General features: G+C 71.8%; 40 protein-coding genes, 2 tRNA genes and 3 pseudogenes (1 of these 45 running past the window's edge). 33 read left to right on the top strand and 12 right to left on the bottom strand.

All coding sequences use genetic code 11. The features are described from left to right. On the bottom strand, positions 1–662 hold the start of the coding sequence (locus ACFYM2_RS22055) for a CDP-glycerol glycerophosphotransferase family protein (RefSeq protein ID WP_388838453.1). It extends 2,209 nt beyond the left edge of the window; 662 of the gene's 2,871 nt are visible here — the first part of the coding sequence; it begins with the start codon at positions 660–662; the stop codon falls past the left edge of the window. 313 nt (positions 663–975) lie between these two features. Between ACFYM2_RS22055 and ACFYM2_RS22050 the strand changes: the two genes are divergently transcribed. Genes ACFYM2_RS22050 through ACFYM2_RS22040 form a run of 3 tightly spaced genes read left to right on the top strand, consistent with a single transcriptional unit; the run spans position 976 to position 5,026 of the window. Continuing rightward, positions 976–3,558, top strand: a complete 2,583-nt coding sequence (locus ACFYM2_RS22050) for a YfhO family protein (protein WP_388838450.1) — start codon at positions 976–978, stop codon at positions 3,556–3,558. Positions 3,559–3,560: 2 nt separating this feature from the next. Continuing rightward, the gene (locus ACFYM2_RS22045) at positions 3,561–4,574 is read left to right on the top strand and encodes a glycosyltransferase family 2 protein (RefSeq protein WP_388838607.1); all 1,014 of its coding nucleotides are present in this window, start codon (positions 3,561–3,563) and stop codon (positions 4,572–4,574) included. Continuing rightward, positions 4,574–5,026 (top strand): GtrA family protein, encoded by a 453-nt coding sequence (locus tag ACFYM2_RS22040; protein WP_388454963.1) that lies wholly within the window; start codon positions 4,574–4,576, stop codon positions 5,024–5,026. Before ACFYM2_RS22045 ends, ACFYM2_RS22040 begins: the two co-directional genes overlap by 1 nt. 103 nt (positions 5,027–5,129) lie before the next feature. Here ACFYM2_RS22040 and ACFYM2_RS22035 read toward each other — a convergent pair whose 3' ends face one another. Further along, positions 5,130–7,283: a PIG-L family deacetylase gene (locus ACFYM2_RS22035; protein ID WP_388838448.1), complete on the bottom strand. Its 2,154-nt coding sequence runs from the start codon at positions 7,281–7,283 to the stop codon at positions 5,130–5,132. Positions 7,284–7,653: 370 nt separating this feature from the next. Between ACFYM2_RS22035 and proB the strand changes: the two genes are divergently transcribed. The 5 genes and pseudogenes from proB (at position 7,654) to ACFYM2_RS22010 (ending at position 13,410) form a co-directional block, all read left to right on the top strand. Then, on the top strand, positions 7,654–8,781 hold the full coding sequence (gene proB, locus ACFYM2_RS22030; RefSeq protein WP_359000146.1) for a glutamate 5-kinase: 1,128 nt from the start codon (positions 7,654–7,656) through the stop codon (positions 8,779–8,781). A gap of 153 nt (positions 8,782–8,934) precedes the next feature. Next, a complete protein-coding gene (locus tag ACFYM2_RS22025) occupies positions 8,935–9,396 on the top strand; it encodes a hypothetical protein (protein ID WP_359000143.1) in 462 nt (153 codons plus the stop codon). Between the two features lie 555 nt (positions 9,397–9,951). Further along, positions 9,952–11,253, top strand: coding sequence for a glutamate-5-semialdehyde dehydrogenase (locus ACFYM2_RS22020; RefSeq protein ID WP_388838445.1), 1,302 nt, complete (start codon positions 9,952–9,954; stop codon positions 11,251–11,253). 79 nt (positions 11,254–11,332) lie between these two features. After that, positions 11,333–11,911, top strand: a pseudogene (locus ACFYM2_RS22015) (hypothetical protein); the annotation flags it as partial. Positions 11,912–12,312: 401 nt separating this feature from the next. Continuing rightward, the gene (locus ACFYM2_RS22010; protein WP_388838442.1) at positions 12,313–13,410 is read left to right on the top strand and encodes a hypothetical protein; all 1,098 of its coding nucleotides are present in this window, start codon (positions 12,313–12,315) and stop codon (positions 13,408–13,410) included. A gap of 243 nt (positions 13,411–13,653) precedes the next feature. On the opposite strand, the gene ACFYM2_RS22005 is transcribed toward ACFYM2_RS22010, so the two are convergent. Then, positions 13,654–14,772, bottom strand: a complete 1,119-nt coding sequence (locus ACFYM2_RS22005; RefSeq protein WP_388838439.1) for a M48 family metallopeptidase — start codon at positions 14,770–14,772, stop codon at positions 13,654–13,656. A gap of 109 nt (positions 14,773–14,881) precedes the next feature. Here ACFYM2_RS22005 and ACFYM2_RS22000 point away from each other — a divergent pair, with 109 nt between their 5' ends. The 9 genes from ACFYM2_RS22000 to ACFYM2_RS21960 all read left to right on the top strand — a co-directional run bounded on the left by ACFYM2_RS22000 (position 14,882) and on the right by ACFYM2_RS21960 (position 19,783). Continuing rightward, the gene (locus tag ACFYM2_RS22000; protein WP_359000131.1) at positions 14,882–15,055 is read left to right on the top strand and encodes a hypothetical protein; all 174 of its coding nucleotides are present in this window, start codon (positions 14,882–14,884) and stop codon (positions 15,053–15,055) included. A gap of 81 nt (positions 15,056–15,136) precedes the next feature. Beyond that, entirely contained in the window at positions 15,137–15,298 is a 162-nt protein-coding gene (locus ACFYM2_RS21995; RefSeq protein ID WP_350230230.1) for a hypothetical protein, read from the top strand. A gap of 37 nt (positions 15,299–15,335) precedes the next feature. Further along, a complete protein-coding gene (nadD, locus tag ACFYM2_RS21990; RefSeq protein ID WP_350230229.1) occupies positions 15,336–15,953 on the top strand; it encodes a nicotinate-nucleotide adenylyltransferase in 618 nt (205 codons plus the stop codon). 46 nt (positions 15,954–15,999) lie between these two features. Beyond that, the gene (locus tag ACFYM2_RS21985; protein WP_388838436.1) at positions 16,000–17,757 is read left to right on the top strand and encodes an LCP family protein; all 1,758 of its coding nucleotides are present in this window, start codon (positions 16,000–16,002) and stop codon (positions 17,755–17,757) included. Positions 17,758–17,849: 92 nt separating this feature from the next. Beyond that, positions 17,850–18,287 (top strand): ribosome silencing factor, encoded by a 438-nt coding sequence (rsfS, locus tag ACFYM2_RS21980; RefSeq protein WP_100578254.1) that lies wholly within the window; start codon positions 17,850–17,852, stop codon positions 18,285–18,287. After that, positions 18,284–18,940 (top strand): histidine phosphatase family protein, encoded by a 657-nt coding sequence (locus ACFYM2_RS21975; RefSeq protein WP_359000311.1) that lies wholly within the window; start codon positions 18,284–18,286, stop codon positions 18,938–18,940. The genes rsfS and ACFYM2_RS21975 overlap by 4 nt, the downstream gene beginning before the upstream one ends. Before the next feature lie 112 nt (positions 18,941–19,052). Beyond that, a tRNA-Ala gene (locus tag ACFYM2_RS21970) sits at positions 19,053–19,125 on the top strand. 251 nt (positions 19,126–19,376) lie between these two features. Continuing rightward, positions 19,377–19,547 (top strand): hypothetical protein, encoded by a 171-nt coding sequence (locus ACFYM2_RS21965; protein WP_388838433.1) that lies wholly within the window; start codon positions 19,377–19,379, stop codon positions 19,545–19,547. Between the two features lie 2 nt (positions 19,548–19,549). Further along, the gene (locus tag ACFYM2_RS21960) at positions 19,550–19,783 is read left to right on the top strand and encodes a hypothetical protein (protein ID WP_053726163.1); all 234 of its coding nucleotides are present in this window, start codon (positions 19,550–19,552) and stop codon (positions 19,781–19,783) included. Here the strand turns inward: ACFYM2_RS21960 and ACFYM2_RS21955 are convergent. Then, positions 19,758–20,954 (bottom strand): annotated as a pseudogene (locus ACFYM2_RS21955) (glycosyltransferase 87 family protein); the annotation flags it as partial. The gene ACFYM2_RS21960 and the pseudogene ACFYM2_RS21955 overlap by 26 nt on opposite strands. A 115-nt stretch (positions 20,955–21,069) precedes the next feature. Here ACFYM2_RS21955 and ACFYM2_RS21950 point away from each other — a divergent pair. Next, a tRNA-Ala gene (locus ACFYM2_RS21950) sits at positions 21,070–21,142 on the top strand. Between the two features lie 60 nt (positions 21,143–21,202). Here the strand turns inward: ACFYM2_RS21950 and ACFYM2_RS21945 are convergent. After that, the gene (locus ACFYM2_RS21945) at positions 21,203–22,762 is read right to left on the bottom strand and encodes an NADH-ubiquinone oxidoreductase-F iron-sulfur binding region domain-containing protein (RefSeq protein ID WP_359000122.1); all 1,560 of its coding nucleotides are present in this window, start codon (positions 22,760–22,762) and stop codon (positions 21,203–21,205) included. A gap of 28 nt (positions 22,763–22,790) precedes the next feature. Beyond that, complete coding sequence (locus tag ACFYM2_RS21940) at positions 22,791–24,068, bottom strand: hypothetical protein (protein WP_388838430.1); 1,278 nt, start codon at positions 24,066–24,068, stop codon at positions 22,791–22,793. A 427-nt stretch (positions 24,069–24,495) separates the two neighbouring features. Between ACFYM2_RS21940 and leuS the strand changes: the two genes are divergently transcribed. The 5 genes from leuS to ACFYM2_RS21915 all read left to right on the top strand — a co-directional run bounded on the left by leuS (position 24,496) and on the right by ACFYM2_RS21915 (position 33,271). Continuing rightward, positions 24,496–27,369: a leucine--tRNA ligase gene (gene leuS, locus ACFYM2_RS21935; RefSeq protein ID WP_388838427.1), complete on the top strand. Its 2,874-nt coding sequence runs from the start codon at positions 24,496–24,498 to the stop codon at positions 27,367–27,369. A gap of 155 nt (positions 27,370–27,524) precedes the next feature. Next, positions 27,525–28,274: a hypothetical protein gene (locus ACFYM2_RS21930; protein ID WP_388838424.1), complete on the top strand. Its 750-nt coding sequence runs from the start codon at positions 27,525–27,527 to the stop codon at positions 28,272–28,274. A gap of 113 nt (positions 28,275–28,387) precedes the next feature. Continuing rightward, the gene (locus ACFYM2_RS21925) at positions 28,388–29,233 is read left to right on the top strand and encodes a DegV family protein (RefSeq protein ID WP_388838421.1); all 846 of its coding nucleotides are present in this window, start codon (positions 28,388–28,390) and stop codon (positions 29,231–29,233) included. 550 nt (positions 29,234–29,783) lie between these two features. After that, a complete protein-coding gene (locus tag ACFYM2_RS21920; RefSeq protein ID WP_388838418.1) occupies positions 29,784–30,566 on the top strand; it encodes a helix-hairpin-helix domain-containing protein in 783 nt (260 codons plus the stop codon). Then, positions 30,563–33,271 (top strand): ComEC/Rec2 family competence protein, encoded by a 2,709-nt coding sequence (locus ACFYM2_RS21915; RefSeq protein ID WP_388838415.1) that lies wholly within the window; start codon positions 30,563–30,565, stop codon positions 33,269–33,271. Before ACFYM2_RS21920 ends, ACFYM2_RS21915 begins: the two co-directional genes overlap by 4 nt. A 159-nt stretch (positions 33,272–33,430) precedes the next feature. Here the strand turns inward: ACFYM2_RS21915 and ACFYM2_RS21910 are convergent. After that, positions 33,431–33,562: pseudogene (locus tag ACFYM2_RS21910) on the bottom strand (pyridoxamine 5'-phosphate oxidase); the annotation flags it as partial. Positions 33,563–33,871: 309 nt separating this feature from the next. Between ACFYM2_RS21910 and ACFYM2_RS21905 the strand changes: the two are divergent. After that, positions 33,872–34,759 (top strand): YceI family protein, encoded by an 888-nt coding sequence (locus ACFYM2_RS21905; RefSeq protein WP_388454935.1) that lies wholly within the window; start codon positions 33,872–33,874, stop codon positions 34,757–34,759. 52 nt (positions 34,760–34,811) lie between these two features. Here ACFYM2_RS21905 and ACFYM2_RS21900 read toward each other — a convergent pair whose 3' ends face one another. Further along, on the bottom strand, positions 34,812–35,060 hold the full coding sequence (locus tag ACFYM2_RS21900; RefSeq protein ID WP_359000101.1) for a hypothetical protein: 249 nt from the start codon (positions 35,058–35,060) through the stop codon (positions 34,812–34,814). A gap of 89 nt (positions 35,061–35,149) precedes the next feature. Between ACFYM2_RS21900 and holA the strand changes: the two genes are divergently transcribed. Then, positions 35,150–36,151, top strand: a complete 1,002-nt coding sequence (holA, locus tag ACFYM2_RS21895; protein ID WP_350230216.1) for a DNA polymerase III subunit delta — start codon at positions 35,150–35,152, stop codon at positions 36,149–36,151. Positions 36,152–36,957: 806 nt separating this feature from the next. Here the strand turns inward: holA and ACFYM2_RS21890 are convergent. Both ACFYM2_RS21890 and ACFYM2_RS21885 read right to left on the bottom strand, forming a co-directional pair. After that, a complete protein-coding gene (locus ACFYM2_RS21890) occupies positions 36,958–37,671 on the bottom strand; it encodes an ABC transporter permease (protein WP_350230215.1) in 714 nt (237 codons plus the stop codon). Then, on the bottom strand, positions 37,671–38,597 hold the full coding sequence (locus tag ACFYM2_RS21885) for an ABC transporter ATP-binding protein (RefSeq protein WP_388458139.1): 927 nt from the start codon (positions 38,595–38,597) through the stop codon (positions 37,671–37,673). The genes ACFYM2_RS21890 and ACFYM2_RS21885 overlap by 1 nt, the downstream gene beginning before the upstream one ends. A 585-nt stretch (positions 38,598–39,182) precedes the next feature. On the opposite strand from ACFYM2_RS21885, the gene ACFYM2_RS21880 reads away from it, so the two are divergent. The 5 genes from ACFYM2_RS21880 to ACFYM2_RS21860 all read left to right on the top strand — a co-directional run bounded on the left by ACFYM2_RS21880 (position 39,183) and on the right by ACFYM2_RS21860 (position 50,350). Beyond that, positions 39,183–39,827, top strand: coding sequence for a hypothetical protein (locus ACFYM2_RS21880; RefSeq protein WP_388458137.1), 645 nt, complete (start codon positions 39,183–39,185; stop codon positions 39,825–39,827). Between the two features lie 104 nt (positions 39,828–39,931). Then, entirely contained in the window at positions 39,932–42,337 is a 2,406-nt protein-coding gene (locus ACFYM2_RS21875) for a sensor histidine kinase (RefSeq protein ID WP_388838412.1), read from the top strand. 7 nt (positions 42,338–42,344) lie between these two features. Further along, positions 42,345–44,948: a sensor histidine kinase gene (locus ACFYM2_RS21870; RefSeq protein WP_388838409.1), complete on the top strand. Its 2,604-nt coding sequence runs from the start codon at positions 42,345–42,347 to the stop codon at positions 44,946–44,948. Between the two features lie 174 nt (positions 44,949–45,122). After that, positions 45,123–47,600 (top strand): sensor histidine kinase, encoded by a 2,478-nt coding sequence (locus ACFYM2_RS21865; protein WP_388838406.1) that lies wholly within the window; start codon positions 45,123–45,125, stop codon positions 47,598–47,600. A gap of 5 nt (positions 47,601–47,605) precedes the next feature. Further along, the gene (locus ACFYM2_RS21860) at positions 47,606–50,350 is read left to right on the top strand and encodes a sensor histidine kinase (protein WP_388838403.1); all 2,745 of its coding nucleotides are present in this window, start codon (positions 47,606–47,608) and stop codon (positions 50,348–50,350) included. A gap of 28 nt (positions 50,351–50,378) precedes the next feature. Here the strand turns inward: ACFYM2_RS21860 and ACFYM2_RS21855 are convergent, their stop codons facing one another. Both ACFYM2_RS21855 and rpsT read right to left on the bottom strand, forming a co-directional pair. Then, on the bottom strand, positions 50,379–50,993 hold the full coding sequence (locus tag ACFYM2_RS21855) for a response regulator transcription factor (protein WP_359008977.1): 615 nt from the start codon (positions 50,991–50,993) through the stop codon (positions 50,379–50,381). Between the two features lie 488 nt (positions 50,994–51,481). Continuing rightward, on the bottom strand, positions 51,482–51,748 hold the full coding sequence (gene rpsT / locus ACFYM2_RS21850; RefSeq protein ID WP_359008979.1) for a 30S ribosomal protein S20: 267 nt from the start codon (positions 51,746–51,748) through the stop codon (positions 51,482–51,484). 227 nt (positions 51,749–51,975) lie between these two features. On the opposite strand from rpsT, the gene lepA reads away from it, so the two are divergent. From lepA to hemW, 3 genes are all read left to right on the top strand, one after another. After that, the gene (gene lepA, locus ACFYM2_RS21845; protein ID WP_350230207.1) at positions 51,976–53,841 is read left to right on the top strand and encodes a translation elongation factor 4; all 1,866 of its coding nucleotides are present in this window, start codon (positions 51,976–51,978) and stop codon (positions 53,839–53,841) included. Positions 53,842–54,114: 273 nt separating this feature from the next. After that, on the top strand, positions 54,115–55,998 hold the full coding sequence (locus ACFYM2_RS21840; RefSeq protein WP_359008981.1) for a long-chain fatty acid--CoA ligase: 1,884 nt from the start codon (positions 54,115–54,117) through the stop codon (positions 55,996–55,998). A 78-nt stretch (positions 55,999–56,076) separates the two neighbouring features. Continuing rightward, entirely contained in the window at positions 56,077–57,309 is a 1,233-nt protein-coding gene (gene hemW / locus ACFYM2_RS21835) for a radical SAM family heme chaperone HemW (RefSeq protein WP_388838400.1), read from the top strand. The last annotated feature ends 362 nt before the right edge of the window (positions 57,310–57,671 follow it).

Below are 57,671 nucleotides of genomic sequence, written 5' to 3'. Positions count from 1 at the left end.
GCGGCGCTCTCCGTGACGTTCCAGTAGTAGACGTGGTTGGGGATCAGGGTGATCCGGGCGGCGGCGACATAGGCCTGCGCGGAGAACAGCAGGTCCTCGTAGTGGATGCCGACGGGGAAGGTCAGCTCCTGTTCGAGCAGGTAGGCGCGCCGGTAGCACTTGTTCGTCGACAGGGTGTCGAAGACCAGCAGGTCCGGCATCTCGGTGATCGACTCGAGCGTGCGGGTCGCGGAGTAGATCCACGGATACCACTCGGTGGTCTTGCCGTGCCGGCTGTCGAGGTGGACGCGGACGCACATGCCCGAGACGAGGTCGGCGCCGGTGCGCCCGGCGGCGGCCACCATGTTGCGGCAGGCGTTGCGCTCCAGCACGTCGTCGCTGTCGAGGAACATCACGTACGTGCCGAGGGCCTCGGAAATACCGTGGTTGCGCGGCGCTCCGCAGCCGCCGCTGTTGCGCGGCAGCTGGAATGCCCGGACCCGTCCCGGGTTGGCGGCCTGGAGCTCCTGCGCGACCTCGAAGGAGCGGTCCTTGCTGCAATCGTCGACGATCAGGACCTCGACGCTCCTGTGCGTCTGATCCAACACGGACTGGACGGCCGTCGGCAGTCGATCTTCATCGTTGTAGACGATGACGATCACGGAGACGTCAGGCACTGGCACCTCAATCCATTTGCGCTCATGGCATGCGGGCCAACGCTACCTGGTGTCCGGGGGCCCTCAGGCAGGCGCCCACACGGGTGGCCGGTCCTTGCCGGTGTGGGTCGGTGTGATCGCATTCGCACATCCGCACGGGTCCGTTACGCAACCGTGAGGAAGCCCCGGGCAACCGGAAGCCCGCCGTCCCCCTCTAGCGAAGGGGCGATGCCAGGGCACGCGCCCCCCGGAAACGTCATACTGCTCCGCGAGCCCACCGCTGTCACGGACCGGCACCGCGTGGGCGAAGAGACATACGGCGAGTGAACGAGAAGGCACGGTGCTGAAAACCTCCCCCGCGGGACCGGCGACCACCGAGAAGGCCGACCGTCCCCGCAGGAAGCCGCCCGGGGCCCAGACGGCCGCCGCGACGCTGTCGGCCGCGATCTCCATGGGGGCCTACTGCCTGGCGATGGCCGTCCACGGCACCTACCCCTTCGGTTCCCGTTCACGAGCCGTCAACGACCTGGGCAACCAGTTCGTGCCCTTCCACGCGCACCTGTGGGACCTTTTGCGCGGGAACACGTCCGGAGACCTGCTTTTCAACTGGAGCAGCGGATTCGGTGTCCCCTTTCTGGGGGACTTCTTCACCTATCTGATGAACCCCTTCTCCTGGCTCGTCGCGCTCTTCCCGCGCGACCAGGTGGAGCTGCCGGTCTTCCTGGTCACCCTGTTCAGCGTCGGCCTCGGCGCGTTCCTCATGACCGTCCTGCTCGGGCGGCTGCGCCCGGGCTCGCCCTGGCTGCGCGCACTGCTCGCGACCGGCTACGCGGTCAGCGCCTGGATGATCTCCGACGGCTTCTCCGACCCCATGTGGATGTGGGGCCTGGCCGCCTTCCCGCTGCTCGGCATCGCGTCCGACTGGTGCCTGCGCGGGCGCCACTGGATCCTCGGCGCCCTGCTCGTCTTCGCCTCCTGGGCCGGCAACTTCTACATCGCGGCGATGGCCACCATCGGCATGGGCCTGGTCTTCGCCGTACGCCTCCTGCTGGCCGACACCCCCCGCAGGCAGCGCCTGAACGCCCTGGTGCGGGCCGCCACGATGACCGCGACCGGCATCCTGCTCGCCGCCCCCGTCCTGACCGTCGGCCTCAAGGCCAGCAAGCTCTCGCAGCCCGCCCCCGACGCCACCTACCAGGGCCCGCCCGACGTCACCGACTACCTCGCGCACCTGCTGCCCGGCGGCCTGCTCGCCCCCGCCCCGCAGATCTCCGTCGGCATCCTGCCGCTGCTCCTGGTGTTCACCCTCCCCTTCGTGCGGCGAGTGCCCGGCAAGGAACGGATCGCCTGGTGCGTCCTGCTCGTGCTGGTGGCGCTCTCCTTCATCTGGACGCCGACGATCCTGCTCTGGCACGGCCTCGCCATGCCCAACGGCAGCCCCTACCGCGCCTCCATCGCCCTCACCGCGATGCTCGTGATCGTCGCCTGGATGGCGCTCGCCCGCCGCCCGCAACCCCGGGAACTGCTGTACGGCGCGGGGGTGACCGCCGTGGTGGTGGCGCTCGGGGCGCGCAGCGTCTACCTGGTGCGCGCCTCCTGGATCCTCACCGTCGGCGGCGGAGCGCTCGTCCTCGTGCTGCTCCTGCTGCTGTACCGCCACCGGGGCGAGCGGCGACTTCGCGTCGCCCTGACCGCCGCGCTGACCTGCACCGTGTTCCTGTCCACCGCGTACACCGTCTTCTCGGTCACCGTGATCCGCGACAAGAGCGCCTGGTGGAGCCCGAAGCGGACCCTGGACGCCCACTCCCGCGCCGCCTACGACGCCGTACGGGCCCACGACGACTGGCCGGCCCACCGCAGCGACCCGGGCCCGCACGAGTTCGCCAACAACGACCCGCTGCTGCTCGGCGGCGAGGGCGGCTCGTACTACAGCAGCTATGTGCCGGCCACGACCGCCGAGGCGCTGCACGGCCTCGGCGCAGGCTGGTACATCCAGGGCCGCCACACCCTGAGCGTCACCGACCCCGTCGGCCGCGCGATCATGGGCGTCGGCAGCTATCTGGACTGGGCCAAGAACGCCGACGGGTTCACCCGCAAGACGGTGGCGGCGCCGCCCGTGGTCACCTGGCGACCGGGCGGCGCCACCGACGCCGGCGCCCACGACACCTCGGTCTTCGCCCGCCAGGAACGCGTGCTCGGCGCCGACGTCTACGACGTACCCGCCCTCACGCCCACCGCCGGCCCGGCGCCCAGCACCGGCCCCGGCGGCGCCTTGCGCCTGCCCGGCAACGCCACGGGCTCCCCGTGGACGACGTTCAGCGCCACGTGCGCCCCGGGCACCGAGGCCTTCTGGTACGCGCCCTGGTACGCGGGCGGCGTCCAGGCGCTCGGCAGGACCCAGGAGCAGCACGGCCGCGCCACCATGACGAGCAACACCCTGCTGTCGCTGGGGACCGTACCGGCGGACGGCAAGTTCACCGTCGCGTTGGGTACCCACAAGATCCAGGACATCCCGAAGTTCCCGGTCGGGTGCCTGGACCATGACAAGCTCAAGGCCGCCGTCCAGAAGCTCACGACGACGGCCCCCCTCGAGGTCACGGCCGGCGGCCACTCGATCGCCGCCACCTTCCGCGAGGGCACCACCGGAACCGCCGTCATCTCCACGCCCGCCGTCACCGGCTGGCAGTGCTCGGTGGACGGCGGCGCCGCGCGGGCCCCCGGTACCCTGGGCGGGCTGATGGCCGTGAGTCTCGGCGACGGCGGATCCCGCCTCTCGTGCTCGTACCGGACCCCCGGGCTGACGTCCGGGCTCCTGGCGAGCGGCCTGGCGCTGGCGGCCCTGCTCGCGGTGGGGGCCGCAGGCATGATCCGTACCCGGTCGTCCCGTTGCTCGCCCACCTCTTCCCTCCACGGAAAGCACTGATGATGAAGCTGTCGGTCGTCGTCCCCTGTTACAACGAAGACGCGGTCATCGACCAGTTCGACGCCAAGACCCGCAGCGTCCTTGACACCCTGCGCGTCGAGTACGAGATCTGCTACGTGGACGACGGCAGCCGCGACAAGACGCTCATCCACCTGCGCGACCTGGCCGAAAAGCACCCCGACGCCACCCGCTACGTCTCCTTCAGCCGCAACTTCGGCAAGGAGGCCGGCATGCTCGCCGGGCTGCGCGAGGCCACCGGCGACGCCGTGGTCATCATGGACGCCGACCTCCAGCACCCGCCGGAGCTCATCGAGCGGATGATCGACCTCTACCAGCTCGGCCACGACCAGATCATCGCCCGCCGCACCCGCGAGGGCGACAAGAAGGTCCGCTCCGCCCTGAGCAGCATCTACTACCGCGCGGTCAACAAGTGGGTCGACGTCGAACTCACCGACGGCGTGGGCGACTTCCGCATGCTGTCGCGGCCCGCCGTGGACGCGCTGCTCTCGCTCGGTGAGTACAACCGCTTCTCCAAGGGCCTGTTCTCCTGGATCGGCTTCGACACCGTCACCTTCGACTACCAGAACGCCCAGCGCGAGGCGGGCGAGACCAAGTGGAAGTTCGGCTCCCTGCTCAACTACGGCATGGACGGCCTGATCTCCTTCAACAACCGCCCGCTGCGCATCGCGATCTGGCTCGGCCTCCTGCTCGCCGGCGTCGGCGCCGCCTACGCCCTGTGGATCATCGTCGCCGCCATCGCCTACGGCGTCAGCACGCCGGGCTATGTCACCCTCGTCGCGATCATCGTGGGCCTCGGCGGGGTGCAGATGGTGATGCTCGGCCTGATCGGCGAGTACATCGGGCGCATCTACTACGAGACCAAGCGCCGCCCGCACTTCCTGGTGAAGGAGGCGCACGGCTTCCCGGGCAAGCCGCACGGCGTGCAGCCGAGGGTGCCGCTGCGTGAGCCGCTGAAGCAGCCGCTGGACGACGCCCGGACCCGCGGGGCCATCTGATGAGAACCCGGCTCGACCGTCTGATGGACACGCAACTCGGGCAGGTGATCCGGTTCGGCTTCGTCGGCGGGGTCAACACCTGCACCTTCTACGCCTTCTACTGGCCGCTGCTCCACCTGGCGCACCTGCCGTACTTCATCGCGTACACCATCGCCTTCCTGCTCAGCATGGTCGGCTCGTTCTTCCTGAACACCTACTTCACCTACCGCACCCGGCCGACCTGGAAGAAGTTCCTGCTCTTCCCGCTCACCAATGTCACCAACTTCGTGGTGCAGAGCGCCGGGCTCTTCGCCCTGGTGCACTGGGTCGGGATGAACAAGACGATCGCTCCGCTCGTCGCCGCCGTGGTCGCGATCCCGTTCACTTATGTGCTCTCCCGTCGGATTCTGGTGCCCCGCCATCCGGGCCCCGGCGAACCCGAGGCGGCGGCGCGCAAGATCCCGGTGAAATAGCCGGCACCCTGCCCACGCGAAAGGGGGCGGACACCCTGACGGGCGTCCGCCCCCTTTCCGTATGTCCGCGTTCGGCTGCCCGCTGCCCGCTGCCCGCGTCCCGCTAGACGCGGCTGCCCTGGCTCTGGTGGGCCGCCACCGCCCAGTTCCCGAACCGGGCGCCCGGCTTGGTCTGGCGGGAGGCGTACAGCAGGCCGTCCGTGCCGAGGACCACGATCACGCCCCGGCCCCCCGCGTCCTGGGCGATGCCCGGTATCCCCACGAACTGAAGCCCCGGCGTCTCCCAGCCGTCCGGCCCCGCCGACGCGCGCGAGGAGGCGACCACCCGGCCCTGGTCGTCGCGGGCCGCGAGGATCAGGGGCGAGCCTTTGCCACTGAGCCGGGCCACCGCGACCCGGCCGTAACCGCCCACCGGAGCGCGCCGCTCCGTCTTCCACTGCTCGCCTGAACCGTCGGGCGAGGCGAGAGCCACCTGCGCGGTGCCCGCCTGGCGGTAGACCGCGCACACGCCGCCCTTGCCGTCCGCCACCAGACTCACCGCGCTGCCCGACGGCGTCATCCCCGTCGGCGGCGTCAGCTCCGGCAGCTCGCCCGGCGCGGGCGACACCCAGTGCAGCACCGTCTTGGCGATCGGAGCGGCCACATGGAGCCGGCCCGAGGGATCGACCAGGGCGTCGATCCCCTCCACCACCAAGGGGTGCGGCGGCTGCTTGCCCGCCGGGTGGTCGAGCAGCCGCCAGGGCCCCCAGCCCCGGCCGCCGCGCCCGCTGCGCAGGGCGATGTCGCCCGCCCAGTCGCGCACCAGGACATGCACCGTGCCGTCCGGGGCGAGGGCGGTCGCCGGATAGCCCGTCTCCAGGGTCTTGTCCAAGGCGGTGTCCGGCGCCCCCAGGGAGGTCCAGGCGCCGAACGTGGGCACCCCGTCGGCGCCGATGCCGCTCTGCTGGACGCACACCAGTTCCTTGTGGTGCTTGTTCCCGTTGAACGGCAGCACCGTACGCGCCGCGAACAGCTGAAGCGTTCCGTCAGCGTGGCGCACGACCTCCACCTGCGGGTCGAGCGGACCGCCCGCGCTGCCCACCGCGTCGAACGGCCCCTGCCACGTGCCCTTTCCCGCCGCCTGCTCCACCCAGCAGCGCACCGCGCCGTTGAGCACCGCGAACGCCGCGAGCCGGCCGTCCTTGAGCGGCGCCACCCAGCGCGAGGTGCCCGGCGTGCGGGTGCGGGTGCCGCGCGCCCAGCCGGCCCCGCCGCCCTTGAGACCGTTGGGGCCCACCTTGAGGTCGCCGCAGCCCGAGGGGTCGCCGCAGTCCCGGTGGTCCGCCCAGCCGTAGGCGTTGAGGAGCTGGGAGTTGCGCCGGGTGGCCGCAGCGTCCAGGGACGGCGGCGTGTAATTCGTCGGGTAGCCGATGTAGTTGGACACCGAGGCCGCGCGGCGCTTGCCCGCGCCCCAGTACCGCTCCATCGCGGCCTGCATGAACCGGGCCGAGGACGTGTGGTCCTGATGGTCCAGATAGCTCAGCCCGCGCAGTATCGTCGGCGCGCTCATCATCGCCACCGTCTCGCGCGGCGCGTGCATCGGCGTGGGGTCCAGGGTCCGTATCACCGTCGGGTTGACCCGCGCGATCACCGCCACCAGGGCGTCGATGATCTGGTCGCGGGTATAGGCGCGCGGCATCCCCACCGTGCTGCCCGTGCCCGGCAGCGTCGGCAGCTCCTTGATGGCGCCCAGCCACAGCCCGCGCATGCTCACCGGGCGCGGCACGCTCACATAGCGCGCCTCGCACAGGCCCATGTAGATCAGCTGCACATGCGGGGCCGCCTGCAAGTAGTGCAGTTCCGCGCGGTATCCCGGCAGCAGCTCCACCGGCTCCACCGTCCAGGGACTGTTGTCGTCGCCGGTCGCCATCAGGGCGTTGGCGGCGCGCAGCCCGTTGATGCGGGCGCGCGCGAAGGCGGGCCGGTCCGTGGGCGTCGCCTTGAACTGGGCCGCCCTGCCGGGCGCGTTGCGGCCGTCCGACTCACCGCTGGTCATGCACACCGTCATGGACAGGGCGCCGCTGCGTATCGACTGCTCCAGGTCCGGGTTCATGAAGTAGATGCTGTCGTCGGCGTGCGCGATGACATGCAGATACGCCTGATCGGCGGAGTCCGACGCGGGCTTTCCCGTGGTGGTGCCCGTGGACGGGTCCTCGTCGCCCGACCCTCGGTGCGGCGCCAGCCACTGCCATCCGCCATACGCGAGAGGCGCCGCCACGAGGCCGCCCCCGGCGACCTGCAGCAGACGTCGGCGAGGTGGTGACGAGGGCATTTCGGCACGCTCCTTGTTGCATCCATGTGCCCCGAATCCCCCGGGAGCGCGTCATGGAGTTGTTCGACAAGTCATCAGAAGGGAGGGGGCAGCGGCCCGGGAGGTTTCACTTCCGACCCTAAAATCGCCTCGCCGGTACAAAGGCGCACGGTATGGCGGTGTGGGCTTCAACACGCCACCAAGCCACGCCATCCCCGGTTTTCCCGCCTTTTCGAGCTCATTCGAGCTTAAAGGATCTCTGTCCCGTCCCGGTGAGGCTGTCCGCCGGTTGGAACTTCCAAGCGCCGCCCGGCCGTCCTGACATAGATTTCCTGGTGTGACAGTGGCAAGGCAGCAGGTGGCACAGGCCCGCCGCATCGTGGTCAAGATCGGTTCCTCTTCGCTCACCACCGCCTCCGGCGGCCTCGACGCGGACCGGGTCGACGCCCTCGTCGACGTCCTCGCCAAGGCACGCGGCGGCGGCGAGAAGGACATCGTGCTCGTCTCCTCCGGCGCCATCGCAGCCGGCCTCGCCCCCCTCGGACTGCGCCGCCGCCCCAAGGACCTCGCCCGCCAGCAGGCCGCGGCCAGCGTCGGCCAGGGCCTCCTCGTCGCCCGCTACACCGCCTCCTTCGCCCGCTACGGCGTACGCGTGGGACAGGTCCTGCTCACCACCGACGACACCAGCCGCCGCGCCCACTACCGCAACGCCTACCGCACGTTGGACCAGCTCCTGGCCATGGGCGCGCTTCCCGTCGTCAACGAGAACGACACGGTGGCCACCGACGAGATCCGCTTCGGCGACAACGACCGGCTCGCCGCCCTCGTCGCCCACCTGGTCCGCGCCGATCTGCTGGTCCTGCTCTCCGACGTCGACGGCCTCTACGACGGCGACCCCGCCAAGCCCGGCACCTCGCGCATCGAGGAGGTGCGTGGGCCCGACGACATCGCGCACGTCCAGATCGGCAGCGCGGGCAAGGCCGGGGTCGGCACCGGCGGCATGGTCACCAAGGTCGAGGCGGCCCGGATCGCGGCGGCCGCCGGCATCCCCGTCGTCCTCACCTCCGCGAGCCGGGCCGCCGACGCGCTCGCCGGCCGCGCGACCGGCACCTACTTCCACCGCACCGGACGCCGCTCGGCCGACCGCCTCCTGTGGCTGGCCCACGCCTCCACCCCGCAGGGCGCCCTCGTCCTGGACGACGGAGCCGTACGCGCCGTCGTCGAAGGCCACAAGTCCCTGCTCCCGGCCGGAATCGCCGCCGTCGAGGGCGAGTTCGCCGCGGGCGACCCCGTCGAACTGCGCGATCTGGCGGGCCGGGCCGTCGCCCGTGGCCTGGTCACCTTCGACGCCAAGGAGATCCCCCAGCTCCTTGGGCGCTCCACCCGCGACCTCGCGCGCGAACTCGGCCCCGCCTACGAGCGCGAAGTCGTACACAGGGACGATCTGGCCGTCCTGCACCCCTGAAACGGCTGAAAGTCCAGCCATAAGACAGACACCTTCAGGAAAACCGCCCCGCGCCCGGCCTCGGGCTGGTCAACTTTGAAGCGGGGGTACGCGGGGAGTGGCAATCCGCGCAGTACCGCACCGCATCGCACACAGCAGCACAGGAGGCCGCCGGTGAGACGAGCGCGCCCGGGGGCGGCGCCCCGAGGGACGACGGCTGAGCGGACCCTGACCAGTGTGGGGACGGGGGCCGACGTCGAAGCCGGAGAAGTACCCGAGAAGCAGCACGGGGACACCCCGAGGCTGTGGCACATCACGCTCAGCGTGTCAGGGGCCGAGACGCCGCTGAAGGAGGTCCGCCGGGGCCTCGAACAGCTCGCCCACGACCACCCCTTCCTGCTGACCAGCCGCTACGCCGAGGACCACGCCGAGATCCGCTACTGGGAAGAGGCCCGCGACCTGCACGACGCGGCGGCCGTCGCCCTGCGCCTGTGGGGCGAACACCGCTCCACCGCGAAGCTCCCGCCCTGGGAGATCGTCGGCCTCGAGGTCATCGACCGAGGCACCTACCACCAGCGGCTGGCCGAAGGCTACGGACCACCCCCGGCCGCCCCGGTGGGCGTCCACCCGTTCTGACCCATGCGGCCCGGCGCCGCCCTTCCGCGCGGGATCCGGACACGTCGGGAGCGAATTACGGACGCCCTGGGAGCGATTCCGGACACCTCGGGAGCCCTGCGGGGTCCTGGGGGGCGTGTGCCGGTGGGGGCCCGTGTTGGTGGGCCTGCGCCGCTGGGGGCCCGCGCCGCTTGGGAGAGACCGGGGGCGCGGGGGAGGGCCCCGGGAAGCTCCCCTGACCGCCCGGGGAGCACGGGCGGGGCCCCCGGGAGACCGCCCAGGCGGTCGCTGGGGAAGCCACGTGGAGCACCGGGGGGCTCCCTTGACCGCCCGGGGAGCGCGGCGGGGTCCACGTGGAGGATCCAGGGGAGCACCGGGGGGCTCCCCTGACCGGCCGGGGAGCGCGGCGGGGTCCCCGGGGGGCCGCCCGGGCGAGCGCTGAGGAAGCCGCGTGGAGCATCCGGGGAGCACCGCAGGGGCGCCGGGAAGCTCCCCTGACCGCCCGGGAGCCGCAGGCCGGTCTCGGGGAGTGGAACCGGGGCGAAACGCCCGCCCCGCGCGCATTACCCTGCGGACATGGCTTCGCACTCCTCGCCCTCCCCGGCCTCCTCGCCCGACGACGTCTCCCCGGTCACGCGGACCGCCCAGCAGGCCCGCGCCGCGGCCGCCGAGATCGCGCCACTTCCGCGCGCGGTCAAGGACGACGTGCTGCACGCGATCGCGGACGCCCTGGAGGCCCGCACCGCCGAGATCGTCGAGGCCAACGCCGTGGACGTCGCCAAGGCCCGCGAGGCCGGCACCAGCGAGACCGTCATCGACCGGCTGACCCTGACCCCCGAGCGGATCGCCGCCATCGCCTCCGACGTGCGCGACGTGGCAGCCCTGCCCGACCCCGTCGGCGAGGTCGTGCGCGGCTCGACCCTGCCCAACGGCATCGACCTGCGCCAGATCCGCGTCCCGCTCGGCGTCGTCGGCATCATCTACGAGGCCCGGCCCAACGTGACCGTGGACGCCGCCGCCCTCTGCCTCAAGTCCGGCAACGCCGTCCTGCTGCGCGGCTCGTCCTCGGCGTACGCCTCCAACACCGCCCTGGTCGGCGTGGTGCGCGACGCCGTCGCAGGCGCGGGTCTGCCCGCCGACGCGGTGCAACTCGTCCCCGGCGAATCCCGCGACTCCGTACGGGAGCTGATGCGCGCCCGAGGCCTCGTGGACGTCCTCATCCCGCGCGGCGGCGCCTCCCTGATCCGCACCGTCGTCGAGCAGTCCACCGTCCCCGTCATCGAGACCGGCACCGGCAACTGCCACGTGTACGTCGATGCCGAGGCCGACCTCGCCATGGCCGTCGGCATCCTGATCAACTCCAAGGCGCAGCGCCCCTCGGTCTGCAACTCCGCCGAGACCCTTCTCGTCCACCGCGACATCGCCGACGCCTTCCTGCCGCTCGCCCTGGACGCGCTCGCCGAAGCCGGCGTCACCGTCCACGCCGACGCCCGTGTGCGCTCCTACGCGGACGCCTCCAAGGCGACCGTCGTCGCCGCCACGGCCGAGGACTGGGAGACCGAATACCTCTCGTACGACATCGCCGCCGCCGTCGTCGACTCCCTCGACGACGCCGTCGCCCACATCCGGCAGTGGACCTCGGGGCACACCGAGGCCATCGTCACCACCTCGCAGGCCGCCGCCCGCCGCTTCACCCAGCTCGTCGACTCCACCACCGTCGCCGTCAACGCCTCGACCCGCTTCACCGACGGCGGCCAGTTCGGATTCGGCGCCGAGATCGGCATCTCCACCCAGAAGCTGCACGCCCGCGGCCCCATGGGACTGCCCGAGCTGACCTCGACGAAGTACATCGTGACCGGCGATGGTCACATCCGGTAGTTGACGACAACTCCCTTTCCGGGCGCCCGACTTCGGCCAGTCCCTGCCCAAACCCGCCGCCCGGGGCTACCCTGAACAGGTGCCGGACGACGTAGGGGGCGGGCCGTTCCCGGACGGCTGGGAGCCCGACGACGACCGCGGGGGCGCGGACGATGACTTCGCCTCCGTGGTGTTCGACGAGGACTTCGTACGAGCCGCCGCCATCCACGAACCCAGCGCGGTCGAGCGCCTGCTCGCCGCCGCGCAGGCCCGCGCCGACGCCGAGGCGGCCCGCGCCCGCGCGGGCGCCGGAGCCCCCGACGACGACCTCTACGACGACGGTTACGACCCCCGCCACCCCGGCCGCGACCCGCACGACCTCTTCTTCGACGGCCCCGGTCTGTCCGGCGGCGCCGAAGCGGGCCCCTACGGCCGTTTCGGCGGGGTCCTGCGCCCCTATCGCGGCCGCACCCGCTGGCACCGGCCCATCGCCTGGGTGATGGCCGTGATCATGGGTATCGGCATGGTCGCCCTCGCCTTCTCCGCCGTCTACCGCGGCGCCTCCTCGAGCCGCGACGACAAGGCCCCGCCCCCGGCCACCAGCAACGTGGACAACCCGACGAACGCCACCGCCACCGCCACCGCCCCCGACAGCGCCCCCGCCCCCGACAGCGCCCCGGCCCCGGGCGCCCCGATACTCCCGGGCAAGGGAGACACGTCGGGTACGGGGGTCGCCCCGGGTGCGGGGGTCACGCCGGGTACGGGTAGCACGCCGGGTAGGGCAGACACACGGGGCACGGGAGGCACGTCGAGTACGGGGGTCACGCGGGGCACGGGGGCCACGTTGGGCACGGGGGTTGCACCGGGCACGCCGGTGGCATCCGGCACGGCGGCACCCGCCGTACCAGCCACGTCCGCCGCACAAGCGGCCTCCGCGGCCTCCGCGGCGGCCGGTTCGGCAGGGGTCTCCCTCGCCCCGCGCACCCCCTGAGCAGCGAGTGAACCACCCCGCCGGAACTCCGCGGAACTTGTCGCGCACCAGCGCGTTTACCTTCCCCCCGCCAGACCTACCCTGAAGGTATGGCAGGGCGTGAAGTGCCACCCGAGGGACCCGAGGGGACACCCGAGGGCCTTCCCGGCGGAGGTGACGACGAGTACCGGTCCGTCGTCTTCGACGAATCGTTCGTCCGCGCTGCCCGGCTCCAGGAGTACTCCGCGCAGGAGCGGATGTACGAACACGCGCGTGCCGTACGCCCCCGTCCGGCCTGGTCCCTCAGGGCCTCCTCCAAACCCGCCATCGCCCTGGTCCTGCTGCTCCTCCTCGCCTTCAGCACCGCCATCTACATGGGCGTCCGCCACCCCTATCAGCCGCCGTCCGCCAGCAGCCCCGACGCCCTGCGGATGACCGTGGTCCCCCTGGCCCCCCAGGGCCCCGTGCCGGGCGGCGACGCCGACCAGCTCTTCGCGCACAGCCCGGCCGCCTCGTTCCGCACCGGCGCCGCCGGGATCGATCTGCCCCCGGTCACCAAGACCTCCCACTTCTCCGAAGCCCAGGTGATGGACGCCCTCACCATCACCAAGGACTACCTGGTCAAGTCGTCCCTGGACCCGAGCGTCCTCACCGGCGGCCCGGCCCGGGCGGTCCGTGTGCTGCTCGACCCCGATCTGATGGCCCAGTTCGACCAGAGCCTTGCCACCCCGGCCGACGACGGCCGGCACTCCGCCACCGGCTGGCTGGTCCGCTTCGACCCGGCCAAGGTGGCACTGGCCGACCCCCACGTACGGGTCCAGGGCGCGATGGGCTACGCCGAGGCCGGTTCCGACGCGCTCGACGTCAGCGCCGACTACGTCTTCGTGTACGCGCTGCGCCCGGCCGGCGCGGGCCCGCACGCCGGGGACGCCTCGCTGTTCGTGGTCCGCCGCGAACTCCACTTCCGGCTCGACCGCGACGATCTGCGTCTGAACAGGACCGAGCTCCAGACCAGCACCGTGGAGGCCGGCCCGCAGTCCTGCTCCGCCGATGTGGCCGGTCTGCTGCGGCCGCTCCTCGCGGGGGAGCGGGCGAGCGCGGGCGGCCCGGCCGCCACCGATCCGTTCGCGACCGGCCCCGCCCCCCAGGGTTTCTGCGCCACCCTGTCCCCAGCCGCGCAGCCCACCCCAGCAACAGCAACCGGCTGACGCCCGCCCGCCCGGTCCCGCCCAAGCAGCCCGGTCACCGGCGCCCGGCGCGCCCGCTCACTCCCCGTGGCCGGGAGACTCAGCCTTCCCGGGCTCAGCACGGGTTCAGCCTCCCGGGCTCAGCCTTCCCGGGCTCGGCCGCTCAGCCTTCCCCGGCTCAGCCTCCCGGGCTCAGTCTCCCGGGCTCAGCCTTCCGCGCTCAGCTTTCCGGCCAGTCCTCTGGTCCCCCTTCTAGTCCCCCTTCTAGTCCCCCTTCTGGTCCCGCGTCTGGTCCCCCCTGTCGTCCTTCCCGTCGGATGCCGGCGCGTCGGAGCCAGCCGCCTTGTCCGTGGGACGGGCCCCCGCCCCCGTGAACTTGTCGCGCAGCTTGCCGCCCAGGTCCGCCGTGCCGCCCGCGATGTCGCCGACCAGCTTCATCAGCGGGTCCTTGCTCGTCTTGACCGCGTCGGCGTAGGAGGCCGCCGACTCCCGGAAGGAGTCGGACACCGAGGTGTCCTTGTCCTCGTTGCGGCGCGGGTAGTGACCGTCCATGATCCGCTGGTAGTCGCGGGTCTCGGTCCACTTCTTCAACTCGGCGGCGCGCACCGTGGTGAAGGGGTGGGAGCGGGGCAGCACATTGAGGATCTTCAGCACGGAATCGCGCAGGTCGCCCCCGGCCTCGTACTCCTCGGCCTGCTCAAGGAATGCGTCCACGTTCATCTCGTGCAGGTGGTTGCCGCCGGCTATCTTCATCAACCCCCGCATCGAGGCGTACGGATCCTGGCCCACCAGCAGCCCGGCCCGGTCCGCCGAAAGCTCCGACTTGCGGAACCATTCACGGAGCGCCGTCACGATCGCCATGATCGCCACGTTGCCCAGCGGGATCCACGCGACCTTGAGGGCGAGGTTGGTCAGGAAGAGCAGGATCGTGCGGTAGACCGCGTGGCCGGAGAGGGCGTGGCCCACCTCGTGGCCGACGACCGCGCGCATCTCCTCCTCGTCAAGCAGCTCCACCAGGCCCGTCGTCACCACGATGATCGGCTCGTCGAGACCGATGCACATCGCGTTGGGCTGCGGGTTCTGCGTGACGTACATCGGCGGGACCTTCTCCAGGTCCAGGATGTAACAGGCGTCCCGCAGCATGGAGTTGAGGTGGGCGAACTGCGTGTCGCCCACGCGCACGGAGTCCGACAGGAACAGGAGTCTCAGGCTGCGCTCGGGCAGCAGTCCGCTCAGTGCCTTGAATACGGTGTCGAAACCGGACAGCTTGCGCAGCGCGACCAGCGCCGAGCGGTCGGCGGGGTGTTCGTAGGCCCGGGAGGAGATCCCGGGGAACCTGCGCCGCTGCCTGCTCGGCACGTTGTCGTTGAAGCCCTCGGTCATGGGTGCCCCCTGTCGTTCGAGTGTCGGCTCGTCCCCCTGACGACATCCACACTAGGCGGTGGCGGTACCGTGGCCCGGGGGCCTGTGGATAACTTCGAGGAGACCTGCCATGCCGGACGTCACGCCGGACGTCGTCACTGCTCTCGCCGCCGCCTCCGGGCAGGGACCGGGTGCGCTGCTGCGGATCCTGCTCCTTGCCTCCATGGTCGGAGCGGCCCTGCTGGCCTGGTTCCTGCTGCGCGGATACCGCTCGAACGGCGGCGACGACAACGACAACGACTGAGTCGGCGTGAGCGTGCCCGGACCGCCCGCATACGATGTGGGCGAAGTCTCCGCCCCGACTCCCGGATAGGTCCTGCCGAAGATGAGCCTCCACAGCACCGCCGCCAACCTGGTCTCGCTCGCCGAAGGCGCCGAGCACGGTGGCAACCACGACAGCTTGCAGCCCTGGATGACGGGCGGCGGCGCGCTGCTCGCCCTGCTCCTGCTGCTCTGGATCACCACCCGCTTCAACCGCGACCGCTGATCCGGGGCCGTAAGCCGGGCCAGTAGGCTCTGCACGCATGGGAGAGCAGGAAGTGCCTACCGGTCCGGTGAAGCGACGCATCGGTGTGATGGGCGGAACGTTTGATCCGATCCATCACGGACACCTCGTGGCCGCGAGCGAGGTGGCCTCGCAGTTCCATCTGGACGAGGTCGTCTTCGTGCCGACCGGGCAGCCCTGGCAGAAGAGCCACAAGCTGGTGTCCCCGGCCGAGGACCGTTATCTGATGACGGTCATCGCCACCGCGTCCAACCCGCAGTTCTCGGTCAGTCGCATCGACATCGACCGGGGCGGGGCGACGTACACCATCGACACCCTGCGGGATCTGCGCGACCGCAACAGCGACGCGGACCTCTTCTTCATCACCGGCGCCGACGCGCTGGCCCAGATCCTCACCTGGCGGGACGCCGAAGAGCTGTTCTCGCTCGCCCATTTCATCGGTGTGACCCGCCCCGGCCATGTGCTGACGGACGACGGTCTGCCCGAGGGCGGGGTCTCGTTGGTGGAGGTGCCGGCGCTGGCGATTTCCTCGACCGGCTGCCGGGCCAGGGTCGCGCAGGGCGACCCCGTCTGGTATCTGGTTCCGGACGGTGTGGTCCGCTACATCGACAAGCGCCAGCTGTACCGCGGCGAGTGAGACCAGCTGTAGCGCCTGTACGTCGGCGAGTGAGAGAAGGCCACCGGTGAACGACCGCCAGTACGATCCGCATGCACCCCAGGTGCAGTTGGTCGGATACGACGAGTACGGCCGGCCGGTGTACCAACAGGTCCCGCAGCAGCAGGTCCCTTCGCAGCAGCAGGCGTACGACCCCTACGCGCAGCCGCAGGAGCCTCAGCAGCAACCGCAGCAACAGGGGTACGGGTACGACCAGACGTACGTGCCGCAGCAGTCGCCGTACGACCCCTACGGGCAGCAACTGCCCCAGCAGCCGCAGGAGTTCGACGGGACCCAGCGGTTCCCGCAGCAGGCCTACGGGACCGGCCAGGGAAGCGACTACGGGCAGAGCTACGGGCAGGGTCCTGCCTCCGCCCAGCAGCCGCCCGCCCAGGCGCCCCCGACGCCCGCCGCACCACAGGCGTCCGCCGCGCCGGCGCAGTCCGGGACGGAGCCGCAGACCACGCCCGCGGTGCCCAAGCAGCGCAAGGACGAGGGCGGCGAGAAGGCCGACCGCGACTCCGGCACCGAGCAGTTCTCCTTCATCGAGGAGCCCAATGAGGACTCCGAAGACGTCATCGACTGGCTGAAGTTCACTGAGAGCCGCAGCGAGCGCCGCGAGGAGGCCAAGCGTCGTGGCCGCAACCGCGTCGTCGCCCTCGTCGTGGCGCTCGTCCTGCTGGTGGTGGGCGGCGTCGGCTACCTCTGGTTCGCGGGCAAGCTGCCCGGCTCTTCGTCCTCGTCGGACGCCAAGAAGGGCGGCGCCACGGCCGGGGCGCAGAAGCGAGACGTGATCGTGGTGCATCTGCACAACACCAAGGCGGGCGGCACCTCCACGGTGCTGCTCGTCAACAACGCGGGCGCCGGGCAGGGCACCACCGTGCTGCTGCCCAACTCCCTGGCCCTCACCGACGACGACGGCAGCCGCACCACCCTGGGCAAGTCCGTGGACGGGGACGGCTCGCAGGGCACCCGGGACGCGCTGTCCAACCTCCTCGGAGCCAAGATCACCGGCACCTGGCGGCTCGACACCCCGTACCTGGAAAACCTCGTCGACCTCGTCGGAAACATCGACATCAGTACGGATGCGGACGTTCCCGGTGCCAAGCAGGGCAGCGACCCGGTGGTGAAGAAGGGCGAGGACCAGACGCTCAGCGGCCCGATGGCCGTCGCCTATGCCACCTATCGGGGCCCCGGCGAGCCCGAGACCAAGCAGCTCCAGCGGTTCGGCGCGGTGATGTACGGGGTGCTGCGCAAGATCTCCGACGACCCGAAGGCGGCCACCGTCACCGTCCAGACGCTCGCGCAGATCCTCGATCCGTCGCTGCCCGAGAGCGACCTGGGGGCGGCGCTGGCCAAGCTCGCCGAGCACGCCAAGGCCGGCGCGTACAAGACGGCGCTGCTTCCGGTGCAGCCCGACGGCACGCTGAGCCAGCAGACCAGCGACAGCGTGATCAAGGACATTCTGGGGGGCCGTCTGGGCGCCGGCGGGTCCGACCAGGGCGCCGCTGTCCGGGTCGGCGTCAAGAACGCCAGCGGCAACGCCAAGGCCTCCGAGTCGGCCCGGATCACCCTGCTCAACGGCGGCTACGCGTTCGTGGACGCCGGAAGCGGCGGCACGCAGGCCGCCTCGCAGGTGCTGTACGCGGACGCGGCGAAGAAGGCGAAGGCCACGGAGGTGGCCAAGACCCTCGGCCTGCCCGACAGCGCCGTCAAGCAGGGCGACGCGGCCGCCAACGCCGACGTTTCGGTGGTCATCGGCAAGGACTACAAACCCACCGGCTGAGGGCGCGAAAGCGATCCTTTCGGGACTGTCGGCGGTCCGTGAGATCCTGGAATTCGATCTGATCCGATCTGACCGCCGACGAAAGCCTGCTTGTGACCGCCACGGACCGTTCCATCGAGCTCATCACCGCCGCCGCTCAGGCGGCCGCCGACCGGCTCGCGCACGACATCATCGCGTACGACGTCAGCGACGTGCTGTCGATCACCGACGCCTTCCTGCTCGCCTCCGCGCCCAACGACCGCCAGGTCAAGTCGATCGTCGACGAGATCGAAGAGCGGCTGAACAAGGAGCTCGGCGCCAAGCCGGTGCGCCGTGAGGGCGACCGCGACGCCCGCTGGATCCTGCTCGACTACGTCGACATCGTCGTGCACGTCCAGCACAGCGAGGAGCGCGTCTTCTACGCGCTCGAGCGTCTGTGGAAGGACTGCCCCGAGCTGCCCCTGCCGGACGACGCCATGAAGACCCGGGGCAAGGCGGCCGAGCACGCCGCGCTCACCGGCGCCGACGAGACGGACGGTGAGCTGAGCTGAACGGCACCACCAAGGGCGGCCGTGGCCGCCGGATAGTCCTGTGGCGGCACGGTCAGACGGCCTGGAACCTGGAGCGCCGCTTCCAGGGCTCCACGGACATCGAGCTGACGGAGACCGGCGTCGCCCAGGCACACCGGTCCGCGCGCCTGCTGGCCGCCCTGAAGCCGGACGCGATCATCGCCTCCGACCTTCAGCGGGCCGCCGCCACGGCCGCCGAGCTCGCGGCCGTCACCGGCCTGCCGGTCGAGCACGACGCGGGGCTGCGGGAGACGTACGCGGGCGCCTGGCAGGGGCTCACGCACGAGGAGATCGTCGCCCGGTACGGCGAGCAGTACGCCGCGTGGAAGCGCGGCGAGGCTGTGCGCAGGGGTGGCGGCGAGCTGGAGACCGAGGTGGCCGACCGGGCCGCCCCGGTCGTGCTGCGGCATGCCGACAAGCTGCCCGACGATGGCACCCTCGTCGTCGTCAGCCACGGCGGCACCATCCGCACGACGATCGGCCGTCTGCTCGGACTTGAAGCGCACCACTGGGAGGGCCTTGGCGGCCTCACCAACTGCTGCTGGTCCGTCCTCGGCGAGGGCGCGCGCGGCTGGCGTCTGCTCGAGCACAACGCCGGCACGCTCCCCGAGCCGGTCCTCGGCGACGACGACTAACCGCTGCTCAGGGGTGGTGGAGGCCGGATTTCACTTTCCGGCAGGTCACAGGCTAGAGTTCTTCTTGTTCGCAGCGCGGGACCGCCGAAGAAGCGGAAACAAGGCGAACAGCGGGGCTATAGCTCAGTTGGTAGAGCGCCTGCATGGCATGCAGGAGGTCAGGAGTTCAATTCTCCTTAGCTCCACAATCGGATCCCGTCCCCTCGTGGGGGCGGGATCTTCTTGTTGGGGTCCTGACTGCCTGAGCGCGGCGCGGCCGCGGCCGGCGCGCACTTGCGCCCGCGCGCCGCGGCCACGCTCCCGCGCACCTGGTGGTGGGGCCGTCCTGGGCGGCCTGGCCGGTCTCGTACCCCGACAGCACTGACCCTCTTGCGAGGACATGGCAGAATCGGGACGGCCGGAGGGGGACGACGGACCGAACGGGAGGGAGCGCGCGATGCCCGCGAGTCGCGAAGAATTCCCACAACCGCCCGGCGGCCCGCACGCGCCGGTGCTCGGCACCCGCCTGAGCTGCCCGTCCTGCGGTTCCTCCCATGTCGCCCAGATGCTCGGCGACAACGGTGGCGTGTCCTGCGTGTGCACGGCCTGCGGCCACAGCTGGAGCTGAACATGGGTGCACACAGGCGGAAATGCGACTGGTGCGGCAGTGGTACGCCCATCGTCAGGGACATGGATCCGGTCAACACCGACTATCAGTACTGGTGCGAGGAGTGCGCCCGGGCGCTGATCATAAAAGGCGACCCCATCGAGACGTACCGGGAACTCGAAGGGGAGCCGATTTACGGCCGTCTCCTTGAGGCGCACTGCACACTGAAGCGCTTCTACTCCTTCGCCACGGCCTGAGCGCCGCCAGCACGAGGAAGCACGCGCCCGCCAGCGGATACAGCGCTGAGAGCACCATGTCGCCGCAGTCCTGGGCCAGTTCGGGCCGGCTCGTGCCGTGCGGGACCCACCACAGCGCGTACGTGGCGAAGACGGCGGCGCCCCCCAGCGCCCAGCGCGGCCTCTCGAAGCCGAGCAGCACCACCGCCGGCACACACCACACCCAGTGGTGGGACCAGGAGACGGGGCTGACGAGCAGCCCGGTCACGGCGCAGGACAGCGTGGCCCAGGCCCGCTCCCCGCGCAGTTCGGCGCGGACCGCGACCGCCAGCCCGAGCGCGGCCGTGACGACCGCGCCCGCCGTCCACCACGCGCCCGGCTCCCCGGTGTGCAGCAGGCGGGCCAGCACCCCGCGCAGCGACTGGTTGGCGGTGTCCTCGGCATGACCGACCCGGCCCGCCTCGAAGACCATGGACGTCCAGAAGCGCACCGAGTCGCGCGGGAGCAGTACGGCGCCCGCCGCCGTGGCAGCGCAGAACACCGAAGCGGCCCTAATGGTCATGGCGCGCGAAAAGTTCCCGGCGGCTGTTTCCTTGCCGACGACGGCGGAGACCAGCAGGAACAGCGCGAACAGGGCGGGGGTGAGCTTCAGCGCGGCGGCCAGGCCGATGCCGGCGCCCGCCCAGCGGTGGCCCTCGGCGCGGGTCAGGTCCCAGAGCACCGCGACGGCCAGCAGCAGATTGATCTGGCCATAGCGCAGCGTCGTCCACACCGGCTCGCACCACACGGCGAGCGCGGCGATCCACAGCGCGGCTCCGGGGCGGTGGCGCCCCGCGAGCCGCAGTGACAGATGGGCCAGAGCGACCAGCAGCCCCAGATTGGCCAGGGGCGCAAGCACCCGCAGCTGCGGGACGCCGAGCAGGGTGAGCGGGGTGAACACCAGGGCCGCGAACGGCGGGTAGGTGGTGGGCAGCCGCGCGGGTGTCGCGCGCATCGCGTACAGGTCGGCGCCCGCCCGTACGGCCCGGCCCTCGGCCCGGTAGACCAGCAGGTCGATCATCGAGACCCCGGCGGCCCGCTGAGCGGCCCAGAAGACCGCGAAGGAGAGCAGGCAGACGGCGGCGGCCAGGGCCACGGGACGGCGTGCGGAGGGGAAGCGGACAGCGGCGTGCGCCAGTACCTTCACGGTCACGAAGGTGGACGTTACCGTCCTTCTTCGTACAGAACGGAAACCGATTTGGTGAAGCACCGGGGTGACCGTGTAATGTTCTCGATGTCGCCGGGGGAAACCGGGCGGCACACAGCAAGGGGCTATAGCTCAGTTGGTAGAGCGCCTGCATGGCATGCAGGAGGTCAGGAGTTCAATTCTCCTTAGCTCCACAGTTGAGAAGGCGGGTCATCCGAATCGGATGACCCGCCTTCTCGTTGTGTCCCAACCGGTCAACTCCGGCCAGTGCCCAGGGCTTTGCGCGTCACCTGGGGCAGTGCCGTGGGCGCCTGCTCGATCCGGAGCGCGAGCGCGGGACAGCGGCGTACGGCTCGTTGCGCGCGCCCCCGCAGATGCATCGGCACGGTGGCGTCCGCGACCAGAGGGTAGCCGTCGGGGCCCAGCCGGATCAGCTCCGGCACGATGTCGGCGCAGAGCCCGTGGCCCTCGCACAACGTCCAGTCCACCAGCATCTTCTCGCCGCTCGGTACGCCCTCGTCCTGGTAGCCGGGCGCGGGCAGCGGCAGCACCCCCACGGTCGGTCTGCCGCAGCCGCCGCCGAGCACATGGGCCGCCAGGTCGTCCGTGAACGCCGCCAGGGTGGATGCCAAGAACCGCGCCGAGCCGTCCGGATGCTTGCAGGCCCCCCGGCCCTTGACGGCCCGCGTCACCTCGCGCAGCGCCTCGAGCGCGGCCGGTCCGCCGCCGCCCAGCACGTCGGCGAGCCCCGCGGCGGCGGCCGGGAGGCCCAGCCTGCACGGGCCGCACTGGCCGGCCGTCTCGGCGGCCAGCCACTTGGCGACCCGAAGCGCCTCACCGAGCGCGCAGGTCCCCGGCCCGATCGGCAGGATCGCGCCCGCTCCGAGCGCGCCGCCGAGCGCCGAGAGGGAGGCGCGCGACAGGGCCGCGTCGTGGGCGGCCACCGAGTTGAGCCAGGCGCCGTGATAGCCGCCCGTCAGGACGCCCTGGGGCAGCGACGGCGCCCCGGCCAGCTGGAGTACGTACCGCAGCGGCACCCCCGTGGGCGCCTCGACCACCATCGGGCGGGCGACGGCGCCGGACACCGTCAGCAGGACGGTGCCGGGCTCGGTGGGCTCGCCCGTGTTGCCGAACCGCTGGGGGCCGAGCCGGGCGGCCACCGCGAGCTGGGCGAACGTCTCGGCGTTGGAGAGCAGCGTCGGGGCGCCCCCGACGCCGGACTCCGCCGCCCGCTCACGCCGGCCCGGCGGCAGGGCGGGGCCGCCGTCCACCGCCCGGATCACCGCCGACGCCTCGCCGGACACCATGCGCTCGGGGGTGCGGACCACGCGGGCGCGCAGCGGGGCGCTCCGCTTGTCGGTGAGACCGCGCTCGAAGAAGGCGGCACGCACGGACGCCTCCGTCGCATCGCGGGTGACGGCGACGACCAGGGTGCGCGCGCCCAGCGCCTCGGCGGCCAGCAGCGCGCCGTCCAGGACGAGATGGGGGGCCCGGCACACCAGGACGGTGTCCTTGCGGCAGGCGGGCTCGCCCTCGCTCGCGTTGATGACGACGACCGGGCGTATCCCGCGCCGGATCGCGGCGGACGCGACCGCCCGCAGCTTGCGGCCGAAGGGGAAACCCGCGCCGCCCCGGCCGGTGAGGGCGACGTCGTCGGCGAGTTGGGCAAGCCGCTCGCCGTTGATCGGTTCCAGCGCGCCGTGCACCTTGAGGTGCATCGGCAAGGTGAGGCGTTCGACGAGATCGAAGCCGGCGGTCAAATGGGGCAGGCCCACGACGCGGACCTCGGGAACATCGGGGAGGGGGCTGTTCATGGTCGTACTCCTGCTGTCGCTGGCACCGTCACGGGCGTTCTCCGGCGGCGGGGCCCGGCGGGGAGTGCCAGGGCTCGCCCGCGGTGGGCTGCTGGTAGGGCGTGGAGGGCGCGGGATCGCCGTTGGGCAGCGGCTCGGGAGGGCGGGGCGAGGGCGCGGGCCAGCGGGCGTCGGGCGGCGTGGCCGGGGGGACGGCCGGGGGCGGCGGGGCGAGCGAGACCGCCCGGTAGGCCGCCGAGAAGCCCGTACCGGCGTCGCCGACGGGCCGCGCGTTGCCGGGACGGTAGCGCGGTGGTGCCTCGTGCGGGGGCTCGTACAGGGCGGGTGTCTCCTCGGACTGCCGTGCCTCGCCGAGGACTTCGCGCCGGGGGCGGCCCGCGCGCAGGCGCCGCGTGGGCCGCGCCTCGTAAGCCTCATAAGAGGGCGGCATCAAGGAAGCCGCCTCCATGGAGGCGGTTTGGGACGAGGACGACGCAAGAGGTGACGCGAACGAGGACGTGCCGTAGGACGACGCCTCATAGGAGGGCCCCTCATAAGAGGGCGGCGTGACCGGTGGTGGCGGCGGCGTCGCTTCGGGGCGTTCGGGCTCCGGGCGCGCGAGCAGCGGGGCGAGCCGGGCGACGATGCGGCGCTGCGCGGGCCGGGGCAGCGCGCGTACGGCCAGCGCACCCGCCACAGCCGCCAGGCTCAGCGCGTACATCGCCACCACCCAGCCCGCCGGGGGCCGCCCCGCGAACAGACCGTGCACCAGCGCCGAGCACCAGGTGGGGTAGGCCAGCATGTGGACCGCGCGCCAGCGTCCCGCGATGCGGCCCGGCGTGGTGAAGGCGCTGCGCATGGCGCCCGTGACGGCCGTGAGCACCATCAGGATGCCGGCGAGCGACCCGAAGCCGATCAGACCGGACGTGCCGGTGATGCCGAGCCCGAACGGCACGACCGCGCCCAGGAGTCCGACATGGCCGAGGGCGATCTTGAGGGTGACGTGCAGCAGGAGGAAGCCGATCGAGGCGATGGCGGTCGCGCGGTGAACGGCCTGCGCCATGAGGCGGTCGCGTGGGGTGAGCAGCAGCCGGTCGGTGGCGAGCAGGCCCCAGGCGACGGACGCGGTCAGTGAGACCAGGGAGAGGACGCCGGAGGTGAAGTCGAGGGCGGCACGCAGGCCGTCGGACGTCAGCAGGGCCAGCGGCGGTATGAGCAGGGCGACGACGCCGAGGGCGGCCGCGGAGAGTCCGCCCTTGCGGGGCGGGCGTCCCCGGGCGGGGTTGTGACGCGGATGGTGCGGGTTGAGCGGATGGCGAGGGTTCATGGTGGGGCGACTCCGAATGGTTCGGCAAAGCGGTCCCGTGGCGGCATGCTAGGTCGCCCCATACCGGCCGGTACGGGGTTTGAGCGGTTGCCCCAGAAGAGGGCGGTACGCGGAGTAACCTCGCCCCCGCCCCCTCGCGGACGCCCCTTCGGGGAGCGGCGGGCCCGCCGGCCGGGTCCGGAGTCCACACCCCCTCGGGCACTCCGTGCGAGGCCTGTGAGGCCTGCGGTACCCTGACGCCATGCGTGCCGTACGCCTTCTGCTTAGCGAGCCGCGCTGAACACTCCCGACCGATGAAGAGATCCGGTCGGACTCGGCGCGGCGCCCCCTCCTGTGCGAGGGGTTTTTTCGTTTGGCGATTCGATGGCGGATCGATGGACGAACGCTCGTAACCGCTGGCAGAGACGATCGATGGAGCTTTGAGGACATGAGCGAGACGAACACCGCTGCCGCCGCAGAGACGGCCGCGCCGCACCGCTACACGGCGGCCATGGCCGCCGACATCGAGGCACGCTGGCAGGACTTCTGGGACGCCGACGGCACCTATGAGACGCCGAACCCGACGGGCGACCTGGCCGGGGACGCGGCGGTCGCCGCACGGCCCAAGAAGTTCGTCATGGACATGTTCCCCTACCCCTCGGGCACGGGCCTGCACGTCGGTCACCCGCTGGGTTACATCGCCACCGACGTCTACGCCCGCCACCAGCGCATGACCGGCCACAACGTGCTGCACACGCTGGGCTTCGACGCGTTCGGCCTGCCCGCCGAGCAGCACGCGGTCGCCACCGGCACGCACCCGCGGGTCTCCACCGAGGCCGCCATGGACAACATGAAGCGGCAGCTGCGCCGGCTGGGCCTGGGCCACGACAAGCGCCGGTCGGTCGCGACGATCGACCCGGAGTACTACAAGTGGACCCAGTGGATCTTCCTGCAGATCTTCAACTCCTGGTACGACGCCGACGCGCGCAAGGCCCGCCCGATCGCCGAACTGGTCGCCGCGTTCGAGGACGGCAGCCGCGAGGTCCCCGGCGGCCGTGACTGGGCGGCGCTGAACTCCGCCGAGCGCGCCGACGTGCTGGGCGGATTCCGCCTGGCGTACGCCTCCGACGCGCCCGTCAACTGGTGCCCCGGCCTGGGCACCGTCCTGGCCAACGAGGAGGTCACCGCCGACGGCCGTTCCGAGCGCGGCAACTTCCCCGTCTTCAAGTCCAAGCTGCGCCAGTGGAACATGCGCATCACCGCCTACGCGGACCGTCTCCTGGACGACCTGGACGGCCTGGACTGGCCGGACGCGATCAAGCTGCAGCAGCGCAACTGGATCGGCCGCTCCGAAGGTGCCCGCGTCGACTTCAAGGTCACCGACACCGACGCGATCACCGTCTTCTCCACCCGGCAGGACACCCTGTTCGGCGCGACCTACATGGTGCTCGCGCCCGAGCACGAGCTGGTCGACACCATTGTCCCGGCCGCCTGGCCCGAGGGCACCCACGACGTGTGGACCGGCGGCCACGCCACCCCGGCCGACGCCGTCGCCACCTACCGCGCGTTCGCCGCGGCCAAGTCGGACGTCGAGCGCCAGGCCGACGCCAAGCAGAAGACCGGCGTCTTCACCGGCGCGTTCGCGACCAACCCCGTCAGCGGCGAAAAAGTTCCCGTCTTCATCGCCGACTATGTGCTGATGGGCTACGGCACCGGCGCGATCATGGCCGTACCGGCGCACGACGCCCGTGACTTCGCCTTCGCGCGCGCCTTCGAGCTGCCCATGCGCTGCGTCGTCCAGCCCGACGACGACCGTGGCACCGACGCCTCCACGTGGGACGAGGCGTTCGTCTCCCACGAGGCGAAGCTGGTCAACTCCGCCAACGACGAGATCTCGCTGGACGGCCTGGGCGTCGTCGAGGCCAAGGCGAAGATCACCGACTGGCTGACCGAGCGCGGCATCGGCGAGGGCACCGTCAACTTCCGGCTGCGCGACTGGCTGTTCAGCCGCCAGCGGTACTGGGGCGAGCCCTTCCCGATCGTCTACGACGAGGACGGCATCGCCCACCCGCTGCCCGAGTCGATGCTGCCCCTGGAACTGCCGGAGGTCGACGACTACTCGCCGCGCACCTTCGAGCCCGACGACGCCGACACCTCGCCGGAGACCCCGCTGTCCCGCAACGAGGACTGGGTCAACGTCGAGCTCGACCTGGGCGACGGCGTCAAGAAGTACCGCCGCGAGACCAACACCATGCCCAACTGGGCCGGTTCCTGCTGGTACCAGCTGCGCTACCTGGACCCGCACAACAGCGAGAAGCTGGTCAACCCGGCCGTCGAGCAGTACTGGATGGGCCCGCGCGAGGGTCAGCCGACCGGTGGCGTCGACCTGTACGTCGGCGGCGCCGAACACGCCGTGCTGCACCTGCTGTACGCGCGTTTCTGGTCCAAGGTCCTGTTCGACCTCGGCCACATCTCCTCCGCCGAGCCGTACCACAAGCTGTACAACCAGGGCATGATCCAGGCGTACGTCTACCGGGACAGCCGAGGCTTCCCGGTGCCGGCCGCCGAGATCGAGGAGCGCGACGGCAAGTTCTTCTTCGAGGGCGAGCCCGTCAAGCGCGAGCTGGGCAAAATGGGCAAGTCCCTGAAGAACGCGGTCACTCCGGACGAGATCTGCGCCGAATACGGCGCCGACACCCTGCGCCTGTACGAGATGGCGATGGGCCCCCTGGACGTCTCGCGCCCCTGGGACACGCGCGCCGTGGTCGGCCAGTACCGGCTGTTGCAGCGGCTGTGGCGCAACATCGTCGACGAGGCGACCGGGGAGGTCACCGTCACCGACGCCGAGCCCGACGAGGCCACCCTGCGCGCCCTGCACAAGGCGATCGACGGCGCGGGCGGCGACCTGGCGGGGCTGCGGTTCAACACCGCCATCGCCAAGATCACCGAGCTGAACAACCACCTGACCAAGGCGGGCGGCCCGCTGGCCCGGCCGGTCGCCGAGCAGCTGGTCCTGCTGATCGCCCCGCTGGCCCCGCACATCGCCGAGGAGCTGTGGCGCAAGCTGGGCCACACCGACTCCGTGGTGCACCGCGACTTCCCCGTCGCCGACCCCGCGTACGTCGTGGACGAGGCCGTGACCTGCGTCGTCCAGATCAAGGGCAAGGTCAAGGCCCGCCTGGAGGTGCCGCCGACGATCGCGGAGGACGAGCTGGAGAAGCTGGCGCTGGCCGACGAGGCCGTCGTCGCGGCCCTGGCCGGCGCGGACATCCGCAAGGTCATCGTGCGGGCGCCGAAGCTGGTGAACATCGTTCCCGCGTAAGCCCCGTTCGGACCCGCGCACGCGCCCCGCGCTCGCGTGAGGACCGAAGCGGCACAGGGGGCTTCCCCCTACGGGCAGGTTGGGGGTTCCACGGGAACCCACGGCCTGCCCGTTGCGTTTACCGTGGAGGGACGACACCGACCGAGGGGACGTTCATGGAAGCCGCGATCTTGATCCTGGCGCTGCTGTTCGTCGCCTTCGTGGTGCTCGGCGTGTACGTGACGGTCAAGGTGGTCGGAGCGGCGAAGCGCGGAGTGGAGCGTACGGTCACCCAGGCCCGCAGGACCGTCGAGGACACCACGCTGCGCGCCAAGAGCGTGGCCCAGCCCGGCGTCGCCGGCCAGCTCGCCCAGCTGCGCCTCTCGCTGCGCACCTCGATGCGGTCCACCCAGGAGGCACTGCACGCGCGTGTCGGCGAAGACGCGTCCCTGAAGGAATCCCTCGCCCTGTTCGAGCGGCTGAGCGGGCACGGCCATGAACTGGACGACGAGCTCAGGCGGCTGGAGCGCGAGCCGGACAGGCGCACGATCGCCGACCGGCTGCCGGAGCTGCGCGAGCGCACCGAACGGATCACGCGCTCGGCGGATTCGCTGCGCTGGGCCGTCCGCGACCGGGCCCGGCAGTTCGCGGACGACGATCTGGCCTCGCTCAGCGAGCAGATCGACCTGGAGTCGGGAGCCCTGCGGGACTGGTCCGTCAAGGGACCCACCAACGGACGAGCCCCCTCCTGGGACGAGGACGCCGACCACGCCGCCGCCGCCGCGCCGGGCGGCCCGTCCCCGGAGCTACGGGACCAACGCTCCCGGCACCGGCCCCCAACCGAAGCACCGCACGCGCTCGGCGCCACCCAGCCTCCCGTGACGTACCCCTGGCAGAAGGCGGCCCGCCCCGAAGCGACGAGCTGAGCAGACGAACACCGGCGCGCGGCACGGGATCCGGGCGACTTGCGCCGACCCGAACCGATCATTGGACAGGGCCGGGCTGCCACGGGGCGCCATCGCCGGGTAACCTCCCGGTCATGTCCCGCCATGTCGCGATCGTCACTGATTCAACGGCCTATCTGCCGCCACAGACGATGGAGCGGCACCGCATCACCGCCGTGCCGTTGACCGTGGTCCTGGGCGACCGGGCGCTGGAGGAAGGCACGGAGATCTCGGCCCGCTCGCTGGCCGTCGCGCTGCAGAAGAGGCGCCCTGTCACCACGTCCCGGCCCAGTCCCGAGGTGTTCGCGGCCGCCTACCGGAAGATCGCCGAATCGGGAGCGACCGGCATCGTCTCGTTGCACCTCTCCGCCGAGTTCTCCGGCACCTACGACGCCGCCGTGCTCGCCGCGAAGGACGCCCCGGTGCCCGTGCGAGTCGTCGACACCGGGATGGTCGCGATGGCCCTCGGGTTCTGCGCGCTGGCGGCGGCCCAGGCCGCCGACGCGGACGGCACGCTGGACGAAGCGGTGGCGGCGGCGGAGAAGCGGGCTGCGGAGACTTCAGCGTTCTTCTACGTCGACACCCTCGACTATCTCCGGCGGAGCGGCCGCATCGGGGCTGCGCAGGCGCTGCTCGGCTCGGCCCTGGCCGTCAAGCCCCTGCTCCAGCTCGTGGACGGCCGGATCGACATGCTGGAGAAGGTACGCACGGCCTCCCGGGCCATCGCCCGGCTCGAGGAGATCGTGGTCGACCGGGCCGGCACCAGGCCCGTCGACATCGCGGTGCACCATCTCGCGGCCCCCGAGCGCGCCGCCACCCTCGCCGAACGGCTGCGGACGAGGGTGCCCGGCCTCGTCGATCTGCACACGAGCGAGGTCGGGGCGGTGATCGGCGCGCATACGGGACCGGGGCTGCTCGGCGCCATCGTCTCGCCGCGCTGAGATGGTTCGGCTCCGGTTGATTCACTGGCACGGGTGACCGAGTTATCCACAACTGGTGGGTTGTCCACCGGATTTGGGGGTGCTCAGCGGATTCGGGGCGAAGTGCCTAACGTCTCGTGACATGGAAATCCGATCACGACGCACCGCCACGAGCGGACCGGGCCGGCCCGCCGGCTCGGACGGCAGGACCCGACGAGGACACACCCACCGCAGCGGGGGCACACGGGCGACGGCCACCGGCCCCGCGCCCTCATCTGCACCCGTCCCTGTACCTGTCCCAGCACCTTCACCTGCACCTGTCCTTGGCTCCGTGCCGTCCGGCCGGGCCAGCGACGTACAGGCCTCCGTCTCCGTTCTGACCGCGCGCAGACGCGCGGACGCGCTGTTCCTTACGCCGCCTCCGGGCACGGCGGCCCCTCCCCGCGACCCCGATGCGCCGACCGCCCGCAGCCTGGGGGAGTCCGCGCTCGCGATCCCGCCCGAAGCCCCACCTCCCTCCCGCGCTGCCGATGCCGCTGCTCCGGCCCGTCTCGCCCCTGCGGGTGCGGGCATGGGTGTGGGTACGGGCGTGGGCGCGGGGGAGCGGATGTGGGCGGCGGTGCGCGACCGGTTGCCCCTGTGGGCGCAGACGAGGTGCGGGCTCGCGCCGCGCAGTCTGGCCGCGCTGTGCGTGGTCCTCCTGGTCGCGACGGGATTCACCGTCCGGCACTTCTGGGCCGGGCGCCCCCGGTCCGTGCCCGCGCCCGCCCTGGCCGAGGGGCCGGCGTCCGCCACGCCTGGGACGAAGAGTGCGGGCGGCGGCTCGAACCGTGGGGCGCGTGGGGAGGCGAGCGCCATGGGCTCGCCGCCCACGCCGGTCGCGAACACGGAGCCCTCGCCGGCCGGTGTGCTGGTGGTGGACGTCGGGGGCAAGGTGCTGCGGCCCGGGATCTACCGGCTGCCCGCCGGATCCAGAGTCGCCGACGCGCTGACCGCGGCGGGCGGTGTCCGCGAGGGCACGGATCTGACGGGGCTCAACCGGGCGAGGCTGCTCGCGGACGGGGAACAGGTGCTGGCCGGAGTGCCGGGCGGGGGCGCGCCCGTCGCCGGACCGGGCGGGGCGGGTCGTACGGGCGGCGGCGGAACAGGTACGGGCCCGAGCGGGCCGGTCAGCCTCAACTCCGCCTCGGCGGACCAGTTGGACGCCCTGCCCGGAGTTGGCCCCGTGCTCGCCCAGCACATCGTCGACTACCGGACGCAGCACGGTGGGTTCCGGTCGGTCGGTGAGCTGCGCGAGGTCAAGGGGATCGGCGAAGGACGGTTCAACGATCTGCAAGCCCTGGTGCGGCTATGAGCCGCGTGGAGATCCACGCGGAGTCGGGCGGCCGGCTCGGCGTGGCCAACCCGCACCGGGAAGGACCGACGGACCTACGCCTGGTGGGGCCGGCGCTGGGCGCATGGGGAGGGGCCGCCTTGGCGGGCAACTTAGCCGGTGCCGCAGCGAGTTGGTGTGTAGCTCTGTGCCTGGCCTTGACGGGCGTGCTGGTCGCTCCGGCTGTGCGGGACTGGTTGTCGCGGAGGCGGCAGGGGGCGCGGGCAGTGCGCCAGGGGGAGTGCGGCGCGGAGCCGGTGGGTGGATTCGACGCGGCCCGGGGACGCGGAGGAGCTGATGCGGGCGATGCCTGCGATGCGGGGGATCCGGGTGGTGTGAGCGATGCGGGTCATCCGGGTAATGCCGACGATACAAGCGATCCGGGCGGGGCGGCCTTTGGTAGCACAACGAACGGCATCGACAAGGGAGTTGGCGGTGCCTGGCGGTATCGGGGTGCGGTCGCTGGGGTGCTGGTCTGTGTCGCTGTCGGGATGACGGTCGGAGGGCTCCATGCCGAACAGGCGCGCAGGGGTCCCGTGCCGGGACTGGCGAGGGAGTTCGGTCGGGCCACCATGGAGTTGGTGATCGCCGGCGATCCCAGGCCGACCCGGTCCGGGGGCTGGGGCGGCACTTCAGTAGCCGTCGACGCAGAGGTGGAGCGGGTCGTTGGAGCCGAGGGCGGGGAGCGCCGCGTCCATACGCCGGTGCTCGTCCTGGCGCCCGGGAGCTGGCGGGGGCTGCTGCCGTCCACCCGGGTGCGGGTGGACGCGCGGCTCGCGCCGGGCGAGGGGAAAGTGGCCGCCGTTCTCAAGGTGCCGAACGGGCCGCCGCGCGTCATCGGAGCACCGAATGCCGTACAGCGATGGGCCGGTGAGCTGCGGTCCGGGCTGCGGGAAGCGACCAAGGGGCTGTCGCCGGACGCGAGGGCGCTGTTGCCTGGGCTGGTCGTCGGCGACACGTCCAGGGTCACACCGGAGCTGCGCGCCGCGTTCCAGGCGACCGACCTCACCCACCTCATGGCGGTGTCGGGCAGCAACTTGATGATCGTCCTCGTTCTGTTGATCGGCCCGCCGGGGCGGGCGCTGCTGGCCGAGCGGGGCGGCCTGGCTCCCCGGCTCGGGGTCTCTCTGCGGGGGACCGCCCTGCTCGGAGGGGCGCTCACGATCGCGTTCGTGGTGGTGTGCCGGCCCGAGCCGAGTGTGCTGCGGGCCGCCGCGTGCGGCCTGGTCGCGCTGCTGGCGATCGGCACGGGCCGGCGCCGATCCTTGATTCCCGCGCTGGCGGCCACCGTCCTGCTGCTGGTGCTGTACGCGCCCGAACTGGCCCGCAGCTATGGGTTCCTGCTGTCGGTGCTCGCCACGGGGGCCCTGCTCACCATCGCGCCGGGCTGGAGCGCGGCGCTGCGTCGACACGGGGTGCCGGCCAGGCTCGCCGAGGTGCTGGCCGCCGCTGCGGCGGCGCAGGCGGTGTGCGCGCCGGTGGTGGCCGTGCTCGCGGCGCGGATCAGCCTGGTCGCCGTGCCGTGCAATCTGCTGGCCGAGCCGGGGGTGGCGCTGGCGACGGTCGCGGGGTTCGCTGCCCTCGCCGCGGCGCCGGTCGCGATGCCGTTCGCCAAACTCCTTGCCTGGTGCGCGAGTTGGCCCACCACCTGGATCGCGTCGGTGGCGCGCACCGGGGCGGCTCTGCCCGGCGCGGAGTCGGGCTGGCCGGGCGGCTGGGCCGGGGGACTGCTGCTCGCGGTCGTCACCGCGCTGGTGGCGCTCCTGGCGCGGAGGGTTCCCCGACACCCCTGGGCGGCCGCGACACTCGCACTCGTGCTGCTGCTCGCCGTGGTGCGGCCCGCGCCGCTCACCAGGATCGTCACCGGGTGGCCGCCGCCGGACTGGTCGTACGCGATGTGCGATGTGGGACAAGGGGATGCCACGGTGCTGGCAGCGGGCGAGGGCACGGCCGTGGTGGTCGATGCCGGGCCCGAGCCGGCGCCGGTGGACCGCTGTCTGCGCGAACTCGGCGTCACCCGGATCCCGCTGCTGGTGCTCACGCACTTCCACGCCGACCATGTGGGCGGTCTTGCCGGGGTGCTGCGGGGGCGGACGGTCGGGGCCATCGAGACGACGGGGTTCGCGGAGCCGGCGGACCAGGCGGCGTTCGTGCGGCGCACCGCGGCGGCGGAGGGGGTCGCGTTGGTGACGGCCGGGTTCGGGGAGCGGCGGGTGCTGGGCGGGCTTTCGTGGGAGGTCCTGTGGCCTCCACCGCAACCCGCTCCGGCGCCGGACGGGCCCAATGACGCCAGCGTCACGCTGCTCGTCCGTGCCGCCAACGGGCTGACCCTGCTGTTGCCGGGCGACCTCGAACCCCCGGCGCAACGGCAGTTGTCGCGGCGGCAGCCGATGCCGGTCCGGGTGGACGTCCTGAAGGTCGCCCACCACGGCTCGGCGCATCAGGAGCCCGGCCTGTTGCGATCCGTACGTCCGAGGCTCGCGCTGGTCTCGGTCGGACGGGGCAACCGGTACGGCCACCCGGCACCCGGCACGATCGCCGTGCTGCGCGCGTGGGGTGCCGCGGTCCTTCGGACCGACACCGACGGGGCGATCGCGGTCACGGGTGTGGGCGACACCCTGCGGGCCGTGCCCCGGGGCCGCGACACGACGCAGGCCGCAGCGGCGCCCCGGGGGCGAGGCCCCTGACCGGTCGCGACCGGAGGCCGAGACACCGGGTGGGTGGCGGCGCGGCGGCCCCGCGACACGTGCCCATCACGTGCCCGTCACGCGCCCATGTTGGCGGCGCGCGCGAAGTTGAGGGGTCAGACGAGCCAGGCGCCGTCGCGCATCAGCTCGCGGCCGGCTGGAGAGAGGTATGAGGTGTGGTTCACCGGTGGGGGAGGCGGTCGCCACCCAGGCGTCCTCGTCCTTTTCGAGGCGCGTCAGGACGTCCTGCTTGCGCTGTTCGCGGCTGCGCGCCGGCTCGGAGATCATCATGCCCCTTGACGCTAGCGGCAGTTGGGCCTGGTCTGCTTCAGCCGAGAGGACCAGGACCTGCGACGTACGACAGGGAGCCGCAGGCGGGAAGCGGGCGGGCTGGGGTCCGGGGAAGCGGAATGGCCAATTCGGGCCTCTGGTGACAGGTGCCGCAACAGTGACTAGGCGTCGCGTTTGCCTCGAACGGCACATCAGTGATCGAATGCGTCTTCGTCATCGGGTCGGGGACCTGCTGTGGCGAGGACGGACGAGGATGTCTGCCCCCAGCACGGCCCGGCAGTTACTTCTTCGCGCGGGGGTGCGTGCACAGTGTTCAGCCGCTGGTTCGGCAAGAGCTCGACCAGTTCTCCGCTTCGTATCGGGCCGCTGGCGGGCCTGGCCGTTCCGTCGACCGCGGGCGTGCTCAGCTGCCGGGTGCTCGATCCGGTCAGCGAGCCCGTACAGCGGGCCGAGTTCGTGGTCAGCGATGCTTCGGGCCGCCGGGTCGTGGGCGGGGAGACCGACCCGTTCGGGACGGTGGTCACGACGGTTCCGGCGGGCGAGTACCGGCTGGCCGTCACGGCCGAGGGGTACACGCCCTTCCACGGCAACGTCACCGTCACCGCGAGCGGGCTCGCGGCGCTCGGCGACGTCATGCTCCAGGTCGCAGCCCCTGCGGCGCTGCCGGAGCCGGGCGAGTGGGAACTCGATCCGACGCACTCGCAGATCGGCTTCACCGCGAGTCACATCGGCCTGGCCCGCATCCACGGCAGGTTCAACACGTTCGCCGGGGCCATCCGGATCGGGGAGCGCATGGAGGGGTCGGCGATGCACGTGATCATCGACACCGCCTCCATCGACACGGGCGTTGGGATGCGCGACGACCACCTGCGGTCGGGTGACTTCCTGGACGTGGGGAACTACCCGACGATGGAGTTCTACAGCGACCGTTTCGTGCACCGGGGCGGCAGCCGCTGGGCGATCATCGGCGGCCTGACGCTGCACGGGGTGAGCCGTACGGTGACGCTCGACACGCAGTACCTCGGTCTGGGGACCGGGCTCGGCGGGGAGACCCGGGGTGCCTGCCGGGCCACCACCGAACTGCACCGCGAGGACTTCACGCTCACCTGGCAGACCATGCTGGCCCGGGGGATCGCGGCGATCGGGTCGTCCATCTCGATCAACCTCGACATCCAGGTCATACCGAAGGCGGCCTGACCCCCCGCTCGCGCTCACGGCCGGCGGTGGTGGCGCCCGGCCGCCGTGTGGATCAGGGGGCTTCCAGCCAGCCGTCGTAGGCGGCGGCCAAGCTGTCCAGGGCCTTGGGGTCGAGCCGGGCGTCGGGGTCCTCCACGACGACGAGCCACTGGGCGTCCTCGGCGTCGTCCTCGCCCGCCAGGGCGTCGCGCACGAGCTGGGGCTCCTCCGCGAGGGCGAAGAGGTCGGTCAGCTCGGTGGTCACGTCCTCGGCGGCGTCGCGGTCCGGGAGGACGAGTACGTGTCGGGTCACATCGTTCACCTGCCCATTCTCCGGTATGGGGGCGGTGGGGCCGGGAGCGGGCCGGGAGCGGGCCGGACTGTCAGTGGCCCGTGGGATGCTGGAAGGCGATGGCCACCAGGAAGAATTCCACCGACGATCCACTCGCCCCCGTCACGCTGGCCGTGGGCCAGGAGGACCTGCTGCTCGACCGCGCCGTGCAGCAGGTGGTGGCGGCCGCCCGGGCCGCCGACTCCGACACCGATGTGCGTGACCTGACCTCCGACCAGGTGCAGCCCGGCACGCTCGCCGAGCTGACCAGCCCTTCGCTCTTCGCCGAGCGCAAGGTCGTGGTCGTACGCAATGCGCAGGACCTGTCGGCGGACACGGTCAAGGACGTGAAGGCGTACCTCGACGCGCCCGCCGAGGAGATCACGCTGGTGCTGCTGCACGCCGGCGGCGCCAAGGGCAAGGGGCTGCTGGACGCGGCGCGCAAAGCGGGGGCGCGGGAAGTGGCGTGCCCCAAGACCACGAAGCCGGCCGAGCGGCTGACGTTCGTACGGCAGGAATTCCGGGCGCTGGGGCGTTCGGCCACGCCGGAGGCGTGTCAGGCGCTGGTCGACTCGATCGGCAGCGATCTGCGCGAGCTGGCGTCCGCGGTGTCCCAGCTCTGCGCGGACGTGGAGGGGACGATCGACGAGGCGGTCGTCGGGCGCTACTACACGGGGCGGGCCGAGGCGTCCAGCTTCACCGTCGCCGACCGGGCGGTGGAAGGGCGGGCCGCGGAGGCGCTGGAGGCGCTGCGGTGGTCGTTGTCGACCGGGGTCGCGCCGGTGCTGATCACCAGTGCGCTCGCGCAGGGGGTGCGGGCGATCGGGAAGCTGTCCTCCGCGCGGGGGGGCCGGCCGGCCGATCTGGCGCGGGAGTTGGGGATGCCGCCGTGGAAGATCGACCGGGTGCGGCAGCAGATGCGGGGGTGGACGCCGGAGGGGGTGTCTTTGGCCCTGCGGGCTGTGGCTGAGGCGGATGCGGGGGTCAAGGGCGGGGGGGATGATCCTGAGTACGCTCTGGAGAAGGCCGTGGTTGCGGTTGCGCGGGCTGCCAGGCCTCTCGCCGGCCCGGGTTTGCGGTAGCCATTCTGGGGTGGGTGGCTGGCCTGTTGCGTGCGGGGGGTTGGGTGTGTGCGCAGTTCCCCGCGCCCCTTGAGCCCCGGGCTTCGCCCTGGGGTCCTTGGTCGGTGTGTGCGGGTTGTCGGTGGCTGGTCGCGCAGTTCCCCGCGCCCCTGGTGGGCTCGGGCTGCGCCCTGCCCCCTCGCGCCCCTGGTGGGCTTGGGCTGCGCCCTGCCCCCTCGCGCCCCTGGTGGGCTTGGGCTGCGCCCTTGCCCGTCGGCCTCTGCCCTGTCGTGGTTGTTCGTTGCCTGCGGGTTGTCGGTGGCTGGTCGCGCAGTTCCCCGCGCCCCTGGTGGGCTTGGGCTGCGCCCTGCCCCCTCGGCCGCTGGCGGGCTTGGGCTGTGCCCTCCCCTCGCGCCCCTGGTGGGCTTGGGCTGTGCCCCGCCCCCTCGCGCCCCTGGTGGGCTTCGCCTGCGCCCCGCCCCCTCGGCCCCCGATGGGCTTGGGCCGCGCGCATCAGCCAGCGACCCCGAACGGGCGTCCAAACGCTGGCCCGGGGCCGGGCCGGGACGGCGCGTTGGCTGGCGCGCCGGGACCGGGTGGGCTGCCGCTACCTGGTCGGGGCTGCGGCAGCCAGGGGGGATCAGTCGCGGCGGTTTTTCAGGGCGTCGCCGCCGAATTTTGCTATGAGGCAGACGACTACGGTGACGGCGAGGCCGATGATGAGGTGGCTCATGGGGTCCTCCTGAGGACGGTTCGCGGGGCGGCGGTACGCCGGGGCTCCGGTGCTCCGGTGCCCCGGGGTGTATGGGGCGTAAGGGGTGGGTGGGTCAGGCGTGGCGGCCGCCTCTGCGGTAGGCGAACGCGGCGAACGCCGCGAGCAGCGCCGTCCACAGGGCAAGCACGCCAAGACCGGTGCCGCTCGGCGCCGTGTTGGCGGCCGCGTCCCAGGAGAGCTGGGCGTAGCGGTAGACCGGGGTCTGCTTCGACAGCGGTTGCAGCCAGCCGGGCAGCGTGTCGGTCGGCATCATCAGGCCGCCGAGCAGCGTGAGCGTCAGATACGAGACGGTGCCCGCGATCTGGGCGAGCTGCGCCTTGAAGAGGTAGCCGATGCCGATGCCGAGCATCGCGAGCGGGGCGATGCCGACCCAGAGCAGCAGGAAGATCTCCAGCCAGGTGCCGGGCGAGAGGTCAACCCCCCGGTAGAACTTGCCGATCAGGCCGATGACCACGATCGGCAGAATGCCCAGGCACGTGGCGACGGCGCCGCGCGCGATGACGACCTGTACCGGGGACAGCGGGGTGAGGCGCAGCTGACGCAGCCAGCCGAGCGCCCGGTCCTCCGCGATGCCGGTGCCGTTGGTGATGACCACGCCGAGCGCGCCGAACGCCGCCGCGCCCACCATCGCCCGCACCAGCGACTCCTGGTCGGGGCCGCCGCCCGCGAGGGTGACGTACAGGCCGACCGGCATGACGAGGCTCATCATGAGGTAGCCGCCGTTGCGGACGAGCCGCAGGATTTCGAGGCGGATGTAACCGAGCATCAGGTGGTCCGTCCTTCCGGAGCGGGCGCGTGGCGGGACTGGTGGGTGAGCGCGATGAAGGCTTCTTCCAGGCCCACGCCCGAGATCTCCAGGTCGGTGAAGGCGTCGGCGCGCGACAGGGCGTGCACCGTCGAGTCGGAGTCGCTGGTACGCAGGTGGACGCGGCCGCCGCGGTACTCCACGGAGGAGACGCCCGGCAGCAGGTCGAATCCGTCGCGGCCGCCGCGCGGCACGAAGCTGACCGTGCGCCCCTCGATCATGGACTTGATCCCCGAGGTGGTGCCGTCGGCGACGACCCGGCCCGAGGCGATGACGACGACGCGGTCGGCGCTGTCGTCGGCCTCTTCGAGGTAGTGCGTCGAGAACAGGACGGTGTTGCCGCGCTCGGCGTACCGCCGCATCGCGTCCCACAGTTCGCGCCGCGACTCGACGTCCAGGGCGGCGGTCGGCTCGTCGAGGACCACCAGGTCCGGGTCGCCGGCCAGGGCGAGCGCGAACCGCACCCGCTGGGCCTGGCCGCCGGAGAGCCGGTCCACGTTGCGGCCCGCGATCTTGGTGAGTTCGGCGAGTTCCAGGATCTCCTGGAGCGGCAGCGGCTTGCGGTAGGTCTGGCGTACGAAGTCGACCAGCTCGCGCACCGACACCCGGGGAATCATCTTCCCCTCCTGGAGCATGGCGCCCAAGTGCCCCGCACGCATGGCGAGTTCGGGCCTCTTGCCGAAGACCTCGATGGTTCCCCGGTCCGGCGGGAAGAGGCCGAGGAGCATGTTGATGGTGGTGGACTTGCCGGCGCCGTTGGGGCCGAGCAGGGCGACCGTCTCGCCGCGGCCGATCGTCAGATCGATCCCGTCGACGGCGCGGACACCGCCGTACTCCTTGACGACACCCGTGAAGACGACCGCGGGCGGGCCGTGCTGTGCTGCCATGGGGGGTGGCACCTGTTCCCTTTCGTGTGTGAGTGAGCGCATGTCGGATCAGCCCTTCCAGGGGGTGGCGGTGTGGACCAGTTCCGTGGGGCCTGGCGGGTCGGGGCCTCCGGGTTCGGATCTGCCGGATGACCCGGTGGTTCGTTCGCGCCACCCGGCTCCCAGCACCCCCACAAGCTGTCACCCGGGCCCTGATCGCGGCAGTGCCGTGCTCCTGAAACCGGCATGCGGCTGTCCCGGTCGCGGGTATGAAAGATTCACGCCCATCCCGTGAGCACGGCACTGGGGCCGATGGGCCGCACCCGGCAGAGTTCTGGGCGCCGGGCTCTTGCCGTGGTCGGCGTAGGGTGCCCCAACTCGTCTGTGGGCGACGGTACTTGGGCCGCCGACGGCTCGCCGCCCCCACCAGCGCACCCCTCCACACACCACCCGCCACCCGCCACACACCCGCGAACCCGCACACTCCGCACGCACGCCCCGCGAACCCACACCCTCCACACACCACCCGCCGCACGCCCGCGAACCCACACCCTCCGCACCCCACGCCCCGCACACCACACCCCGCCGGTGGGAAGGACCCCTCTCATGCGTATCGACCGCCTCGGGGCCCGGGAGCTCGGGGAGTTCTGGTCGCTGCTTGAGGACGTCGAGTACCTGCCCGGCCCCCACACCGCGCTGCGCACGCCGTGGGGGGAACTGCGGCTTGAGCGTCCCGGTGCGCTGCTGGGTGAGGCGCTGCGCCGGATGCAGCTCGGCCCGGTCTCGCTCGGCAACGTGGTGCCCGGCTTCCCCGGTTACGACGTGCCGGAGGACGAATGGAGCGAGGCGTCCCGCGAACTGCTCGGCGCCCTCGAACCGCTCCAGCACGTCACCGTGCGCCACCTCGCGATCGGCGCGTCCCTGCTCCTGAGCGTGATCCCGCTCTCGCCCCGGGCCCGGTTCCGCCCGGCGCCCGCCGCGCCCGGGAGCCACCTGCGCGTGCCCAGCGGCGCGGTACTGCGCGGCCCGGGACGCGATCCCGTATTCGCGTACGAGGGCGGTGAGCACCGCGTCGAACTGCACGGCCCCGACGCCCCGCTCCTGCTCCTCCACCTCCGAGCGGGCAGGGGCGATTTCCGGTCAGCACGCGGTGTCGCGCTGCCGTGGAGCGTCGTCCGCGCCGCCCGCGCCTACACGGCCGCCGCCGGACTGCTCCGCGCGGTCGGCCCCCAGGGTGCGGACCCGCCGTGAGAACAGGCCGGGCACTAGGGATCCGGCCAACGGATTACCTATGATCCGGACCGGAGAGGTGCTTGCGGTGCTTGTGACCGGGTGCCGCGAGCCATGGGGGACAGTTGACAGCGGAACGGCTCGGCCATCCGGAAGGAATACCTGCCGACATCGGCAGCGTCGTCCTTCCGCCGCGCAAGGCCATAGCCGTGACCGTGGTCGCGCTGCTCGGTTTCTTCGTGACCGACGCCGTCTATCTCTGGGCCGAGAATCCGCCCTGGTGGCAACGCGCCGCCGCCCTGGTCTGCTTCGTGGCGATCATGGGCCTGCAACTCATCCACTCCTTCCCGCACTTCCTGCCGGCCCTCCATCGCCACCGGTACGCGACCTGGGGCCTCCAGGCCGTCCTCGCCTACGCCCCTCTCCCTCTGTTCGGCTTCGCCTGGAGCGGGATGGCCGAATTCCTCACCGCCTCCTCGGTCCTGGTCCTGCCCGCCGTGTTCGGGTGGCCGCTCTTCGGCGTCGGCGTGCTCACCTGCTGGGGTCTGTACAGCGGACGCGGCACCAGCACCGTGGCGTACAACGTCATCGAAGGCGCCCTCATCCCCCTCGTCGTCATCGGGCTCTCGCGGATGTCCGACATGATCATCAAGCTGCACCGCACACGCGAGGAACTGTCCCGGCTCGCGGTGGCGGGGGAGCGGCTGCGTTTCGCGCGTGACGTGCACGATGTGCTCGGTCTCGGTCTGTCGGCGATCTCTCTCAAGTGTGAGTTGGCGTATCGGTTGCTCGGGGAGGCGCCGGCGAGGGCGTCTGAGGAGTTGGGTGAGGTGCTGCGTGCGTCGCGCAGGGCGCTGGCGGAGGTGCGTTCGGTCAGTCGTGGTTATCGGGAGATGTCGCTGTTGGGCGAGGCGGACGCGGCGGTCTCGATGCTGTCCGCCGCCGGCATCCGTACGACTGTGAGCATCGAGACCGGCGCTTTGCCGGCTGCCGTGGACACCGTCCTCGCGGCCGCCCTGCGCGAGGGTCTGACGAACCTGCTGCGCCACAGCAACGCCGAACGGTGCGAGATACGGGCCGAACTCCGCGACGGATCAGCCTTGTTGACACTGGTCAACGACGGCGTCGGACGCACCCGGCCCCTCACGGGCGCACCGGACGGCGGTCTCGCCGCCCTCGGCTGCCGGATCGGACAGCTCGGCGGCAGCCTCGGGCACGGCGACGACGGCCGGGGCTGCTTCCGCCTCGAAGCGGCCGTACCCCTGCCCCACCGGCCCCTGCCCCACCGGCCACAGGAGGACCGGGACACCGATCCCGGGGCCGGCTCGCGCGCGGACGGCGCCGCCCGGCCGCCCGCACCCGCCCGGGGCCACCGCGACCTGGCGCCCCGGGCCGCCACGGCGATGACGCTCACCGTCCTGACCGGCTACTTCCTCGCGTACGCCGTGGTCGCCGCCTCCTACGACCCACCGCCCGGCCACGCGGCCGCCACCGGACTCTGCCTGAGCGCCACCTTCCTCCTCCAGCTCGCGATCTCCTTCCAGTGGCGCTCGGCCCGGCTGTCCCGCCACGGCCGTCCGCTGCGTCTCGCCGCCCTCGCCGGACTGCTGCTGCTCCACTGCCTGCCCTGGTTCTTCCTCGGCCCGGACTACCTCGGCATGCCGGGCTTCGTCGCGGGCTCGGCACTTCTCGTCCTGCCGCCCGCCGCCGCGTGGCCGGTGCTCGCGGCGATGACCGTCGCCGGTGGCGTCTCGGTCCAGCTGTCCGGGGGCTCGTTCCAGGACGTCACCTACGAATCGGCGTACACCGTCATCTGCGCGCTGGTGGTGTACGGGCTGTCCCGGATGGCCCAGCTGGCCTGTGACCTCCACCGGTCGCGGGCCGAGATCGCGCGGCTCGCGGTGACGACGGAGCGGTTGCGTTTCGCGCGTGACCTGCATGATCTGTTGGGTTTCGGTCTGTCGGCGATCACGTTGAAGTGTGAGCTGGTACGGCGTTTGGCGGGGAGCCGGCCTGACGTGGCGCGGGAGGAGCTGAGGGAGGTGCTGTCCATAGCTCGGGGGGCGTTGGCGGATGTGCGAACGGTCGCTGAGGGGCGGCAGTGGTTGAGTCTGGTGGGGGAGGTGGGGAGTGCGGTGGCGGTGTTGGAGGGGGCGGGGATTCGGGCGTCGGTGGATACGGATGGTGGGGAGTTGCCGGGGGATGGCGATGTGGAGACCGTTCTTGCCACGGTGGTGCGGGAGGGGGTGACGAATGTGTTGCGGCACAGCCGGGCCGCCCGCTGTGAGATACGGGTTCGGCGGACGGCGGCGGGCGGGGTGCGGCTCACCGTCGTCAATGACGGGGTGGGCGCGTGCGGGGTGGGCCCGTGCGGGGTGGTGGGGCCGGGATCGGGGAGTGGCGGGGGCAGCGGGATCGCTAATCTGACGACGCGGATGAGCGCGGTGAACGGCCGGCTCGTGGCGCGGGAGCGGGCGGACGGCTGGTTCGAGCTGACGGCGGAAGTCGACCTGCTCGACGCGGGGGCGTAAGGGGCCGGTGGCGTACGCGGCCACCACCCTCGACACCCCTCAACCACCCGATTCCTACGCGCCATTGACGACGACCGAGACAGCAAGCATGGGGGAGACTGAGACCTTGAGGACCGACACTGTCGGCCGCGCGGAGCCGGAACCGGAGCTGGAGCCGAATCCGGAGCCGGAGCCAGAGCCGGAACCCGAGCCGGAGGCGGGACGTGGCGGGTGGGGCTCGTTGCCTCGGCGTACGGCGATCGCCCTCACGGTCGTGGTCCTGGTCGGTTTCTTCGTCATTGACGGCGCGTGGGTCTGGTTCGAGCATCCGCCGCTGTGGGAGCTGTCGCTCGGCGCGCTCGGTTTCGGGGCGATCCTGGGGCTTCAGCTCGCCCACTCCTTTCCCGGCCTTGCGCCCTGGCCCGCTCGCTTCCGGTTCGCCACGTGGGGGCTTCAGGGCGTGCTGACCTATGCGCCGATTCTCGCGTTCGGGGTCGGCTGGGGCGGGATGGCCGCGTTCTTGACCGCTTCGGCGGTGCTGGTGTTCCCCGGGGTGGTGGGCTGGGCGCTGTTCTGCCTGGGCGCGCTGGCCGACAGCCTGGTCTTCTACCACTACGGGACCGGCTGGGAGACCACCGTGTACGCGGTGATCGAGGCGGTGCTGATCCCGTTGATCGTGATCGGGCTCTCGCGGATGTCCGACATGATCGTGAAGCTGCACCGTTCGCGTGCGGAGCTGTCGCGGCTCGCGGTGGCGGGGGAGCGGCTGCGTTTCGCGCGTGACGTGCACGATGTGCTCGGTCTCAGTCTGTCGGCGATCTCGCTGAGGTGTGAGCTGGCGTACCGGCTGCTGACGGAGGCGCCGGCGAAGGCCGGTGAGGAGCTGGGTGAGGTGCTGCGCACCGCGCGCAAGGCGCTGGCGGATGTGCGCTCGGTCAGTCGTGGCTACCGCGAGATGTCGCTGTCCGCCGAGGCCCAGGCGGCGGTCTCGATGCTCTCGGCGGCGGGAATCCGCACGTCGCTCGACGTGGCCGGGGAGGAGCTGCCGGGCGACGTGGACACCGTTCTCGCGACCGTCCTGCGGGAGGGCCTGACGAACATGTTGCGCCACAGCAGGACCGAGCGGTGCGAGATACGGGTGCGACTGCGCGACGACGGGTCCGCCGTGCTGACCCTGGCCAACGATGGCGGCGGCCGGACGCGGGGTGCGAGGGGTGCAAGGGGCGGCGCTGGGGGTGGCGCCGGGGGTGGTTTGGCGACGCTCGCCGCCCAGGTGGGTGAGCTCGGCGGCACGCTCACCCATGGCACGGACGGCCAGGGTTGGTTCCGCCTCGAAGCCGTGGTTCCGGTGGCGGTGCGGGGGGCGGTTCCGGTGCGGGTGGCGGTGCCGGACCGCGCGTGGCCGGGACAGCGGGGGGCGGGGCGGCGGCCCGTCCCGGAGGCTAGCGAGCCCCATCAACTTCAGCCCTCCGCACGGGGGTTGGGGCACCCTGACATGCTGCCCCGCGCGGCCTCCGCGATCGCGTTCGCGGTCCTGGCGGGTTACTTCCTCGCGTACTCGGAAGTGGCCATGGCCTACCACCCCACCCTCGGCCACGGCGTCGCCACGGAGCTCTGCGTCGTCGCCATCTTCGTGCTGCAACTGGTGGTCTCCTTCCACTGGCGGTACGCCTGGCCGGTCAGCCGGCCGTGGGTGACGCGCGGCGCCCTGGGCGCGCTGACGCTCCTCCAGTTCGCGCCACTGGTGTTCCTCGGCCCGACCTGGCTGGGACTGCCGGGCTTCCTCGGGGGCACGGCGCTCCTGACGCTGCCGGCCGTCGCCGCCTGGCCCCTGCTCGCGGTCGTGACGACGGCGGGCGGCATCGAGCTGTACCGCATCGGCAACGGCGTGTGGGACCTGACGTACGAATCGGCGTACACCGTCATCTGCGCGCTGGTGGTGTACGGGCTGGCGCGGTTGGCGCGGTTGGCGCATGAGCTGCATTGGTCCCGCGCGGAGATAGCGCGGCTCGCGGTGACGACGGAGCGGTTGCGTTTTGCTCGTGACCTGCATGATTTGTTGGGTTTTGGGTTGTCGGCGGTGACGCTGAAGTGTGAGTTGGTGCGGCGTTTGGCGGTGGGTCGGCCTGAGGTGGCGCGGGGGGAGTTGGTGGAGGTGTTGGGGATTGTGCGGGGGGCGTTGGCGGATGTGCGGTTGGTGGCTGAGGGGCGGCAGCGGTTGAGTCTGGTGGGGGAGGTGGGGAGTGCGGTGGCGGTGTTGGAGGGGGCGGGGATTCGGGCGTCGGTGGATATGGGTGGTGGGGTGTTGCCGGGGGATGTCGATGTGGAGACCGTTCTTGCCACGGTGGTGCGGGAGGGGTTGACGAATGTGTTGCGGCACAGTCGGGCGGCCTGCTGTGAGATACGGGTTCGGCGGACGGCGGCGGGTGGGGTGCGGCTCACCGTCGTCAATGACGGGGTGGATGGCTGTCCATCGTCCGGTCTTGGTTCCCGGCCCGGCGGCGGGGGGAGTGGGATCGGCAATCTCGCGGCGCGGGTGCGGGCGGTGAATGGCCGTCTGACGGCGGGGGCGCGTCCCGACGGCCGGTTCGAGCTGACGGCAGAGGTCGACTTACTGGGTACTGCGGCCTGACCGCCGACTCCGCAGACCGTTTTGACCCAAACCGTAAGCCATGGGGGAGCTTTGGACATCGACGACGTCGAACACGCGGGCGCGGACGGCCCGGACAGGGATCCGGTCCGCGCGGAAGCGAGGTCGGGACGTGTGGGTGCGGGTCTGCGACGCCGTCGTAGGGGATCAGCAACCGTGGAGACGCCACTCGTGCCTGCGGGCGCGGGGCTCGGGCGTGCGAGCGTGGGGCTCAGGCGTGTGGGCGGTGGAGGTGATGGTGGGCTTCCGTACGGGGCGGCGGTCGGCGTCACGGGCGTCGTTCTGGTCGGATTCTTCGTCATCGACGGCGCCTTCCTCTGGCGCGAGCATCCGTCAACCTGGGAGAGCGTGGGCGCCGTGGCCGGGTTCCTCGCGATCCTGGTGCTCCAACTGGCCCACTCCCACCCAGAGTTGCTGCCGCGTCTCGCTCGACACCGCCGGGCCACCTGGGTGGCACAGGCGCTGCTCACGTACCTTCCGATGCTGCTGTTCCGGGTCGCCTGGGGTGGCATGCCGGCGTTCCTCGGCGCGTCCGCCGTGCTGGTGTTCCCGGCGGCGTTCGGCTGGGCGCTCTTCGGTGCGATCGCCCTCGCCACCTGCGCGGTCGTCGTCGGCGTGGGCAGCGACATGGCCACGACTCTCTACAGCACCTTCGACGCCGTCCTGATCAGTCTCATCGTGGTCGGGCTTTCGCGGATGTCGGACATGATCGTGAAGTTGCGTCGCTCGCGCGAGGAACTGTCCCGGCTCGCGGTGGCGCGGGAGCGGCTGCGGTTCGCGCGTGACGTGCACGATGTGCTCGGTCTCAGTCTGTCGGCGATCTCTCTCAAGTGTGAGCTGGCGTACCGGTTGCTCGGGGAGGCGCCGGCGAGGGCTGATGAGGAGTTGGGTGAGGTGCTGCGTGCGTCGCGTGGGGCGCTGGCGGAGGTGCGTTCGGTCAGTCGTGGTTATCGGGAGATGTCGTTGTCGGGGGAGGCGGACGCGGCGGTCTCGATGCTGTCCGCCGCTGGCATTCGTACGACCCTGAAGGCCGAGGGGGGCCATCCGCCGGCCGCCGTGGACACCGTGCTTGCTGCCGTGCTGCGTGAGGGGTTGACGAACATCCTGCGCCACAGCAAGGCCGCGCGGTGTGAGATCCGGACTGAACTCCTGGGCGCAGCCGCCGTGTTGAGGGTCGCCAACGACGGCAGTGGGCGGACGCGGGGACCCGGGGACGACGCGTCCGGGGCGCTGGCCTCGCTCGCCGCCCAGGTGGGTGAGCTCGGCGGTACGCTCACCCACGGCGCCGACGATCAGGGCTGGTTCCGTCTCGAAGCCGTCGTGCCGCTGTCCGATCACGCGGGGGTGGGGGCGGGGACGAGGGGCGAGGGTGTCCGGACCGGTATACCGAGGGTGCCTGAGTCCGATCAACTACAGCCTGGTGCGCGGCGGTTGGGGCATCCCGACATGCTGCCGCGTGCGGCCTCCGCGATCGCGTTCGCGGTCCTGGTGGGCTACTTCCTCGCGTACTCCGTCATCGCCCAGTCCTTTCTGCCACCGCTCGGCGAGGCCGTGGCCATCGAGCTCTGCATGGCCGCCACGCTCGCGGTGCAGTGCGCGGTGTCCTTCCAGTGGCGGTTCGTCCGGCTCGCGCGTCACGGCGCCCGGCTGCGCCACTGCGCGCTCGCCGTACTGCTGCTGCTCCAGGGCGTGCCGTGGCTCTTCTTCGGTTCGATCTGGCTGGGACTGCCCGGGTTCGTCGGGGGCACGGCGCTTCTGACCCTGCCGGCCGTCGCCGCGTGGCCGCTGATCGTCGGCGTGACCGTGGCCGCCGACGTCGCCGTGCACCGCTCGGGGGGCCACTTCTGGGACCGGATGTACGAGGGTGCGTACACCGTCATGTGCGCGCTGGTGATCCTCGGTCTGTCCCGCATGGCCCGGCTGGCGAGCGAAGTGCATCGTTCCCGCGCGGAGATAGCGCGGCTCGCGGTGACGACGGAGCGGTTGCGTTTCGCGCGTGACCTGCATGATTTGTTGGGTTTTGGGTTGTCGGCGGTGACGTTGAAGTGTGAGTTGGCGCGGCGTTTGGCGGTGGGTCGGCCTGAGGTGGCGCGGGGGGAGTTGGTGGAGGTGTTGGGGATTGTGCGGGGGGCGTTGGCGGATGTGCGGGCGGTGGCTGAGGGGCGGCAGCGGTTGAGTCTGGTGGGGGAGGTGGGGAGTGCGGTGGCGGTGTTGGAGGGGGCGGGGATTCGGGCGTCGGTGGATATGGGTGGTGGGGTGTTGCCGGGGGATGTCGATGTGGAGACCGTTCTTGCCACGGTGGTGCGGGAGGGGTTGACGAATGTGTTGCGGCACAGTCGGGCGGCCTGCTGTGAGATACGGGTTCGGCGGACGGAGACGGGTGGGGTGCGGCTCACTGTCGTCAACGACGGGGTGGATGGCTGTCCATCGTCCGGTCTTGATTCCCGGCTCGGCGGCGGGGGAAGTGGGATCGGCAATCTAGCGGCGCGGGTGCGGGCGGTGAATGGGCGTCTGACGGCGGGGGCGCGTCCCGACGGCCGGTTCGAGCTGACGGCAGAGGTCGACCTGTCGGGTGCGGCGGCCAGCGGGCTCGGCTCCGTGGGCGACGCCCCGATTCCTGTCGGCCGCCGGTGACCGAAGTGGTGGACTTTGACGGGCAGTTGAGGGTCGACGACGCGGTCGGTCGCAAGGGGAGTGGCGGTCGTGTGGGCGACGGGCCCGGGCGTCTCGACGGGCGGGCACTGTCACGGCGTACGGCGATCGCCATCACCGCCGGAGTGCTGCTCGGGTTCTTCGTCATCGACGGCAGTCACGTCTGGGCCGAGCACCCGCCTCCGTGGCACGCTGTGGGGGCCGTGCTCGGCTTCGTGGCCATCATGGCGCTCCAACTCCTCCATTCCTTCCCGGGGTTCGCCGGTCGGGCCGGCCGCCTTCGCTGGGCCACGTGGCTGCTGCTCGGGGTGCTCGCCTACGGGCCGGTCGCCGTGTTCGGGGCCGCGTGGGGCGGGATGACGGAGTTCTTCGCCGCCTCGGCGGTCCTCGTCTTCCCCTCGGCCATCGGATGGCCGCTCTTCGTGTGCGCCGTCGCGGGGGAATTCGCGCTCTTTCGCCAACTCGGGTTCTGCGCGGGCGACTTCACGTACGCGGGGATCGAGGCGGTGCTGATCCCGCTGGTCGTCATCGGGCTCTCCCGGATGCCCGACATGATCGACCAGCTGCACGCCACGCGCGAGGAACTGTCCCGCCTCGCAGTGGCGCGGGAGCGGCTGCGGTTCGCCCGTGATCTGCACGAGGTGCTGGGGCGCAGCCTCTCCGACATCGCCCTCAGATGCGAACGGGCCCGCCGTCTCGTCGTGGACGCGCCCGCCGGAGCGGGCGAGGCGGTCGGTGAGATGCTGGTCATCGCACGCAAGGCGCTCAGTGACGTGCGGTCCGTCAGCCGTGGCTACCGGCGGATGTCCCTGGCGGACGAGGTGGCTTCGGCGGTTCCGACGCTCTCGGCGGCGGGGATCGACACCACGGTCCGCCACGGTTGCGGCGATCTGCCGGACCCGGTGGACACCGTCCTGGCCGCCGTGCTCGGCGAGGGTCTGACGAACCTGCTGCGGCACAGCGGGGCCGAACGCTGCGTGATCACCACCGAGTGCGACGGTGTCGCTGCCGTCCTGGTTGTCGCCAACGACGGCGTCGGGCCGGGCGGGGCCGTGCCGGGCGCCCCGATGCCCGCGCGTGCCGTGGGCGGTGGTGTGCCGGGCGCCCCGAGGCCTGCGCGTGCCGAGGGCGGTGGCGTGCCGGGCGGGGCCCACGACGGTGCCGTGCCCGGCGGGGTCCACGTTGGCGCCCCACTGGGCGTGGCCCGCGTTGGTGCCCGATCGGGCGGGGTCGACGACGGTGCCCCCGGCGGCGGGCTCGCCGTGCTGGACGGCCGGGTCCGCGAGCTCGGCGGCACCCTGGCCCACGGGCTCGACGGCGAGGGCTGGTTCAGGCTGCGGGCCGCCCTGCCGTTGCGGCAGGACGCGCCGCGACCCGGGTCCGAGGGGACGCGACCGGAGTCCGACGCCCCGGGGGCTGGCGGTACGCGACTGGGGCCCGACGGCGCATCGCCGGGGCTCCCCGCCTCAGGGTCTGGTGGTACGCGACCGGGGCCCTCCGCTCCAGGGCCTGGCGGTACGCGACCCGGGCCGTCCGCCCGAGGGCCTGGCGGTACGCGACCGAGGCCCGACGGCACGTCGCGCGGGGCCGGGTGGGGGGACGAGCGCGGGGTGCTGCCCCGTGTCGCACGCGCGATCACGCTTGTGGTGCTCGTCGGATACTTCCTGTCGTACTCGGCCGAGGGCTGGTCCTACGCGCCGTACGCCCACGGCCTGTTCGCCGTCGAACTCTGTCTGCTCGGCTGCCTCGCGCTCCAGCTCGCCGAGTCCTTCCACTGGTGCTCGCCCTGGGGAGCGCGCTGGAAGGGGCGCCTGCGGTACGGGGCGCTGGGCGCGCAGGCGGTGCTCCAGTTCGTGCCGTTCCTGGTGTTCGGCAGGGCGTGGGCGGGTACCCCGGGCTTCCTGGCCGGGTCGGCGCTGCTCGCTCTGCCCGCGGTGGCCGCCTGGCCGGTCCTCGTACTGGTCACCGCCGCGAGCGGGGCCGCGCAGTACGCGCTGGGGGTCGCGACGCAGGACGTGATCTACGAGAGCGCGTACACACCGATCTGCGCGGTGGTCGTCTTCGGGCTGACCCGCATGGCGCGGCTGGCCGGCGCGCTGCACCGCTCGCGCGCCGAGGTCGCCCGGCTCGCGGTGACCACCGAGCGGCTGCGTTTCGCGCGCGACCTGCACGACCTGCTCGGCTTCAGCCTGTCGGCGATCACGCTCAAGTGCGAGCTGGTGCGGCGGATCGCGCGGGACCGGCCGGCGCGGGCGCGCGAGGAGCTGACCGAAGTGCTGGCCATCGCCCGCGCCGCGCTGTCCGACGTCCCCGCCCTGGCGGACGGCGGCGGACGGATGTCGCTGGCCGCCGAGGCCGAGCACGCCACGGCCCTGCTGTCCGGCGTCGGCATCCGCGCCACCGTCCGACTGGAGTGCGGGGAGCTGCCCGACGACGTGGAGAGCGTCCTCGCCACCCTGGTGCGCGAGGGCCTGACCAACATGCTGCGGCACAGCACAGCGGCGTCCTGCGAGATCACCGCCGGGCGCACGGCGGGCGCGGTGTGGCTGAGCCTGGTCAACGACGGGGCGGGGGCGGCCGGGGACGCGGGCTTGGGCTCGGGGTTCGCGGGTGGCAGCGGGATCGGGAACCTGACGGCGCGGGTCGAGTCGGTCAACGGCCGCCTCACGGCGGGGCCTCGGCCCGGCGGCCGGTTCGAACTCTGCGCGGAGGTCCGGCTGGCGGGGGTGTGAGGCGGCGGGGTGGCGAGGCGGCGGGGCCTCAGCTCGCGTGCAGCCAGCCCGCGTCGCGTGCGATGCGGATCGCGTCGACCCGGTTGCGCGCGTTCAGTTTGCTGACGGCCGACGTCAGATAGTTGCGTACGGTGCCGGACGACAGGTGCAGCCGGGACGCGATGTGCCCGGCCTCCAGGCCCTCGGAAGCGAGGTGCAGCACTTCGCGTTCGCGGTCGGTGAGCGGGGAGGGGCCCGAGTCGAGTGTGGCGAGGGCCAGTTGGGGGTCGATGACGCGCTCGCCCGCCGCCACCCGGCGGATCGCGGCGCACAGGCTGTCCGGGTCGGAGTCCTTGGGCAGGAAGCCGGAGACGTGGGCGGCCAGCGCGCGCCTGAGGTTCCCGGGCCGGCCGAGGCTGGTCAGAATGAGCGTGCGGCACTCCGGTACGGAGGTGTGCAGGGCGGCGGCGGCGGTGATGCCGTCGGTGCCGGGCAGATCGATGTCGAGGACGGCGACGTCCGGCCGTATCGCCATCGCGGTCGGCACGATGTCCGTGCCCGACGCCAGCTCGGCGACGACCTCCAGATCGGGCTCGAGCTCGATGAGCGACACCAGTGCTCTGCGCAGCATGTGCATGTCTTCGGCAATCAGAACGCGCACCATGGTGCCCCCCGTTGTGCTGGATCATGGGTCGGTCCCAGCGATTATGCAGTAGGCCTCCGGCCCGGGTCGTAGTCGGCGGTCCATGCCGTGGCCCGGGCGGTCCTGGCTACGGCCTGGGCGGACCCGGCCGGGGTCTCGGCCGCGACCCTGGCGGTGCCACCGCCCCGGACACCGGGCGGGACCTCGCGGTCTTCACCCCGGTGTCGGCGCCCACAGGGCGGGGCTGGCCCGCCACCCGCGCGAGGCGCCCGGCGCGGGGGCCGCCCAAGAGCATGGGCCGGGGCCGGGCGCCGCGCGCCCCCGTGGCACGCGCGAGGGCCCCGGTGCCTCCTGGGGAAGGAGGCGACGGGGCCCTCGGGTCACTTCTGGTGGTACCGCGCCCGCGTGGCGAACGCGTCCGCGCGCGGCACTCAAGCTGCCGTACGGGAGCGGTAGAGAGGGTCCGCTGGGTCCCGTACAGGCGGTCGTTCAGATGAAGCGGTTACGTCTCAGCCCTGGAGAGCGGCAACCTTGTGCGCCAGCGCCGACTTCTTGTTGGCGGCGGCGTTCTTGTGGATGACACCCTTGCTGACGGCCTTGTCGAGCTTCTTGGAGGCCTCGCGAGCGGCCACGGTGGCCTTCTCGAGGTCGCCGGCCACAGCAGCCTCACGGGCCTTGCGGATCGCGGTCTTGAGCGAGGACTTGACGGCCTTGTTGCGCAGGCGCGCCTTCTCGTTCGTCTTGTTCCGCTTGATCTGGGACTTGATGTTCGCCACGAAAGAGCCTTTGCAGGTTCGATGATTCGATCTTCGGTCGTGTCCCGCCGCCGAAAGGGTGAGGAGACACAGCTGTCCACGGTACCAGTCGCCCCCCGACCAGCCCAAACCGGGCGCAGGCCCGCAGGCGTGGGACGATAGGGGTTGCTACTTACGTATCGAACCGTCGTCGACCCGAGACGAGGCGCCGCGATCAGACCCGCGGGCCTCAAGAATCAGGACCCTGCGTGCCCGCGACTCCTCCCAACGTGCCCGAGCCGAGCCGTACCGACCCGGCGCTGATCCGCAACTTCTGCATCATCGCCCACATCGACCACGGCAAGTCGACCCTTGCCGACCGGATGCTCCAGCTGACCGGCGTGGTCGAGCAGCGGCAGATGCGCGCCCAGTACCTCGACCGCATGGACATCGAGCGCGAGCGCGGCATCACGATCAAGTCCCAGGCGGTCCGTCTGCCGTGGGCCCCCACCGAGGGCCCCGACCAGGGCCGGGCCCACATCCTGAACATGATCGACACCCCGGGCCACGTGGACTTCACGTACGAGGTGTCGCGTTCGCTCGCCGCCTGCGAGGGCACCGTCCTGCTCGTCGACGCCGCCCAGGGCATCGAGGCGCAGACCCTGGCCAACCTGTACCTGGCCATGGAGAACGACCTCACCATCGTTCCCGTCCTCAACAAGATCGACCTGCCGGCCGCCCAGCCGGAGAAGTTCTCCGAGGAGCTGGCCAACCTCATCGGCTGCCAGCCCGAGGACGTCCTGAAGGTCTCCGCGAAGACCGGCGTCGGCGTGGACGCGCTCCTGAACCGCGTGGTGCGTGACGTGCCCGCCCCGGTCGGTGTCGCCGACGCGCCCGCCCGCGCGATGATCTTCGACTCGGTGTACGACTCCTACCGGGGCGTCGTCACCTATGTCCGTGTGGTGGACGGCCAGCTCAACAAGCGCGAGCGCATCCGCATGATGTCGACCGGCGCCACCCACGAGCTCCTTGAGATCGGTGTCTCCTCCCCCGAGATGACCCCGGCCGACGGCATCGGCGTCGGCGAGGTGGGCTACATCATCACCGGCGTGAAGGACGTGCGTCAGTCCAAGGTCGGTGACACCATCACCAGCCTGCACAACGGCGCGACCGAGGCCCTGGGCGGCTACAAGGACCCCAAGCCGATGGTCTTCTCGGGCCTGTATCCGCTGGACGGCTCGGACTACCCCGACCTGCGCGAGGCCCTGGACAAGCTCCAGCTCAACGACGCCGCGCTGGTGTACGAGCCGGAGACCTCCGCGGCCCTCGGCTTCGGCTTCCGCGTCGGCTTCCTCGGTCTGCTGCACCTGGACGTGATCCGCGAGCGCCTGGAGCGCGAGTTCAACCTCGACCTCATCGCGACCGCGCCCAACGTGGTCTACCGCGTCGTCCTGGAGGACGGCAAGGAGGTCACCGTCACCAACCCGAGCGAGTTCCCCGAGGGCAAGATCTCGGACGTGTACGAGCCGGTCGTGCGGGCCACCATCCTGGCGCCCAGCGAGTTCATCGGCTCGATCATGGAGCTGTGCCAGACCCGGCGCGGCACCCTGCTCGGCATGGACTACCTCTCCGAGGACCGCGTCGAGATCCGCTACACGCTGCCCCTCGCGGAGATCGTCTTCGACTTCTTCGACCAGCTGAAGTCAAAGACGCGCGGGTACGCCTCCTTGGACTACGAGCCCACCGGCGAGCAGGCCGCGAGCCTGGTCAAGGTCGACATCCTGCTGCACGGCGACAAGGTGGACGCCTTCTCGGCGGTCTGCCACAAGGACGCGGCGTACGCCTACGGGGTGCGCCTGGTCGCCAAGCTGCGCGAGCTCATCCCGCGCCAGGCCTTCGAGGTGCCCGTACAGGCCGCGATCGGCTCCCGGGTCATCGCCCGCGAGACGATCCGCGCCATCCGCAAGGACGTCCTCGCCAAGTGCTACGGCGGCGACATCTCCCGCAAGCGCAAGCTCCTCGAAAAGCAGAAGGAGGGCAAGAAGCGGATGAAGATGGTGGGCTCGGTCGAGGTCCCACAGGAAGCCTTCATCGCGGTGCTCTCCAGCGACGAGTCGGGCGCCAAGAAGAAGTAGTACGCCCGCGATCACCGGCTCTTCGCACCCTCACCACAACGGACCCCCGTGCCCCGGCACGGGGGTCCGTTCGTTATGAAACCACTCTTGGTTGCCCCTTACGTGGCGGGCGGCGGCGCTCTACTCTGATCACGCCCGATGGTTACTCACCAGTTAAACAAGCGTCGGACAGCCAGAGGACCCAGAGCACTCGGACTCAGCACACGCAGCCCAGAGCACTCGGACAACCAGCCCAGTCGCGCAGCCTTGCCGCAGGCCAGCCCGGAGGACGTCGTGAGCGACACCCAGACCTTGATCGAGAACCGGCCGCCGTCCGTGGCGACCCTCTTCGTCCAGCGCGTGGACGCGACACCGGACGCGGAGGCCTACCGCTATCCGGTCCCGGGCACGGGCCAGAGCCCCGAGGAGTGGAAGTCGCTCAGCTGGGCCCAGGCAGCCGAGCGGGTCCACGCGATCGCGGCGGGCCTGATCACCCTCGGGATCGGGGCCGAGGAGCGGGTCGCGCTCGCCTCCTCCACCCGCGTCGAGTGGATCCTGGCCGACCTCGGCGTGATGTGCGCGGGCGCCGCCACGACCACGATCTACCCCTCCACCAACGCCGAGGAGTCGGCGTTCATCCTGGCCGACTCCGAGAGCCGGGTCCTGATCGCCGAGGACGCCGCCCAGCTGGCCAAGGCCCGCGAGCGGCGCGAGGCGCTGGTGGACCTGCGGCACGTCGTGGTCATCGACCCGGCGGGCGCCGAGCCCGCCGATGGCGACCCCGAGGGCTGGGTGCTCACCCTCGCCGAGCTCGAGGCGCGCGGCGCCGCCCACCTGGAGAAGAACCCCGGCGCGGTCAAGGAGCGCGTCGCGGCCATCACCGCGGACCAGCTCGCCACCCTCATCTACACCTCCGGCACCACCGGCCGCCCCAAGGGTGTGCGGCTGCCGCACGACAACTGGTCGTACATGGCCAAGGCCATCGCCGCGACCGGCCTCATCACCGGCGAGGACGTGCAGTACCTGTGGCTGCCGCTCGCCCACGTCTTCGGCAAGGTGCTCACCTCCGGGCAGATCGAGGTCGGCCATGTGACGGCCGTCGACGGCCGCATCGACAAGATCATCGACAATCTGCCGGTGGTCCAGCCGACCTACATGGCCGCCGTCCCGCGCATCTTCGAGAAGGTGTACAACGGCATCGCGGGCAAGGCCCGTGAGGGCGGCGGCGCCAAGTACAAGATCTTCCAGTGGGCGGCCGGGGTGGCCCGCGAGTACGCCAAGGTCAGCCAGGACAACTACCGCCGCACCGGCCGGCCCGGCGCGCCCTTCGCGCTGTCGGCCCGGCACAAGGTCGCCGACGCGCTGGTCTACAGCAAGATCCGCGAGGCGTTCGGCGGGCGGCTGCGGGCCTGCGTCTCCGGCTCGGCCGCGCTCGCGCCCGAGATCGGCTTCTTCTTCGCCGGCGCCGGCATCCACATCCTGGAGGGCTACGGCCTGACCGAGACCTCGGCCGCCTCCTTCGTCAACCCGGGCGAGGCCTACCGCACCGGCACCGTCGGCAAGCCGTTCCCCGGCACCGAGGTACGCATCGCGGACGACGGCGAGATCCTGCTGCGCGGCCCCGGCGTCATGGAGGGCTACCACCGGCTGCCCGAGAAGACCCTCGAAGTCCTGGAGTCCGACGGCTGGTTCCACACCGGTGACATCGGCGAGCTGTCCGCCGACGGCTATCTGCGGATCACCGACCGCAAGAAGGACCTCATCAAAACCTCCGGCGGCAAGTACATCGCGCCCGCCGAGGTCGAGGGCCAGTTCAAGGCGGTCTGCCCCTTCGTCTCCAACATCCTGGTCCACGGCGCCGACCGGAACTTCTGCACCGCGCTGATCTCACTCGACGAGCCGACCATCCTCGGCTGGGCCAAGGAGCAGGGCATCGACGGCTCGTACGCGCAGGTGGTGGCGGCGCCGCAGACGGTGGAGCTGGTCGAGGGCTACATCAAGCGCCTCAACGAGGGGTTGCAGCGCTGGCAGACGATCAAGAAGTTCCGGCTGCTGCCGCGCGACCTCGACATCGAGCACGGCGAGCTCACCCCCAGCCTCAAGCTGAAGCGGCCGGTGGTGGAGCGCGAGTACCGCGCCCTGATCGACGAGATGTACGCGGGCTCGCGCGAGGCCTGAGCGGAGCCGCCGGCGCGGTGGAGGGGGGCGGGGCTCCCGTGGGCCCCGGCCGCTCGCGCGGTGCCGGACAATGGGGGCATGCCTTCCGTACTGCCCGATGGTGAGCCCATGCCCGAGGACGGGTCCCTGCCCCGCCATGCCCTGGAGGGCGCCGGGGAGCGGCCGCTCGGGTTCTACCTGCACGTGCCGTACTGCGCGACGCGCTGCGGCTACTGCGACTTCAACACGTACACGGCGAGCGAACTGGTCGGCAAGGGCGGCGTCCTGGCCTCCCGGGACAACTACGCGGACATGGTCGTGGAGGAGATCCGCCTCGCCCGCAAGGTGCTCGGCGGGGACCCGCGCCCGGTGCGGACCGTGTTCGTCGGCGGCGGCACCCCGACCCTGCTCGCGGCGTCCGACCTGGTGCGCATGCTGGCGGCGGTACGCGAGGAATTCGGCCTCGCCGACGACGCGGAGGTGACGACCGAGGCGAACCCGGAGTCCGTGAACCCCGCCTACCTGGCCGAGCTGCGCGCAGGCGGCTTCAACCGGGTCTCCTTCGGCATGCAGAGTGCCCGGCAGCACGTCCTGAAGGTCCTCGACCGTACGCATACGCCGGGCCGCCCGGAGGCGTGCGTCGCCGAGGCGCGCGCGGCGGGCTTCGACCACGTCAACCTGGACCTGATCTACGGCACGCCCGGCGAGAGCGACGAGGACTGGCGGGCCTCGCTGACGGCGGCGGTGGGCGCGGGCCCCGACCACATCAGCGCGTACGCCCTCATCGTCGAGGAGGGTACGCAGCTGGCCCGCCGCATCCGGCGCGGCGAGGTCCCGATGACGGACGACGACGAGCACGCGGACCGCTACCTCATCGCGGACGAGGTGCTGGGCACGGCGGGCTACTCCTGGTACGAGGTCTCCAACTGGGCCACCACCGAGGCGGGGCGCTGCCTGCACAACGAGCTGTACTGGCGCGGGGCGGACTGGTGGGGGGCCGGGCCCGGCGCGCACAGCCACGTGGGCGGGGTGCGGTGGTGGAACGTGAAGCATCCGGGCGCGTATGCCGCCGCGCTGGCCCAGGGCCGCTCTCCCGGTGCGGGCCGGGAGCTGCTGTCCTCGGAGGACCGCAGGGTGGAGCGCATCCTCCTGGAGCTCCGCCTGCGCGAGGGCTGCCCCCTGGATCTGCTGCGGCCCGCGGGGCTCGCGGCGGCGCGGGGCGCGGTCGCGGGCGGGCTGCTGTCGGAGCGGGAGTTCGCCGGGGGGCGGGCGGTCCTGACCCTGCGGGGCCGGCTGCTCGCGGACGCGGTAATCCGAGACCTGGTCGACTGACCCACCCGTTCCGCTTCCGGGTGCGGGCCGTGCGTGCCTGGTCGCGCAGTTCCCCGCGCCCCTTAAGGGCTTGGTGTTCGGGTGCGGGTCGTGGTCGCTTTTCGCGCCGTTCCCCGCGCCCCTTGAGGGCCTTGTGTTCGGGTGCGGGTCGTGGTCGCTTTTCGCGCCGTTCCCCGCGCCCCTTGAGGGCCTTGTGTTCGGGTGCGGGTCGTGGTCGCTTTTCGCGCAGTTCCCCGCGCCCCTGGCGGGGCTGGTGCTGGCCCGCGTCGGCAACCTCAGCCCGTCATGGGGGTCCCCCCTGGCCCTTAAGGCCTTGGGGGAGATTGAGGACGAGGCCGTTCAGGCCGAACGGGGTCTGGGGC

The sequence above is a fragment of the Streptomyces sp. NPDC006711 genome (genome assembly GCF_042869775.1).
Lineage (GTDB): Bacteria > Actinomycetota > Actinomycetes > Streptomycetales > Streptomycetaceae > Streptomyces.
Note: the sequence above shows the minus strand (reverse complement) of the source record. Positions and strands in the feature narration are given on the sequence as shown.

Bases quoted from the DNA above. Each gene is read 5' to 3' on its own strand.
- ACFYM2_RS22045 (WP_388838607.1), top strand. From the start codon at position 3,561: ATGAAGCTGTCGGTCGTCGTCCCCTGTTACAACGAAGACGCGGTCATC.
- ACFYM2_RS22040 (WP_388454963.1), top strand. From the start codon at position 4,574: ATGAGAACCCGGCTCGACCGTCTGATGGACACGCAACTCGGGCAGGTG.
- ACFYM2_RS22020 (WP_388838445.1), top strand. From the start codon at position 9,952: ATGGCTTCGCACTCCTCGCCCTCCCCGGCCTCCTCGCCCGACGACGTC.
- ACFYM2_RS22010 (WP_388838442.1), top strand. From the start codon at position 12,313: ATGGCAGGGCGTGAAGTGCCACCCGAGGGACCCGAGGGGACACCCGAG.
- ACFYM2_RS22005 (WP_388838439.1), bottom strand. From the start codon at position 14,772: ATGACCGAGGGCTTCAACGACAACGTGCCGAGCAGGCAGCGGCGCAGG.
- ACFYM2_RS22000 (WP_359000131.1), top strand. From the start codon at position 14,882: ATGCCGGACGTCACGCCGGACGTCGTCACTGCTCTCGCCGCCGCCTCC.
- ACFYM2_RS21995 (WP_350230230.1), top strand. From the start codon at position 15,137: ATGAGCCTCCACAGCACCGCCGCCAACCTGGTCTCGCTCGCCGAAGGC.
- nadD (WP_350230229.1), top strand. From the start codon at position 15,336: ATGGGAGAGCAGGAAGTGCCTACCGGTCCGGTGAAGCGACGCATCGGT.
- ACFYM2_RS21965 (WP_388838433.1), top strand. From the start codon at position 19,377: ATGCCCGCGAGTCGCGAAGAATTCCCACAACCGCCCGGCGGCCCGCAC.
- ACFYM2_RS21960 (WP_053726163.1), top strand. From the start codon at position 19,550: ATGGGTGCACACAGGCGGAAATGCGACTGGTGCGGCAGTGGTACGCCC.
- ACFYM2_RS21945 (WP_359000122.1), bottom strand. From the start codon at position 22,762: ATGAACAGCCCCCTCCCCGATGTTCCCGAGGTCCGCGTCGTGGGCCTG.
- ACFYM2_RS21940 (WP_388838430.1), bottom strand. From the start codon at position 24,068: ATGAACCCTCGCCATCCGCTCAACCCGCACCATCCGCGTCACAACCCC.
- leuS (WP_388838427.1), top strand. From the start codon at position 24,496: ATGAGCGAGACGAACACCGCTGCCGCCGCAGAGACGGCCGCGCCGCAC.
- ACFYM2_RS21930 (WP_388838424.1), top strand. From the start codon at position 27,525: ATGGAAGCCGCGATCTTGATCCTGGCGCTGCTGTTCGTCGCCTTCGTG.
- ACFYM2_RS21925 (WP_388838421.1), top strand. From the start codon at position 28,388: ATGTCCCGCCATGTCGCGATCGTCACTGATTCAACGGCCTATCTGCCG.
- ACFYM2_RS21920 (WP_388838418.1), top strand. From the start codon at position 29,784: ATGGGTGTGGGTACGGGCGTGGGCGCGGGGGAGCGGATGTGGGCGGCG.
- ACFYM2_RS21915 (WP_388838415.1), top strand. From the start codon at position 30,563: ATGAGCCGCGTGGAGATCCACGCGGAGTCGGGCGGCCGGCTCGGCGTG.
- holA (WP_350230216.1), top strand. From the start codon at position 35,150: ATGGCCACCAGGAAGAATTCCACCGACGATCCACTCGCCCCCGTCACG.
- ACFYM2_RS21890 (WP_350230215.1), bottom strand. From the start codon at position 37,671: ATGCTCGGTTACATCCGCCTCGAAATCCTGCGGCTCGTCCGCAACGGC.
- ACFYM2_RS21885 (WP_388458139.1), bottom strand. From the start codon at position 38,597: ATGGCAGCACAGCACGGCCCGCCCGCGGTCGTCTTCACGGGTGTCGTC.
- ACFYM2_RS21880 (WP_388458137.1), top strand. From the start codon at position 39,183: ATGCGTATCGACCGCCTCGGGGCCCGGGAGCTCGGGGAGTTCTGGTCG.
- ACFYM2_RS21855 (WP_359008977.1), bottom strand. From the start codon at position 50,993: ATGGTGCGCGTTCTGATTGCCGAAGACATGCACATGCTGCGCAGAGCA.
- hemW (WP_388838400.1), top strand. From the start codon at position 56,077: ATGCCTTCCGTACTGCCCGATGGTGAGCCCATGCCCGAGGACGGGTCC.